This is a genomic window from Bradyrhizobium sp. DOA1 (assembly GCF_001593325.1).
Taxonomy (GTDB): domain Bacteria; phylum Pseudomonadota; class Alphaproteobacteria; order Rhizobiales; family Xanthobacteraceae; genus Bradyrhizobium.
Window position 1 is genome coordinate 5,643,675 of the sequence record NZ_JXJM01000001.1, and the last position, 57,671, is coordinate 5,701,345.

The window sequence follows — 57,671 nt, forward strand, 5'->3', positions numbered from 1 at the left end:
TTGGTTCAGGCAAGGGCGGATGTGATGCCGAGCTTGGTCAGCAACCTTGCGTCGCGATCGGCTGTCGGATTCTTAGTCGTCAACAGCACGTCCCCGATAAAAATTGAATTTGCACCTGCCAAAAAGCACAGTGCGTGCAATTCGTCGCTGATGGAGCGCCGCCCGGCGGACAACCGGATTACACTCTTCGGCATCATGATCCGGGCGGTTGCGACCAGACGCACCAGCGAAATCGGATCGGGAGCCTCCGCGGCGTCAACGACAGGAACCCCCTTGACCTCGTTCCAAAGATTGATCGGCACGCTTTCCGGAGGTGTTCGGAGGTTGGCGAGCAGGACGAGCATGTCGAGGCGGTCCTCAACACGTTCGCCCATACCGATAATACCGCCGCAGCAGATCTTGATGCCCGCCTCGCGCACGTGCTCAAGCGTGTCAATACGGTCCTGCAGCGTGCGGGTGGTGATGATCCTGCCGTAAAAATCAGGCGAGGTGTCCACGTTGTGATTATAGAAGTCGAGCCCCGCCTCGGAAAGCAGCGTCGCCTGTTTCGGCGTCAGCATGCCGAGCGTGACGCAGGTTTCCAGGCCAAGCTCTTTGACGGCGCTAACCATCTCGCAGACCCGATCGAGATCACGGTCCTTCGGACTTCGCCAGGCCGCAGCCATGCAGAACCGGGTCGCGCCTGCCTCCTTAGCGCGCTGCGCTTTCGCGACCACATCGCTGCAATCCATCAGGCGGGTCGCGTTCACCCCCGTCTCGTAGTGCGCGCTCTGCGAGCAGTAGCCGCAGTCTTCTGGGCAGCCACCCGTCTTGACGCTGAGAAGGCTAGCTGTTTCGACGTGGTTCGGATCGAAGTTGTTGCGATGAACGCTTTGCGCTCGAAACATCAGCTCAGCGAAAGGCTGACCATAGAGCGCCTCGGCCTCGACACGTTGCCATTTCCCGCCGACCTGCGCGAGCTCGCAGCTTTCCTTCTGGTCAACTTCCGCACAAACGTCCATAAGCACCGAGCCCGTAATCATAGATAATCGCGCAAATTATCCATCGTCAGCGACATTGGATCGATGCTAATCGATGTGTTATCGGGGCGCACGCATTTTTCCAGTAGATAATCTATGATGGGCGAGAATAGAACGACTTCAGGACGCATCGCCGAGTCGATTGGTGAGCGCATTATCAACGGCGCGCTGCAGCCAGACTCTCCACTTCGGCAGGATCATGTCGCACGGGAATTCAACTCGAGCCACGTCCCGGTGCGCGAGGCTTTCCGACAATTGGAGGCTCAACATCTTGTTGTGAGTGCGCCTCGCCGCGGCGTGCGGGTTGCTCCGCTCGATACGAATTCGGTCAAGGAGATCGCGGAGATGCGTGCTGCGCTGGAGGTGGTCGCGCTACGCAATGCAGCTCCAAAGCTCTCATCGGTCCACCTGGCACGCATTGAACTCGCCCTCCTTGAAGGAGACAACGCCAAAACCATTGAGGATTTTGAGATGGCCAACCGGGCCTTTCATTATGCTCTGGTTGCACCCTGTGCGGTGCCGCGACTGCTCGCCAGCCTTGATGAACTACAACTTGCGAACTCTAGGCTAGTGTTCGCGATGGCGCGGACGGCCGGCTGGCGCCCACGGTCCAACCAAGATCACCGCCTCATCTTGCAGGCCTTGCGAGGGCGCAACCTTGATCAAGCCTGTAACCTGCTCGCGCGTCACATTCAAACCATTGAGCGCTTGGCCCTTCCTCTTGATCAAGAAACACCCATGCCAAGGTAAGTTGCGGAGTGCAACAGCGCACAATTTATCATCAAGCAACGATGCGGCAGAGTTGCATTGCGCGGCGCACGATCCCAAGCTAGTTATGCGCCCCATCTCAAATAGCACTCCCAGAGCCAACCATGATCCGTCACATCGTTCTGTTCACCGCCAAGGATGAGGCGCACATTGACAGGATCATCGAAGGATTATCGGTTCTCAAAAATATCCCGCATGCAAGCCGGCTGGAGGTTGCTCGTAACCGCAAGAGCGACCAGCTCGGCAACGAGATTGACGTCATCGTTTATGGTGAGTTCGAGAGCGAGGCGGAACTCGCAGCCTACAAGGCGCATGATCTTTACCAGGAATCGATCAGGCGAGTACGGCCGCTGCGCGAACTGCGGTTCGCGGTAGACTACTGTGTATCGACCGATGTCCGGCTCCTCACTCGGCGCGCGGTCTCTGCTGGCTGAGGCTAAGCTGACCGCCGGTCTCACGAGCTTGTCTCCGATCGACCCTCGCTCTCGCCTGTCGGGCCACAATCGGAAGCGCGCGAATACCACTCGCTGGTGACTGATAGCTAATGCATGTCCAGGAACTGCAATGGATTGCCCCTGTCACGGCCATGCGGCGCCTCGCCCGCCGCCTCCATCTTACATTTCTTGACAGCGCAGCAAGCCACGGGATCCTAGGGCGTTACTCTTATCTGACCTGCGATCCGTTCGGCACCTATATGGTTGCGGACGGACGGGCAAGTTGGAACGGAGAGGGTGTTGAGCGTGATCCATGGGACGTCCTTCGCACCCTACTTGCTAACTATCCGCAAGAGCGTCGCCCTGATCTGCCGCCATTTCAAGGCGGGGCGGCCGGATACTTTAGCTACGACCTGAACAGGACGTTGGAGCGATTGCCAGTTCCGGCAGCGTCCGAACACCGCTCGTTTCAATCCATTCTGCATTTTTATGACGTGGTCATCAGCTACGATCACCACGAGAACAGATGCTGGATCTTCTCTACGGGGTGGCCGGAGCAGGATCCCGCGCGCCGAGCCGCCCGTGCACGCCATCGAGCCAATGAGTTCGCAGCTCTTCTTGCCACCTCAGATCCGGCGCGGAATGACACCTATGGCGCGGTCGGACCATGGCACTCGAACTTTAGCCGCGAAGGCTACATTGCGGCGGTACAACGCGTGATCGACCTGATTCAGGCCGGAGACGTTTTTCAAGTCAACGTTGCGCAGCGCTTTAGCGCGCGCCTACCGACCTCATTTGATCCTGTTGCCTTCTACTGCCAATTGCGGTCATTGAACCCGGCACCGTTTGCAGCGCTCTTGCGCTACGGCACTCTCGCCATTGCATCAAGCTCGCCGGAGCGTTTCCTGAAGCTCGACGGACGAGGGGTCGAAACGCGCCCCATCAAAGGCACGTGCGCGCGCTCTACTGATCCCAAGGAAGATAAGCGTCGGGCTCAACTCCTGGTCGCTTCAGACAAAGATCGTGCCGAGAACATCATGATCGTCGATCTTCTGCGGAGTGATCTGTCACGTGTATGCACTTCGCATTCGGTTGACGTTACGGCGCTGTGCACTCTCGAATCCTTCGCCTCGGTGCACCACCTCGTGTCGGTCGTTACGGGTGAACTGAAAGAAAGCCAAGATGCAGTTGCCCTCCTTCGCGCTTGCTTTCCGGGCGGCTCCATTACTGGAGCACCGAAGGTGAGATCGATGGAAATTATTACTGGAATCGAGCGGGTGGCACGTAAGGTCTATTGCGGGGCGATCGGCTTCATCGCATTCAACGGCTACATGGATAGCAATCCGCACTGTCACGATCGATGGCGGCTTGGCTGTGTTTCACGCAGGCGGCGGGGTCACGGCGATGTCGGATCCAGCGGCCGAATACGAGGAGACAATCGTAAAGGCACAGCGCATGTTTGACGCATTTGCGACAAATTATTCGGGTGTTTCTTGATCGTCATCATCGACAACTACGATTCCTTCGTCTTCAACATTGCGCGCTACTTCCGCAGGCTCCGTGAAGCAACGGAAGTGGTTCGCAATGACGTGGTCGGCGTCGATGATGTTGCTCGTCTCAAGCCGCGCGCCGTGGTCATATCCCCCGGCCCCTGCTCCCCATCAGAGGCGGGAATATCTACCTCGATCGTTCGCGAACTTTCAGGCCGTGTCCCGATTTTCGGCATTTGCCTTGGGCACCAGTGCATCGGAAGTGTGTTCGGCGCACAGGTGGCACGCGCACGTCGCCCCATGCACGGCCGCTCCTCATATGTCACGCATGGCGGCGCAGGACTATTCGAAGGACTGCCTTCTCCTCTCTGCGTGGGGCGCTACCATTCCCTAATTATTGAGATCGATCAGTCACACACCTCACACCTCATGGTAACGGCACGCTCGGACGAGGGCGAGATCATGGCCATTGCGCATCGCGATCAACCGACCTTTGGCGTCCAGTTTCATCCCGAATCGATCCTGACCCCACAAGGGGATGCTCTGCTGAAGAACTTTTTGCGACTAGCAAAGAGCTTTCGAGCCTGACGGTAGGCTTTTCTATCGCACGCCTCGCCTCACTCAGATGGCGGCAGCCGCAACACCTCAAGTCGTACCGCATTCTCAGCAAGCTGTGTCCGCGAGCCACCCATAGATAACGCTTTCAGCAGATGCGACAGTCGTTTACATCGCTTGCGCGCGGCTGGTGACTATACATGTCCTGGCATGGCTTTATGCCGATCTATGTCTTTTCGCCGTCGATCAGATTCGTCCGTGTGTGAGACGCAGTCGGCGAGGAGAGGCGGCACCTAACTCAAAACATTCGATACGGAGGACGACAAAACATCTTGCATCTCACGCAGCGTCAGATTGTAGGCTTTCATACGCTGCAACTGACAATCTTCCTCAAGCGGGACCTTACAAAAGCGTGAGAGAGAACTTCGTGGATACGTTGGATGTCATCGGCGTCGGAATCGGTCCGTTCAATCTCAGCCTAGCAGCGCTGATTGAACCGACACCTCTACGCGCACTATTCCTGGAGAAACGCGAAGCATTCTGCTGGCATCCGGGGATGGCGCTTCCAAACAGCCGCCTACAAGTATCGCCGTTCAAGGATTGCGTGACCTTGGTAAGCCCTACCAGTCCCTATTCTTTCCTCAATTACCTCGCACACCACGGGCGGCTCTACAGTTTCATCAACAAACGCAACGGCTCGACTTCTCGGCGGGAGTTCACTGACTATTATCGGTGGGTCGCACGTCAACTCGGCACGGTCCGCTTCAACGAAGAAGTCTTAGACGTTGCCCCCTTCGGGGACGCCTATCACGTCAGTACGAGCACAACTTCACACCTGGCACGCGCCGTGGTGGTAGCAATTGGCATCGAGCCAAAGATCCCCCCGTGCGCTAAAGCCTACGTTGGCGACAGCGTTTACCATGCGGCCGACTATCTTGGCTGTGGCTCACCTCGACCGGACGAGCATGTGCTCATTGTGGGAGGTGGTCAGAGCGGCGCGGAGATTGCCGAGCACATGCTCAATCGCGCCGATTCTCCTCGGATAACCTGGGTCACCTCGCGCTCAAACCTGTTTGCGATGGACGATACCAGTTTCGTCAACGAGGCCTATATGCCCCGTTACAGCCGGCGCTTTCACGCCCTGCCGCTTCAGCACCGCCGTGCCATCATCGACAATGAAAAGCTGACAAGCGATGGCATTTCAGCCGAATTGTGCAATCGGCTCTATGACGTTCTGTATGAACGCGCGGTGGAAGGTGCATTGTCTGAGAGTTTCCATTTACTCCCCAGTGTCGCCGTCAAGCACATCACGCCGCTCAACAAGCGCTGGCAAGTAGATCTGACCGGTCTCACGAAGCAGCAGCATGACAGGATCGTCGTTGATCGCATAGTCCTCGCTACGGGCTTTCAGCCGCGCACTCCCCTCTTTTTGCGGTCGCTCCTCAGCAACGCGCTCATGGAGGACAACCTGCCCGTGCTCGGCCCTGACTACTCCGTCAGCTTCACGCAGAACATGCCAGGACCGGTCTATTTGCAGAATCAAAGCCGTCTCCAGCACGGATTACAGAGCGCAAACCTGTCGCTGGTGGCTTACCGCAATAGCCTCATTATCAACAGCCTCCTCGGACAGCCATTCTATGTCGATCAATCGGGGCAACTCCTCGGCGGCTACGAGAGTCCGGCCGAGCAGAACGCCGTGTTCGATGCAATGACAATGGCAGAAAAGATGGGCGTGATCACATGAACACGGCACGGTCCTCTATCTTGCGTATCGCCCCCCCTGCAGCTGCAGACCGCCTCGCTTGCAGACTACCTTACCGCGCTTCCGGACCATTTCTGCTCGCATCGAGCGTCATTGCTGCAGCCTATGGCACGAGCTTCATATTGCCGGAGTATATGGAAATTCTCGGCATGGAGCATGACGTCGCGGGCTCCATAATTTCAAGTGGCATGGTTACAACACTCGTGTGTTGCTGCCTGGCAGGTCGCCTGGCTCAGCGTGTTGGAATTATGCCGACGATAGCTGCCGCCTCGATCGTGATGGCGCTGGCCATGGCAGCCTTTGCCGCTGCAGTCGTCGACAAACGAATCGCCTATGCCGGCGGCATGCTCGTTGGCGTGGGGTGGTCCGTATTGTTCATCCTATCGCCGCTGCAGATCATCCGCCATCTACACCCGACGGCGCGTATCCAACATCTGACGATCTTGTCTGGCGCGCAGATGGCCGGCCTTGGCCTAGCAACTCCGCTCGGCTACCTTTTGGCAGCATATACAGGCTCAATGGCGATCATGTACGTACTGTTCGCGATCGCCTGCGTCATCGCAGCCATCTGCCTAGGCGTGGCGCGACGTGCCATGTTGAGCATGCCCTCAGTATCTATGCCGCACATCGAGGTCACCTTGGCCACGACTGTCGCTCTGCTTCGACACGCGACGGCCGCACCGATTGTCATGATCGTGGTCGCGGCCTGTATCTTCTCGGGGCTGTCAACCTATCAGAGCGCCTATGCGGCATCACGTCAGCTCAATCCCGACCTCTTCTTCCTGGTATTCACCCTTACCAGCGTGGCGCTCCGGTTTTCTGTCGCCCATCTGCTGGACCGAGTGCCTGTACACAGGCTTGCGCTCACGCTCTTTATCGCAACCGGCGCCTCTTTGGCGTTGTTAATTGTCAATACTGAGGACAGTTTGATCTACATCCTGGCCGCCACAATCTTCGCCACAGGCTACGGGCTCAGCTATTCCACCCTTAACGGAATGGCCGTCAATCTCGCTGGCGAGCGTGGGCTCTCCGTACCAGTTACCTCACAGATCTTCACCTTAGCCTATTTTCTCGGGTTGTTTGGCTTTCCGTTCCTTGGAGGGCAGTTGATCCGCGAATTTGGCCCCGATGCGATGTTGCTCACGCTATTGGGTGGGACTGCCTTCAACGGAGTGCTGGCGACCACACTCCGCCCAAAGGCAAGAATTGGCTCTCTGTAGCCTTAAAAAAGGAGCTCGCAAAATGCTGACCGACGCACAAAAGGCGAAATGGCATCAGGATGGATATCTTCGGCTTGAAAGCTTTTTCGATCCACCTACGCGCGACAGGATTTCTGATTTCGTAGACGACGTCTCGCGCTGGGACGTAAGCGTCGACAAATGGATGATGTGGTTCGAGAAGACCGGTGATGATCGCAAGATCATCTCAAAGGTCGAAAATTTCTTGGAATACCATGACGCTCTACGCCAGACGCTCCTTGCCGACGGTCGCATCGTCAGCGCGATCGAGAAGTTACTCGATGAAGACACGCGGATGCTCAAAGAGCTGCTGATCTTTAAGTATCCTGATAGCGGCGGGTACCGCCCACATCAGGACATATATCATATCCCCCACAAGCTCCCGGAGCGAATGGTGCATGCCATAGCAGCCATCGCTATCGATGATTCGGATTCCGACAATGGAGGTCTGTTCTTCACTCCGGGGCGTCATAAAGAGGGTGTTTTTCCCATGGATGCGGGCGGCGTCATCAACCCGGAAGTGGCCGAGAGCTTTGAATGGGAACCGGTACCGTGGAAGGCCGGCGACGTGTTTATTTTCGACGACTACGCGCCGCACTACTCACTACCGAACAAGAGCGATCGCTCTCGTCGCACGCTCTATTTGGTGTTCCAGCGCGCATCCACGGGGGGGCCTGATCGTGCCGAATACAACCGTATGAAGCGTGCCTATAACCCACCTGAGGGCAAGGTATCTGAGCTTGAAGATCTGAAAGCGCCTAACGGCATATTCTATCGCGAGTGATCGCAACTCATAAGGAAAGACCACGTGTATACGAAGCAGATCGATCGCTCCCTGATGCGAACCGAATATGGCGTGCTGGTTTGTCGCTTGCTGGAGCATTTGCCGGATGATCTCAGCCCCGAATTTGGTACCTCGGTTGTTGAGGTCGTCCCCGGTGGCGCGGTCGATCTGCACGCGCACCATGAGCACGAATTGTGGGTGCTGATCTCAGGTGAGGGAGAATTCGAAGCTGGCGGTCAGACTCGCTCGGTGAAGGACATGACTTTATTCTACATGCCACCACATCAGACGCACGCTATCCGCAATCTCAGCCAGGAGAACACCCTGAAATTCCTGGCTATCTGGTGGGATTGACATGCGCACCTATTTCGTGTGTCCAGCTCCCCCCTGCCCTAACGGCAAATTGCATCTCGGTCACATCGGCGGCGTGTACTTGCTCGCCGACATCTTCGTGCGCTTTCAACGGATGGCCGGCCATCGCGCGCATTACATCACGGGCGCCGATGAGCACGGCACGTATACGCTCGTAAAGGCGCGAAAGCTCGGGCAACCCGTTAGCGAGGTCGCGCAAGAGCACATTGATGAGATCCTACAGTGCCTGCGTGCGGTGCACATCACACCTGATGTGTTCGTTCGCACGTCCAGCGAGATCCACAAGGACAATGCTCTGGCGATTTTCCGCGCGCTACAGGAGGCCGGTTACGTCCAAATCCGCGAGGGTGTCCAACTCTATTGCGAGCACTGCGACGAATTTGTCGCGGACTCGCTGGCAGCCGGGAATTGTCCGGCATGCAATTCGGCCACCGACAGTAATCTGTGTGAGAACTGTGGCCTGGCAATTCGGCACGACACGTTATGCAAGGCCCGGCATACGACGTGCGGCCACAATCTTGTACTAAGGCGCATCGAGCAGGCTGTGTTCGATACGCCCCGCCTTGCCCGGGCGCTCGACACAGCCATCGGACAAAGCGCCTGGCCCGAGCCCATACGAGATAAAGCGCAAGCTTGGCTCGCCAGCGATGCGCAAGGTTTACCGATGTCCCGCCACTTCAGTCATGGTGTCGAGCTACTGCACCCTGAGGATTTGTTCGGCCAAACCCTGCTCACATGGTTTGAAGGCTTGTGGTGCTTCGAGACCGGGATCCGCGAGCAATGTGCCAATGACTTTCTGAGCGCAGAATCAACCATGCACGCCCCTAGCACCCGGCTTGTGTTTTTCATGGGCCAGGACAACCGCTTTTACTACACGGTCGGTGTGTCCGGCGCCCTGCTCGCGCGTGGCTATCCCATTCCCACAACCCCCCGATCCAGGACTTCTACAAGATCGAAGGCGAGAAGTTTTCGACCAGTCGCGACCATGCACTTTGGGCCGACGAGGTAGCGCGCGAAGTGGACCCCAATGTACTTCGTTACGCGCTCGCTCGAATTGCGCGGCCATTCGGCCGAGACGAAAACGAGTTCGATGTCGACGGATTGGTCACGGCGGCATCACGCCTTCGGGTTTGGGAAGATGCATTGCGCCAATGTGCCAACAACGCCCGCACATTGGACAGCAGACGCCTTAGATCTCGTTTACGCATTCTCACACAGCGCTACGCGGATGCAATCGAGGAACTCCGATTTTGGGATGCGCTTGATATCGTCGATAGGTACTTCGAGGTCGCCGATTTTGCGCGTGACGACAGCGGCCTGTGGAACGCCATGGAGATTTCGTTGTTCCTGAGCCTACTGTATCCTGTGGTACCCGAGCTTTCGATCCGATATGGCCGGCATTTCTTCGGTGCAGCATGGCCGCCGTCTTTCGACAAACTGGCAGCAAAAGCTGGCCTGCCACCAAAGATAGACTTTCCATGCCTCAGCGCCGCGGTGCCCACGCATTTTATCGCAACGTACAATGAGCGTTTTCGTAAGCACCAAGCCAAGCAAAATCAATGAACGAGAAAGCCATGAACCTGCCTGTCTCGACGCGCGGCTCCCTCGCTCAGGGCTTCGCACCGTTCAACTACTCAGGTGCGAAGCACGTCATCAATTTTGGATATGGGCTTCCCGACCCGGTGATGTTCTCGGAGCTGGCCTGGCCGGACGCATTAAGCCAAAATTTCGGTGTCGAGACTGCCGATCTGCTTCAGTACACGGACGCGGTCGGTTTGCCCAAGCTCCGGAGCGGGCTCGCACAGCGGTATAATGTGCAGCATGAGGAGGTTATCCTTACCGGCGGTGCTTCACAGGCTTTGCAGTTGCTTGGCGATGCCTGGCTTGACCCGGGCGATGTTGTCCTGACCGAGGACCCCTCCTACCTGGGTGCACTGCGCATCTTTTCGATTGCGGGGGCAACTATCGTCCAGCTCGGGATAAGCGCTGACGGGGTCGATCTAAACGAGCTTGAATCGACCTTGCGCCGCTATGCGCGCGTGAAAATATTCTACACGACACCAGCATTTCATAATCCTACTGGGCGCCAGATATCGCGCGCCCATATGGCCCGGGTTGCAGCGATGCTAGCCCAGCATGGGGCGGCGTTGGTACAGGACCTCGTCTATTCGGAGTTGCCGTATAACGGCGTAGCTGATTGGCTTCCATCGGGCGGCAACGTCATCAATGTCCACAGCATCTCCAAGGTCGCCGGACCGGGATTGCGGCTGGGCTGGGTGCTTGCAGATTCGGATATCATCAACAGATTGGCGCGCCTCAAATGCGACGGCGGCGTCAGCCCTATCGTCAGTAATATCGTCTTAGCATTGTTGCAGACGGGCGAACTCGGTGCCCACATTGCGCGACTACGCCAGCATTATCGTGCCAGGCGGGACAGCATGCACACGCTTCTGCAGGGTAGCCGCTTTTGCGAACCAGAATATTTCCTTCCAAGCGGTGGTTTCTCGTTTTGGGTACGCCTCGCCCCTAGAATTCAGGCTGAGACTTTCATCGAGGCTGCGCGCTGCGAGCACGACGTGCACCTGGTGCCCGGCGGTCATTATGGCCCACGGAGTGGCCACCATGTACGCCTGTGCTTTAGCTATCATCCGATGAATCTAATTGAGGAGGGACTAAGGAGATTGGATAAGCTGCATGCGAAGCTGTACGGGAGATCGGTACGAACGCTCGCTGAAAACGGCCGACTCGAACTGTGACATGCTCCACTTTTCTGCCTAGCACTGACGCGCCGGTTCAATACCTATGCAAGTTAGACGACTTGCACCTATCGGTATGCGTTGCAAGAAGCCCCTAAAATTGTCTCCCGAACGGTAGGGATGACGTCCGACGTCTGGCAACGATTGTCTTCCGTGATGAGCGCGGTTGCGGCGGCGACCAGCCGAGCAAAGCGTTAAGGACTGGACGGCAGGAGCAACTCCAGCTCGGCGAAGACTAGACCAGGATTTTGGATGACCGCTGAGTGCATAGGCCGAACCAGAAGGCGCTGAGCGTCTTCCTGCCGATGCGCTCGATCTCGAGGGCTTCCGCGCGGTGCATTTACCCACACGGCGCGCTGACTAGCGGCGGTGTCCGAGCGGGATTCCTAACTTTAGTGCCTTCTGCCGCAGCGATCCCACCGTTCGCTTTGTAAGTTTTGCGATCTTCGTAACGGGTGTCTTCGCCCTAGAGTGTGCGCGCAGTTCCTTTACATCCGTCTTCGTGTATTCGCGACGTACAATCTTCTTGTTCAGCGTCTTGGGCATAACAACTCCGTTGGCATTCTGTGCACACATCTAGCAGGGATGAAGTGGAGCTGCCAAGCATGCCAGGGTTGCATGCGCGAAACCTCCTGAACCCATCGGATGCCCTCACTCGAAGCTTAGGGGGCGGTACACACTGATAGTGCACGAACGCACCGCCCAACAAGCGTTCCCAAAGTACTGAACTCGAGACGCCTGCGCTCACTTCGGACCCAGCGCTGGTCTGCGTCGCCTAAAAATCCGGCCAGCAATTTCGGGCTCGTGTTTGCAAGATCGTAGGGGCGACGCTCACTTACGCCTTCCCGTCCAGCCAGCCAATCTTGCTTTTCAGGAACTGGAAGCCCAGCACCTGAAAGCCGGCATGATCCTTATTGTCCCTGCCATAGCCGTGACCGCCCGCGGCCGGCTCGTAGAGATAAGCCTCATAGCCCATCCCCTGAAGCTTGGCGACCATCTTGCGGGCGTGTCCGGGATGGACCCGATCGTCCCGCCGCGTCGTGGCGATCAGGATCGGCGGGTAGTCTTGCCCGGGCTTGGCAATATGGTAGGCAGAATAGGTCTTGAGCCATTCCCATTCTTCGGGCTTATCAGGGTCGCCAAATTCCGCGATCCAACTCGCGCCCGCAAGCAGTTTCGTATAGCGGCGCATGTCAATCAGCGGGATGGTACAGAACAGAGCGCCGAAATGCTCAGGATAGCGCGTCAGCATATTGCTGATGAGAATGCCGCCGTTCGATCCGCCCTCGGCCGCGATCCGCTTTGCCTGTGTGACGCCGCGGCGGACAAGGTCGGCGGCAACGCTTGCGAAGTCATCATGGGAGAGCCGCTTGCCGGCGAGCCGTCCAGCATCGTGCCATCGTGTGCCGAACTCACCGCCGCCGCGCAGATGTGCCTGCACCGTTGTGCCACCACGCTCGAGCCACAGCTTGCCGAGCGCCGAATTGTAGGACGGCTTGACTGAAATGCCGAACCCGCCATAACCGCTCATATGGACGGGCGCCTCGCCAGTCTCCTGTTTCGGTCCTGTCTGGACGTAGGGAATGCGCTCGCCGTCGACCGAGATCGCCTCATGCTGGGTGACCACCAGACCATCAGCGACAAAGGTCTTGGGCGCCTCCTTCAGCACGGCTGGACTTGCGACGCCTTGCTCCAGGAGCATCAGTAACGGGGGCGTGAGGGGATCCTCGATCTTTGCGAGCAGGTCACCATTACTCTCGGATGGATCGCGATCAAGCGGCCAGGCATTGACGAGGCCCATAGCGGGAAGCATGCTCAGCTGCTCGCGGCCCCAAGTCGTAGGGAAAGGCGTGCAGATCTCGAACACCGGCCGCAGCCCGTCGAGGAGGGAGAGGACAAGCTTACCATCGACCCAGAAAAATCCCTGCAGTGCTCGCCGCGGCGAGTTTGCCAGAAATAGGACCGAGAAGTTGCGCTTTCCAGCGAGAAAGGCGGTCAGCGATGTGCCGAGCAGGGTATCTGTCGGGTAGATTACTCCCTCGATTGTCGCGGCCGAGCGGAGCTTCACTGCAAGCCAATCCTGATGCGCCTCCAGCCGGATATCGGTAGGAAGGTCGAGCTTGATGTGCGCCCCTTGTTCGGTTCCAAGCCATGTGTGGGAATTGAAGAAATTCAGCTGTTTGGTGAACCAGACCCGCTTCTCTCGGCCGGTACGATCGATTCTGCAGCTGACGCCGATGTGATCGGCGATCGTCTCAAACACCACGCTCGCTCGTTCGATGGGGTCACCGCGGCGCCACAATCGGACGGTCCGCGCATAGCCCGACAATGTCGCCATGCCCTCGCCATAGGCGCTGGACAATAGCAGCGCATCCTGATCGACCCAAGCGGCACTACCCTTCGCTTCGTCGAGCATAAAACCATCAGGCACAAAACTCTTCCTAGTCAGTTCGAACTCCCGCAGTGTCACAGCATCGCTACCGCCCAGTGACAGAGCGAGTATCACCCGCGAGCTACCAGGCAGCATGGCGGTCCAGCTTACAAGCCAGTCCTTCCGTTCAATGGCCGCGAGCCGATCCACATCAAGTAAAACATCCCATGACGGCTTCGACTTTCGAAACTCGGCTAAAGTCGTCCGCCGCCAGAGGCCCCGCGGATTGTCTGCATCTTTCCAAAGGTTGTAGAGATGGTCGCCGTGCCGGCTGACATAGGGTATATTGTCCGCCCGGTCGTAGATCGAAGCCAGTTCGTCGCGATCCTGCATGAATGTGGCTCCGCCAAAGACCTCCAGAGTTTTGCCATTTTGCTGCTCGACAAATTCGAGCGCCTGCGCCCCCTCAATCTCTTCCAGCCAGAGATACGGATCATCGTCGGGAACGGATACCGTGGGCTTTCCATGACTTATCTGCTCTAGAGGCGAGTTCGCTTCAGACACAATTCACTCCTACCTCAACCGCGTTTCGATACGTCGCCAATGCATGCTTCGTTTGCCTTCAGGCTACAACCTGACGCGCCAGTCACGTCAAGCTCATTCCTTAACTGATAGCAGTAGAACGTCCGCGTCTCAGGCTTTGCCGTTCTGAGGAGCAGGATCTGTCTGCGCATCAGAAGAAGATTCTCGCTCTCATCGTTATTCCGATCGCCGTTTTATGTGAACGGATCGCTGACGGGCAGGTTCGGGATCCGCGGCGTGCTTCGCAGCCGCTGCTCTCGCACATGGCGAACAGTCTTTTTGTCTCCAGTGGCCACTAAACACGGAACTGCCGCGACCGGAGCGCCCAAGACGCTGCTCGAGGAGTGTCTCGCCGCCATGAGCGTGTGCGATCACCGTAAAGGGCCGGCGGACCTCTTCTCAAGTCGATCGAGCGACTGCCGCGCCTCCTCCGTCACGGCGAGACCTCAAAGGATAATGACAGAGCCTCAAAGCGACGTCTTCTCGCATCACCGGGATTTCGTCGTGAAAACGGAATGCCGCAGCCGCTGACCCTCGATCCGCTCCCAATGCTCAGTAGGGCTCGGCCGCACCGCCATACCGCCGGCGTCATCAACCGTGATGAGCGTTTCGAAAAGCTGGCGGAACTACCGAGCGGCTGGCGGTATCAATCGCGATGACCAGGCGAGGCGTTGGAAGTCCGGACATGCCTACTCGAGCCACCGTCGCGTTGTATTCTGAAGCGTGTCCGAAGTATTACGGCACCGACTCGCGCTCTCGAGCGCATTAGTCTCAAGACTCAAACAAGCGCGGCGCGAGGAGTAGCTGGCGTCACATAGTTGCCCATCTTGCCAACACTGCACGGTGACTACGGTGGTGTCAGAACTCCCACAAGCTTCAGTATTTCCACTTTCGAGCCGCTGATGGCACGCCCGTTCTCGCGTTAGGCAAGAGGCGCGCCCTCCTCCGCGATCGGCATGCCATTTGCTCGGCCGATGACGAACGCCCTGAAGCTGATGTTTCTCGCAGCGAACTGCAAAAGGAGCAAAGGAGTTCACGATGAAAGCTGCGCATCACCATACCGGTCTGAGGCTAGTCAGACATGGCTTTGCCCTGCCCCGCATTGCCCAGCGGTCCGGTACATTCAGTGCCTCGCTGCTGGTGATGAAGATCATCGAACATTCGCTCAGCGCCGCATATCGGCGGCATCTCCAACGGATGTGGAGGACCCCGCGGCTTTGATCAGATGATTTTTCGTGGTTCATCAGTGCGGCACGGCCTTGAGCGAGCCGTTTCCTAAAACGGGAGCCGATCAATGCCCAAGATAAACTCTAAGAGACGAGCAGGTTACCAAATACGATCGGCTCGATTTATCCCTTTCCTCTACGGTTTGATGGCTTACGCGATGTTCCTTTTCACGATTGTCTACGCGGTCGGCTTCGTAAGTGGCAGAGGTGTGCCGAAGACGATTGATAGCGGGCGCAGCGCGCCGGTCATCCATTCGCTTTCCATAAATCTCTTATTGATGGCTCTATTCGCTACGCAACACACCGGCATGGCCCGCAAGTGGTTCAAGAATTGGTGGACGCGATATGTTCCGAACAGCATTGAACGAAGTTCTTACGTGCTCATAGCGAGCCTATGCCTCATGTTGTTATTCTGGCAGTGGAGACCGCTTCCGGCGGTTGTTTGGCAGGTCGAGAACCCCGACATATCCATAATGATTGCGATGTTATCATTCATTGGCTGGGCGCTCGTGTTTACCAGCACGTTTCTTATCGATCATTTCGAATTGTTCGGACTGCGTCAGGTCTACGCCAAGTTCAGGGGTCGCGGCATACCGGCACCTCAGTTCCGGACGCCGCTATACTACAGATACGTGCGACATCCCCTTTATCTCGGCTTTATCATCGCCTTCTGGGCCGCTCCGGTCATGACAATCGGGCATTTACTGTTTGCGGTCGTAACCACCACCTACATCTTTGTCGGGATTTTCTTCGAAGAGCGAGATCTTCTCAAACTGTACGGAGAGCAGTACCACCAGTACAAGCGACAAGCCTGTATGCTCATCCCGTGGCGCAAAGCACGCTCATAGGGATCAGATAGATGATAGGTACCCGACCGAAATGGCGCATCGCCAGACAACAGTCGCCCTAGAAAGCACGCGAGCGGCCCAGCTCCGTCTCAGCCACCAGGATGTCCGAAGCAACCAAAGACACACCGTTTCTTAAGCACTCTGACGTTCGCTGCTGCGCATACAGAAGCGCATCACATGAGTCCGGCTCGGTACAGCAAATTGTTTCACCGCGCGGCCGCCTCGGTACCTTAAAGTCATGATGATACAGCGCGCAGCTCTCCATGGACCGATTTGCAATACTGCGCGGCCGCTGCCCCGGCCTTTTCTCTCGCAGATGAATGCGACAGCATCGAGGAAAGCACATTTCTTGTCGTTGCCGGTCCAAATGCACTCGTGCCGCACTCTATTCTTTGTTCATAAGCGACGGCACGGGGGGCGGCCGGCGTTCATCAACGAGCTTCGACACACAGCCACCTACTCCATTGTCGGAAATAGCGCGCGCGTCTGGTACAGATCGATGCGTTCATTGCTCTTCGACAATCGAGCGTACAACCTCACGCAGCGTCAGGATCAAGTCGTTTCTTTGAGAGCGAATGTTGCGCCGCAGTTACAGCAATTCGCGTTGGCGCTGCTAACACGCGCGAGGCTGGGGGCCACTAAAGGAAATGAAGCTCGAAATGAAGAACTTGTTGCTTATGACTGCGAGCATCGTCGCAATCACCGCTGCGGCACCTGCAATCGCTGCGGATCTCGCTCCACAGCCCGTTTACACCAAGGCGCCAGCCCCACCGGTCGCGTTCGCACTCTACGACTGGAGCGGCTTCTATGCTGGTGTCAACGGCGGCTGGGGTTCGAGCCATAACTCGTGGGATTTCGCAGGCACGACCCCTGAGGGCTCCCACGACGCAAGCGGCGGCACGGTGGGTGGGCAGATCGGCTATCGCTGGCAGATCGGCCAGACAGTGCTTGGCGTCGAAGGCCAGGGCAACTGGCCCGATTTCAACGGCTCCAATGTCGGCACTGCTTTTCCAAGCAATAGGAACCAGACAAAGGTCGATGCGTTCGGCCTGATCACTGGCCAGATCGGATATGCCGTCAGCAACGTTCTGCTGTATGCGAAAGGGGGCACCGCGATCGTTGGCAGCAGCTATCAGGTTAACTCCGTTGCTTCAGGCACGCAGCTTGGGAGCGCGGACACCACACGTTGGGGCGGCGTCGTTGGCGCCGGATTCGAGGTCAACTTGACGCCCAACTGGACAGCTGGACTCGAGTACGACCATGTGTTCATGCCGACTAGCGACGTGAACTTCACCGCCGCCGGTGGCGGCTCGTTTGGGAACGATCGCATCCGCCAGGATTTCGATGTCGTGACCGCGCGAGTCAATTACAAATTTCTCTGGCCCGTAGCTCTCAAGTAACGATCTCCCTACCTCCAAACAGCGATCCAGAGCCCCGGCCCTATGGTCGGGGCTCCTTCTTGATTTAATTCAAGAGCGCAAGGTCACTAAGGTCACTTAGGTGCCTCTATTTCTTAGTGCCAGCTCTAGCGCATTTCATGTCCGTTCAGGTCGTCTCGGCTTTTGTGCTGAGCTACACCGAGCGCGAGGCGCCGCAGTGTGACCGGTCCACAACTACGTTCGAGGTGTCACTGCGATCTGCGCAAAAGCTTCGGCTTCGTTGATCCGGCGCCATAAAAAGGTCAAACGCCGCGACGTTGCGGGCTTTTGCTAGCTTGATCGCATTTAATCCCCGATGGCCTGGGGTTCGGTGATCACAGCAGAGGACTTTCCATTATGCCTGCGAGGCACGATCCAAGGCGATCTGCAAGGTTGGATGATGTGTGACGCCGCGCCCGATTTACTGTAAAAACGCACGGTAGCGATCCTAGTTGCCGCGAAAATCGCGTGGAGCTCGCGGCCGTCACTTCGCCAGCGCGCGGCTCGCTTCTTCCGAAGATCAGCTTACGACGTTCGTGAGGCGCCGTCCTGCGAGCGGAGACGACCCCAGTTAGGCCACTATCGGCGTTGCCAACGCAGGCTCGGCAAATTCAATGAGCCCAAGACGAATCGCCTTTACAAGACCATGAGTCCGGTTCGCCGTGCCGAGCCTGCGTATTGCGTTCTTCATATGAAAATTGACCGTATTCTCGCTCACGTTCAGTATCTTCCCGATTTCCCGGGACGATTTGCCCTCCGCCACCCATCGTAGGCAATCCTTCTCGCGCTCGGATAGGCTCACTCTGTTCGAACCGCTGTCCGAGGGCCTTGCGATCTCCGCAAATGCAGTATGGAATTGCCAGGCCAGCGCGTTGAGATGCTTCACATTCCTCTGAGGATCGGCATCATCAAAGCGGGATGCGAATGACATCACAGATATTCGCCCTGATAGCCCAAACAATGGCACGCTGACACCATTCTTCAGGCCTGCCTCTCTCGCCTCCCGTAGTACACGCTGTTCACATGCCTGCAGACGATGTTCTTTGGCGAGCTCGTCCCATAGAAACGGACCCGCAAACATCGGCGTCCGCCGGACCATCGGATCGAGAGTGTAGTACTTGCGTTCCAGATAGCGCTGGCACCACTCAGGCGGAACCTTCATAGCGACCAGAGGCGGTGGACACCCCGGTAGACGAAGCGGCTCCGAGAAGGTGATTGCTCCGTAAGCGACCTCAGTAAACCCCTCTTCGCTCGTACAGCTCACAAGCAGATCAAACAGCGCTTTGAGAGATTGCGTTCGCTCAGCGCATTCGACGAAGCTAAAGAGATTCATATGGCGCCTCACGCGATCGGGCCGAAAGGCAATTGTGCGCCGTTCGATTTGGTCTGTTTCAGACGAGGTTCGTTGCGGTTCTGACATGCTCCAGATCGCAACGCAGTCGCACGAATGCGGCGATAGCTAGGGTTTGAAAGGGCCGTCGGCGCAGGTAGACATGCACGCGTTGCCGATATCGGAAAAATCGGAGCGACGGCGTATTCCGGCCGGTTTGCCTTACAGTGTCCAGATTGCTTCCGTCGGCGATCAAGTGGTGGCGGATCGCGCGGGAAATGCCTTCGCCATTATTTCGTCGCAGGTCGATTGGCCTTGTTGGCCCTCCCGGTACGCCCAGCAAGCACCAGCCACTTGTTCGATCGCGCGTTAGGCCAGATCGAGACTTCAAGGCCAGGCAGGCGCGTGAGCCGCGTACGCAGATTTTCTTGAAACCCGGCTCCAGCTGCTTGTTCCCACCATCAATGACCCGGTTGCGAGCGAAGATGAGTTAGTCCTCACTCTATCGCCAATTAATTCTTGCGTATCACGAACAGCGGCGCATAGCTGCTCGGCAGCGAGCCGGGGACGGCGCCGACGCGATCTTTGAAGCCTACGGCGGCCCCGGATCCAAAGGACCCGGGTTTGGGTAAGGAATGCGCCACGTTTGCTGCCCATATTGTGAGAACGCTGATGTTGCCGTCGAACTATTCCCTTAAGTCCAGCGCTCCTCTTAGCACGAACCGATCGAAGCCGTTCATGCTGGTCACCGCCGTGCTGCTCGCTGAGATTGGCGAGATGTTGCGCTTCGGTACGGGCAAGCCCCGGAGCCCGATTGATGTAGAAGATGCTGAGCATCCGCTTCTCCGAGAACTTTGCAAGGGACGAAATGAGCACAGCAAGTGTCGTACCAGTCGCGCCCTCGGGAAACTAAGTCATCAAGACAAGCACTACGAAGAGATTGACGAGTCTTAACCGAATTGAAGCACTGCGACATAGTCGGATTCGCGACAGAACTGCTTGTACTAGCCACGACGCCCCTCGACGTAGATCAGGGCTCTCGTGATTATGGAAAGGCAATAGGATTACGTGCTCGTACCAAACAGTGAACGCGCAAACACGGCTACATGCACGCTAGCGGCCGAATATTTTACCGATTTGCGCCGGCCGATGATGCATTTCCGGCCCAGTCATAGGATCTCGCAATACGATTCGCACGAAGCCTAAAATTCTATGCCCCGGGTTTGCCTACATCCGCAGTTTTGCGTGCCACTCAACTACTAACGTTTGCAATTAATCGAGCCGACAGAGACGTGCCAATCAGTGCTTGATCAAGGCACACAGCTCGCGCCTCAGGAAATTCGGCATGCAACAGAGATCTGTTCGCGAAAACGGGCCCGATCTAGACCCCATTTTTGCTATCTGAGGTGACGGGCGGCCCGCCCCGCGGCAGGCTCCTATCGAGGCTTGCGCCGGATGGTGCGGCACCGAGCCTCAAGCATGGGGAGCGGGCCTGATGAACGATAGCATTTGCGTGTGGCTGGATGTGCACAAGGCGGCGATTTCGGTTGCAGTAGCCGAAGCGATGCGCGGCAGGGAAGTTCGTGACTTGGGATCATTCCTAATCGCGCCGATTAAATCGCCAAGCTGGCGAAGTAGCTGGGAGGCAAGTTTTTGTTACGAAGCCGGACCCTGCGGATGTGGCCTGCATCGAAAACTGACGGGACTTGGGCAAAACTGCATTGTGGTGGCCCCCTCGCTGATCCCGATGAAGGCCGGGGATCGGGTAAAAACTGATCGGCGCGATGCAGCGATGCTGGCCAAACCGCACCGGAGCGACGAGCCGACAGCCGTGTGGGTTCCGGATGCGGCGCATGAGGCCATGCGCGACTTGGTGAGAGCCCGCGCCACGGCGATGCGTGTGCTCGGCAAGGCGCGGCAACATCTCCAAGGCTTCCTGCTGCGACATGGCCGCATCTATGCCGGGAAGATGGGGTGAGCTCTGGCTTATCGTCGCTGGCTCCCTGCGCCTCGATCACCCGGCGAGCCAGATCGTCCTGCAGCACTACATTCATGCCGTGACCGACGCTGAGGCCCGTCTGGACTGCTTGACCAAGCGGATCGAGGAGTTGGCGCCACAATGGTCGATGACGCTATTCGTAGAGGCCATGCAGGCCATGCGCGGCGTCGCCTTCATCGTTGCCGCGACGGTGGTGGCCGAAGTCGGCGACTTCGCTCGCTTCGACAATTCCCGCCAGTTGATGGCCTTTCTCGGCCTTGTGCCATCGGAGTATTCGAGCGGCTCGCTACAACGCCGTCGCGATAACGAGTGGATAGCAACCAACAAGCCGAGCACGGCCGGAACCCGCCGCCCGTGAAGAATTCCTAAGACGTTGATTGGGAATTCCGAAAGCGGGGGTTTGCCGCAACTGGATTTACCAAGCGACCTTGGCGGTCGTCAGGCATGATTGCTCGCCTCGGCTGCGTTGGCGAGAAGCGAGGGCTCGAATGGTGCGACATAGGAGACTAGGACGTTTCCCGCCAGGCTCTGATTACCGGCATGAAGCACGCGGAAGCACAGCGGGCTGAGACAGCGGATGTGGCCTCATGTAGGCGCGTCGATAGCGCCGCGCCGGCCGAGATCAGCCCGTAAACCTCCTCGAAAGCGGCGGCTTTGGATTTGATCTGAGTGACTTTGCCCGGGCAACATCGCCGATCATGATGGGCCCGGCTTTCTTCTACACATAGAGTTGCGCTGAAGGTCAATCACGAGAAAAACCGAACTCAATTGGCAGCGTTCTCGTGCGTCTGCACGTTCCAGCCCCCGCAAGGTTGGTCAAGCCGCCGGGACAGTTGCGTTAGGATAATCGTAGGCGCGAACGGCGAGACCGGAGAGGCAATTGGCCGCGTGGCTTTTTGCAGCCCAGCGGAAGCCCGTCAGCTTCTCGCAAGCTCTCCCGCATGGCGGTATCTTCATTGATTAACGGAGGATAAGCGGCGTGGAACAATCCTCTCCATTTAGGAGACGGCTTTGATGAAGTCCAACCCTAACCGGGACGATCGTGAGGCCGGCAAAGGACGCGCAAGAGCGCTTGCTCAGCAATTGGCGAATGTTCCGAAACCGTCGGGAGTAGCCCGTGCCTCAAGCGGCGCTTGCCAAGCGATAATGCGCGGAGCACGTTCAGCAGGCTCTCGATCTAGCTAAAGAGAACGCACTGAGCCAGAGCACCGATCGGTGCTATGCTGATGCATTCTTCTAAGTCAGATCTCGTTTCGGCGGGAACGCTGCACTTGGCCATAATTGTCTACCGGCGCGCGCTGAGAGCTTTTCGGGCGAAAAGCTCAGCACTACCGCGTTAGCAACGCTTCACCGTCTCGCAATCGCATCTGGGTGGCGTAGGCCGCCTCTATGTTGTTCCGCGAGTGGTCACGTCAATAAGGCCTAACCACTACCTCACAACTATGCTCAGTCCAAGACAGGCTGTGCACTCGTCGACACCTCAAACAATCGCTCGGATCAGCCTACTCTTAGATCCTCAGCTGAAACCTTGCCCGAGCGCCCCCCTTTGAGCTCATAACTAACCCGAGCTCCCTCTTCCAGAGTGGTGTAACCGGCCTTTTCCACAGCACTCAGGTGCACGAAGACATCGATGCTACCATCCTCGGGCCTAATGAATCCATAACCCTTGGTCGAGTTGAACCACTTCACAATACCTTTTGCCACGTCGGCACCTCCATAGTGAGCTGTTGTGATCTAGCGAAGAGCCTTTTGCTCATCAAGAGCGACTGCAAAAATGATGCGGCGTCGCTCCTGACACTTTCTATCCGATCTCCCCAGCTGCAAAACATTCCGCTGGCGCGAACAACTTTCGCGTCCTGCCGTGATAATCTGGATGACGCCTTTGCCTTTGCTTCAGCCGTCGCAGCTAGTTCACGGGACGGCTGAATGCGCGGCACACGTCGCCCCAATTGTCCCAAACGCGTAGCACCGCATGGGGGGCTACGAAGAGTGCTCGCTAGGCTGAGAACGGTTCGTGAGAGTCATCTGAACTTGGTTAAAAGTGCAAGCCCTGGCATTCCGGCAACACTTACCGGCAGCGCGCTTGAGAATGGGAGTGCCGACTTCATTGCCGCCCACGCCGTCCAAGCCGCTCTTGGCTGGCCATGACTTCGGGACGTCAGCCGCTTCGACCACCGAACTTCAGCCGGTGCACCATGCACGACCAGTAAGCTCGCAACAGGGAACACACATCGAGGCCAGGCTCACCATCCAGCTCTTTGGAGAGCATGTTACGCCGGCGGCGCCACGCGGGCTCGCTCTTCAGCTTTGGACCTCACCATTGCGATGGGCGACGACCTGGAAGCACGCGACGTCTCTCGTACCAGCGCCCTTTTTCATCGAGTTACAGCTGCTAGCGCGGAATGCTTGGCATTTTCGCCACAGCAATCCATGGTCTTATTAGCCCATCGCGAGCCGCGGCTAAATAAGGTCCAGTCGCCGCGCTTTGACGACGGCCTGGGTCCGGGTGCTTGCATCGAGCTTTCGCATCGCATTCTTGATATGAAAGTTGACGGTGTTATAGCTGACGTTCAGGATGACCCCGATCGCCCAAGATGATTTCCCGTTCTCGACCCATCGCAAACACTCTACTTCCCGCTCCGATAGCACAAGCACTCTCTCATCGACATCCGACATGACCTTCTCCTGGGCTTGAGAGAACAGGAACGGCATCAGCAAATGCCATACCATTCACTCGCCCCAGGCAAGCTCTCGCCGAATCAGAGCAAGTTCATCGGAACTGGCGGCTCTACGCTCGCGAGACTGTCATCTCAAGCGGGCCATCTGGAGGAGCTATCGCCATCTGTCGTAAACTCAACAACAGCATTACGACAATCGTAGGCTCGATGTGTGCGTCAAATTCTGTGTGTAGCGGATATCACCCCTTCACTGCTTTCCGTCGCGCCAAAGGGCGATCAACGCTCATGACCTAGGACGATCCCATTTCACGTCAATACGTGGCAATTATGCAAGCCCTTTACGTCGAGATAAACTACCAAAGCTGGTCATTGAGCGCTGTCAACACACAAGGATATGAACAGCGGCTTTGCATCAATCGAAGCTCGGCTTTTCAGGATTTGTACATGCCGTATCAGCCAAAAGCCCATCGGCTCGCCGCAAGCCATCAAGCCCCGCGGCGGTCGCCGGTCGAAGAGCTTCGCGCCGAGATCTGCTCGAACGGTGGGCTCTCGTTTCTGATGGAGGCGCATGATGGCCTTTCGGCTCGAATCGCCGAGCGATCTGGCTTCAAGGGGCTCTGGGCGTCCGGTTTGTCGATTGCCAGCTCGCTCGGCTTTCGCGATGCCAACGAAGCGTCATGGAGCCAGCTCGTCGGGAGCGTCGAACGCATTGTTGACTCTACTGAGCTGCCAGTGCTCGTTGACGGCGATAGCGGCTTCGGCAATTTCAACAATGCGCGCCTTCTCGCTCGCAAGCTTCGTCAGGCTGGAGCGGCGGGCGTCTGCCTCGAGGACAGCTGCTTTCCGAAGCTGAACTCGCTCATCGGAGAGCGGCATCCGCTCGCCGATATCGATGAGTTCTCCGGCCGTCTGCGGGCTGTGAAGGATGTCGTCGGCGAAACTATTATTCTCGTCGCCAGGATCGAAGCGCTGATCGCCGGTCACGGCCTGAACGAAGCTATCGTTCGTGCCCACGCTTATGCCGACGCGGGGGCGGATGCTGTCCTGATTCACTCACGAAAGAGTAGCGCGGACGAGGTACTTTCGTTCGCCACCGCGTGGGAGAACAGGCTTCCTGTTGTAATCGTTCCGACGGCATACTACCGGACGCCAGTCTCCGCCTATCGACATGCGCACATCTCCACGGTCGTTTGGGCCAATCACTCCATGCGAGCTGCAGCAGCTGCAATGCGCCGTGTCTGCGATGCCATCGTAGCCCAAGAGAGCGTTGCGAGCATTGAATCCCATATCGCACCGCTTACTGAGATATTCGAACTATTGAGATATGATGAACTGGCCACGTCGGAGAAGCGATATCTGCAGCCTCGATAGGGCGGGACAGTAGTGCGGACACTTGAAGTCTGCTTTCCTCAAGACCTGCACAATGCGCTCCTCACCTCTCAATAGGTCCGCTGCGGTGTCACTCAACGGGCTGCGACGTGAACTCCTGCTAGACGTCCTAGACATGGCAGAACATCCGTTCATACGGCTAAAGGAAGGTACGCCTACGAGGAAGGCCGCCAGATTGACGCGGGCGCGCGGGGGCGGTGAGCTATATGATTGGCGTTGGGTGAAGATCAGGCGGCTTGCTGATCGCCGGAGTTGCCGGGTTGTCGCAGAAGCTTCCATTCCCAGGGCAGCAGTTCGTGCAGCCGTGATGTAGGAAGATCGGCGATACGCAGAGGACATCGGCTAGCCAGGCCTTTGGATCGACGTCATTGAGACGACACGTCGTGATCGTGGTCAGCATGATGGCGGCACGGTCGGCCCCACGCTGACTGCCGGCGAAGGTCCAATTGCGCCGTCCCAAGGCGATGCCTCTCAATGCGCGTTCAGCACAATTGTTGGTCAAGCAGATCCTGCCGTCGTCGAGGAAGCGAGCGAAGCCTTCCCAGCGCCTGATCATGTAGTTAATCGGTTCAGGACCTCGGACGAGCGCGAGAGGGTTTCGCGCTCGCGCAGCAGCCAGGCGTGCATATCGTCGAGAAGCGGCTTGCTGTTTTCCTGGCGCAGGGCACGCCGCTCGTCGGCGGCGCGGCCGTTGATGGTGCGCTCGATCTCGAACAACGCATCGAGGCGTCTGACCGCCTCCAGCGCGATCGGGGAGACCGGCTTGCCCTTCTTACCTCCCCGAGCGTTCTTCTCGATGTCAGCACGCTCGAAGAAGCCTCGCCGGGCATGGGCAAAGCAATACGCCGGCGTAATCGGCAGCACCTTCTTCTGCGGATCGAACAGCGGCTCGAAGCCGTTGTAGCAATCGCTTGCAGGATACCGGCGAAGGCGGCCAGATGCTTCTGGGGATGCTCGCCTCGTCGGTCGCTCGAGGCGTAATAGACCACCGCCGGCGGCGCGGGCCCGGCGAACGGCCGGTCATCCCGCACATAATGAGATGGACGGTCCCCGCCCTGATAAGCTGCAAAGGGCACCCCAAGGAGGACAAGCTATGGCTATGATGACAATCGGGCTTGATATCTCGAAGAGCTGGTTTCAAATTCACTGTATTACGGCGGATGGAGAAATTATCCGCAAGAAGCTCGCCCGCGGGAAGGTCCTGGAGTTCTTTTCACGGCTTCCAAGTTGTCTCGTCGGTCTTGAGGCCTGCGGCAGCGCTCATCATTGGGCTCGCGAACTTATAAACCTCGGGCACAAAGCACGTCTCATGCCGGCTCGCTACGTTCGAGCCTACGTCAAGACGAACAAACATGACGCTGCTGATGCGGAGGCGTGCTGGGAAGCCGTCCAACGGCCTGGCATGCGCTTTGTGCCCGTAAAAAGCACCGAACAGCAGGGACTTTTAATGCTGCATCGGACGCGAGACTTGCTTGTTCGCCAGCGCACCGGCGCGATAAACGCCCTGCGTGGTCATTTAGGCGAGTTGGGGATCGTGACCGGGAAGGGTAAAGCAAACGCCAGAGAGCTTATGGGAATCGTGGATGTTGACGAGCGCATCCCACAGAGCGCGCGCAGCGCCCTTTCAATCCTCGTAGATCAGATCGAAGATCTTGAGCTGCACATTGAAAGCCAGGAGAAGATGATCCTTGCAACTGCCAAAGACAATGAAGTTTGTCGGCGTCTCATGAAGGTGGCGGGCATCGGCCCATTTGCCGCTACCGCGCTGGCTGCGTCTGTCGATCACCCACAACAGTTCGCTTCCGCGAGGCATTTCGCTGCCTGGCTTGGATTAGTACCGAAGCAGCATTCGACTGGGGGGAAGGAACGTTTAGGCGGCATCAGCAAACGTGGCGACGGCTACATTCGCAAATTGTTGATACATGGCGCCCGAGCAGCTGTTCATCGCGTCCGTATCCATCAGGTAGCCAATACCTGGATAACAGCGATGCTCGGCCGACGTCCCTTCAACGTCGTGACGGTTGCGCTCGCTCACAAAACTGCACGGATCGCTTGGGCGATCATGGTCAATGGTGAAGAGTACCGCGCGCAAGTATAAAACGAGCGTGGTTCCCGTTTGCGAGGGCAAATAGCAGAGTGATGGCAACCGGTCGGACCGGGGTCGGCTAAGCCCGTTGGAGCTATCGAGCACCTTCAGACAAAGCGCCCGATCACCTCGTCACCTACATCCGAACAGCTGAGCTTATTTGGCCGTTATCTAACGGAGATTTACTCACGACTAAGGATAACGCGAGGTGGAAGCTGAGACATCGTGTCATCGCGTAGCCCCGGAGGTGAGCAAAAGCCGTTGTAAATAGGCGCCGAGGGCATATTTCCCAGGCGGCACAAGGTTGAACGTCTTGGCGTCTGCACGGACGAATGGCTCACCGAGACTCCGATCGGCAGTGACGCAGCCTGCGCGGGACCTCTGCGAGAGGATTAATCTCTCCAATGCGCTCGCCATGCTTGCTTGATGATTTACTCGACCACTTCACACGGACCTTTGCGGTCTCGGGCGCGGCATATTCCTTTCCGCTTAATATCATCTAGTGGAATGCGAGCGTCGCGTCCTTGCTCCGGAAAAATTTCCGAATCAAGCGATCGGATTTTGGCGCTATCCGCTCAGCTATTCTGGCCTGTCAATTCAGCGATGCTGGACTGCACGAGCAGCATCATCGATAGTACAGACCTCAGCCTGCCGATGCTGCAAAAGGCGAGCAACTAGTTCGGATTTGGCGCTAGGCCGAGATTTTTCTGTCCGCCAGCCAACGCACAATCTGGTGGCAGTCTTGTGCGGCAGTGCCAGCGCTCCCATGAAAGGTGACCGATGTCGCGACGCCTAAATGCCGCAGCGGGATCTCTCCTAGGCGATCGTGACCGCGGCAAGGGCCAATATCACGTCGCGGTCGATGCCGAAATGGAGCCGATAGAGCCACCAGATTGCGCAGCACCGGTCGAAATCGGAGAGTGCCCGAGCGCGCTTTAATGCTGCGACCCGCGCTATTGGCTTCATGACACGTCTCATCTGGGAACCTGAACGTCTCCGGACCAGTGCTCTAAATTTCGTGAGTTCTTGGTCGGTGACGGTCGGCTGTCGCGCGCATGCGCCTGCTAAGGATTCGGAGCTGAGATTCATGTTTGCCAAGCCATGTGCCTCTCGAAGCTTTATGGGAACACCCATATGTGCATTCGACCTGTCCGTAACCTTACGATGCAAGTACTGCTTCCCCCAACACCCAGATCTAGTAGCGACAATTGACAGCACTCTTATGCGACGGCGCGTTAGTTCGCAGCCCCGATGACGGCGCATAGAAGCGATAGCGTCGGCTACACCTCGGGAAACGGCGCAGGCTCTGGCGGCACGAGCTAGGCGCCATGTGCAATCGCCTCAACTCATCGATGGCCGTTGATCCTGAGCTTGATTCGCGCCTGATGAACCCGCCCCCTGCGACGGGCCGTTATTTGGAGGCAGTGATCCACCGCGACTTCCTGCCGCTGTGGGGATGCGGTCAACTCATTTGATCAACTCGCCGGCCGACCACCTAACTGATCGGACACACGATATAGCCAGGGTATACGGTAAGGCTACCCGCCGACAACACTGATCCGGCTACGGTCGACAGCACGTTGCGCAGTCCTGATGCGGCCTTCACGAATATTGAGACCAAGCGGATACGAATTTGGCGCGCACCACCCGCTCTCTGACGACGCCCCTTCAATGAGCATAATCTGCAATCGGCCACAACAGCTGCTGTTCGTTTGCGAACTGCCGCGCAGGTTTCGTCAGCTTTTGGAAAGCTAGCGTGAGTACAGAGCCGCTAGGGTTAGCGAGGCGTGGTAGGGACAGCGCCACTACCAGAATGGGACAGCGCCGAGTCACGTTTCTGCTAACCTCAATCTGCAGCTCGGGCGCGGCAGGGACAGCGCCGATCCAGTGCCAAACCGACTGGCGCCGAGTCGCGCCCGCGCTGCTCCCGGTGTTGGAGAAGCGTCTCCTGGTAGCCGCGCTGTCATGCTTTTTCAGGCACGGCCACCCGACCCGATTGTGCCGGGGTAGACTAGCAACGTAACATTTTGCGGCGCGTGTGGTCTTTCAAGCGACGATTCCTTGCCTTCCGTTTTACACCGCCAACATTCTTGCGGCAGCGTGGAAGCCTTTTTCATGCAGCGGAGCGACAAACCACTATAAAGATGGCTGAACGGCTATCGCTGCGATCGCGATAGTTAGCGCCGGCTCATTTCATCGGAGTTGCAGCTCCATTTCGACGAATGGAGGAGCATCGCCTCGCTTAGTTAGATTTTTGCTCGCCTCGATGCCGTTCGTGCGAATTGGGCAGCGGAATCGAAGCGCTGCTGAGGCAGCAGTTCGGGTGGGCTTCGGCCAGCCCCAGAAAACCGACGCCGCCGCGAATTGAAAGATGGTCGACATACCGGCGCATGTGCGGGCCGCTTCCGTAGCGTCCGGGAAAGGCGATACGGTGGCTCGCATACCTTCCAATCCGCTGATTTTTTTAAGTAGGTTATAGACAGTGGTTTGATGACCGTCGAAATGGCTGCTATCGCACATGAGAGCTCGTGCGCTTGTGGCTTATAATGTGCGCCGGATCCGCGTCCAGCGCGGTATTCCGCAGGAGCAATTGGCTTACGATGCGGGAGTTGACCGCTCCTACATGAGCGGACTCGAGCGCCAACAAGCGAACCCGACGGTCGATCTTCTTGATCGCCTTGCCGAGACGCTTGGCGTAGCTGTCTCCGAACTGTTTGTTCGGCCATCCAAGGGTGCCCCGCCACCCGCAACCTTACCTAAAGGCCGAAAGCCGAAGCCCGCACGCGGCAAAAGGACTTAGCCTCTGGCAAACAGCAGCTGAGACACTGATGTCGTGCGCTCTCCGCGCAGGCATCGCGCTCGCACGAGGATTTTATGCGTGGCCGACGCGGATACGCAGCGATCCGGCCATGGACATCGAATGTTGTGATGGACGTACCAGCTGAAAAATCTACCGAGATCAGAGCAACGATAACTAATTCCTGGTCGCTTTGGCACCTACCTAATGGTCGCACGCCAATCTCCTTTCGCGCCAAGACGGCAACCGCATATCGGCTCACATTGGTCTGTTGGCTCCATGCTGCGCTTTCTCTTTTTCATCGCAGTCCATACTGGAGGCGATTGCACATGCAATTCGCAATTAGGTTGTCCTTGCCGTTCCTCGCGGAGGGCATGGTGGTTCGTGGTGACCGCCCCGATCGCACTCCTTATCTGCTGTTAGTCGCAAGCTATCGCCCTGCCAGAATCGCTTGCGATCGCCAACGACAAGACGGCGCGCGTTACTGGCGTCGGCATCTCACCATTGCCTGATACTTCGAAGCAATTGGGGAGGACAGCCATCGCTGGGTACATGCATATTATAATAGTCTGGCTATAACCAGTGGTTTCATTATCATCGGAATGGCTGCCTCTGCGCATGAACGCTCGTGCGCTAGTTGCTTGGAATGTGCGCCGGACCCGCGTAGAGCGCGGCATTCCGCAAGACCAAGTGGGCCTATGATGCCGGGATCGACCGCTCATATACGGGCGCATTGAGCAGAAGCGAGAGAACCCGACTATTGATCTATTGGAACGCATCGTCGCGACTTTGGGTATTCACTTGTCCGAATTATTCACACAGCCGGCTAGAGCCGCAATGCCTCCCAAGCCGATGTCCAGAGGGCGCAAGCCGGCACGGCTTTGGCCGAGACAAGACGCTATTATTGAGCGAGCCGGATTTCGGCTAACGGGCGGAATCGAGCCAGAGCGGCCCACGTGCTTCATCGATCTACAGCCGACGCTTCCGACCTCCTGCTCCGGCCGATGTACTAGCAGCAGGATTCCGCTTAGCGCTCCCTCGGATTTATAAGGCCGAGCATCTTGAAAATGAAAACTTGCGCCGCTCGCGTGATCCTACCGACGGTCGCTTGAAACCGTAGTTCTCGAGGAGTCCGTTTAGAGCTTTGGCGGGTTTGTCGGCTAGGGTTCGGATGATCGCAATGGCCCAACTGACAGACTTCCGCTTGGAAGCCCGGCAGGTGGCAGCTGCGCCCATTAGCCGGTCCTCGCGCATAAGACGGGCGGCTCCGCGACATTGCAGGGCCGCAACTTGACCCTGCTCTCCATGCGTCTTACGTGATCCGGCAGATATGGACAATGTCAGGCAGCCTTTGCTGCCCTTGATTTCGACCTTTTCACATGAGGTACCCGGGCGCCAATCGCAAACTGGTCCATCATCCAGTCGGGACTGCTGGATTTGCTAACGGGGTACGGTTCAGTCGCGCGATTGTCCCAGATTACGACATCGCCTGATTTCCAGCTCCAGCACAGGGTATTCCGGGGCGCGATGAGATAGGATTGCAGCCGTTCAAACAGTCTTTGGCTGGGATAGCGCTGCAGGCCGATGAAGTTCTTTACGGAACGACCGAGCGAGAGCATACGATCGCCGGTCTCGGGATGAATACGCACAATCGGATGTGCCGTTTCGTATATCGTTCCGGTGGATACGCCGCACCAAGGCCCCTTGTTGAGTCCGACGGTCTTCTCTGTCGCAGTGAGATCAGATACGCCGAAGCTCACAGCCCAGAGATTATCTGCGAGCATCCGCAGGGGATCGGGAAGATCAAGGTAAGCGGCTGCCCCACTTGACCAAGCAATGTCGCCGCCAAAAGGCGAGGCCGCTGCGAGCCGCAGCACGGAGATGGCTGTGCGGACGCGCTCATCGTTCATCTGATTTAGATGACTCCAGGCGCGATCAGGCAGCTCCTGCCGGATCGCTAAACCGCCCATTGTGTCCGCCATTTTTAAATTCGGTGTCATCGAGCCGAGCCGAAGCACGAAACGCTGTTGTTGCGCGTCGTCGAGATGTCCCTGATCACGGAAGAAAATGACCTTATGCTCTAGCACCAGCTGACGGAACGCTACGATAACATCGTCAGGCAAATCGTCCGACAGCGTGATGTTCTTGATTTCGGCACCAAGCCGGTCCGCGTGTTTGACGATGTTTGCTTGCAGAATGATGTTATCAGCAGCCATAGTTCTAGTCATCACGGCGCCTCTCTCTGGATGTCTAAACACGCTCCGTGGAGCGTCGTGCCTGGCGACATACCGGCAAAGACAATCTTGACGATACGCATCCGAATACGCCCGATTTGCTCACTCCTGCTCAATCAAGCGTCCGATTTGTGATACACACCACCATTACTATAGAATCTAACTCCCTCTGCGGGTCGACACAGCTAGTGCTTCTCAAAGAACACTCGCACATGAGGCCACCACATCGATTTGCAGCCTGATCAAACAGTGCAGATCATAGACGCAATCCATGTCCAGTCCATGAAACGAAATCAGCTTTCTTTTCGAGCTCGCGTAAGGTTCACCTCGTCTCAGAACTGATGCTTGGAAAATCCTCGAACAACGACTGCGTCGTCCTCATTCAGCCCGCACGACCTCATGCGCAGAAGAAGATTGGAACTGTTTCGCGGCATGCGCTCGCCAAGCGGATATGACCCACCACCTCGAGAGCGCAATCTACCTTTAGGTGTATCAAAATCGCGCGACTACTTCAACGGGTTGTCGATCATCTTTTTGCGATTTGGAGTTGTTCAATTCGCGACATGTTCATCAGCTGATCACTTGACCGCTATTGCCTTTGGACTAGCGGAGGAAGCGCAAAACGAGGAGGATGCAACTTATGAGGCCGCTTAAACAACGGACTTAATCCCTCAATTTTCAAAACCTTGCACTCGGCACCAATTCAGGCTGTTGCGGTGATGACCTGCGTTTAGTCTGCCTGGAGACGTAAATGCTCCTTATGGACTGCATGCTGTTTGGATTCGTGGCAGTTGAGCACACACAACAGAAACAGAGCGCCGACGAGATAGTCATGCGTCTACGCGCTTTCAAACTGCAAGCGGCAAAATCCGGGTGGCCATTTTTGCCTCGCCATGAGCGCACGACACTGCATGCCACGTCGCACTACGGAGTATAAGCCGGGATCCATTTCCTTATAGGTCTGGCTGTCGCAACGGTAGAGCCAAGGATGGACGCGGTAGCGGGACCTTTTGGCCATCACCCGTTTCCCATCCCATCAGGTCGCCGGAGGCAATTGCCCGCCTCCATCTCCAACAGCACGTAGCGTGCGGATTTGCCGCACTACGCTCGTCGACAGTTGATTCACAGCACTGCAAGAGCCTGCACTCCCTATATGGGAGGCGCAGCTTTGGTTTCAGTAACGGCGTCCATTCGTGATCTGATTGATTATGCTCCAGTTGAGCGCTCGTCCGCCAGCTGCGGCTGCGCAACACCCGATGCAACTAACGCTCCACGGCGCGGTACACCTTCACGAGATACCGAAGGTTCCCGGCGACAAATCGGTGTAGTGGCCGCGCAGGAAGGCGTTGTTTCCCCGACCTGGTCACTGATCGTGTGATGTCGTATTTGCCGCATAAGCTCCTGCAGCGACAAAAGGCCGCGCCGCAAGCGAGATTTCTCGGTGCGCATCCCAACCTTGAAGTTACCCGACTGGTTTCCGCGTGCAATACAGCGTCAGAAGTAGAAGGTCTCCGGGCCTTTTCTGCCACGTTTGCCTGCGTGTCGCTGCGCGAACCGACCAAACTCAAACAATTTGGTCTTGGTCGGCTCAATAGTGAGGTCGAACTTTCCCAACCGAAGGCGTAAGGCGTCCTGAATACGGATGGCGTCCGATCGATATTAAAAGCAGATCACAAAGTCATCTCGATATTAGCGCACCAGCCGGGCCTCGCCCCGCGACCGGCTCTTCACTTCGCGTTCGAACTAGAGGTCGAGCACATAATGCAGTTGAAGGTTGCTCAAAAGTGCGCTGAGCGATCGGCCTTGCGGTGTTCCTTCCTCGTTCGGATGGACCCTTCCATCTTCCAAGACATCCGCTTTCAGCCAGCGCCGGATCAAACTGATCAGGTGTGGATCACCGACGCGATGCGCAGCAAATCGGAGACCCCAATCATGATTGAGACTCCCGATGTCGCTCTTCGGATCCGCCTCCAGCTTCCAACTTATCTCGCCGCCGGCGATAGCCTCATTGCGGGTCGTCAAGGCATGATGCGCGCTGAGCTTTGGCCGGCCGCCGAATAAGCAGGGCAGAAAGTCCCGCTCATAAATGGCAGACAATACTCCGGCCGTTCTGCGCTGGAGCGCCCAGTCGGCGACAGTTGCCACGCCAAGTGGCCGCTTTACCGTTTTGCCGGGCTTGGGGACATAGACCCGCCGGATATCCGACGCTCTATTCTTGCGGTGAATGGACTGGAGCATCGGCCCATCTATTATCGAAGCTCTTCTTCGGCCTCCACCGTCTGACCATCCACCTCTGCGGCCGACGACTTCGGAATCTGTGACAGACTCCTCCAGACCCGGCCGCGCGAGATGTGATGTGCTAGCGACTTGGACCGGAGTTTTGGTTCTCGTCGAGCTTTCACTGCTTTTTGTTCAAGTTTCTTTTCATGGTCAGCTGATCTTCTCACTGTGTAGAAGGCCGTGACTCCCGTTGAATGGAGCCCATGTCGCCCAAGAACAATTCAACTACCGCTGACCGCGCCCTCATGTGGCCGATCTTCCCGTCCTCGGAGTGTTGGGTCGGGCGCGGCGCCCATTGAAGGGCTCGCCTTCGTCCGCCACTCAAACGGAATGCGCAGTTTTCCCGCATTCCGCTTTCATGAATGGCGTCGCTAGGTCCGGAGAGAAGGGATCAGTGAGACACGGTTACCTTGTCCACCAGAGAGTAGACCTTCTGCTCCTGACCTTCGAACGTCAAATGATCGGATAGTCTCCTCGGAAGCGTGACGTTCGGGTTTTTCACAAAGGGAACTTCCATCTTCACGCTCCTTTCTCATCTACCTCGATCGCTCAAAGCTCGATCCATTCACGAGCGTCCTTCCCCGGACTACTCTCGATCCGCCGTCGCCGATCACGCCAGTTATGCGTCTCGCGTTCAGGTACTGTTACGTTCTCCGACTCCTGGCGGTGCTTCGCTTCCCATTTCGCTTTCGCTTATAGGGGCGCTTACCTGGTTTAAATAGAACCAGGGCGCAGGCAGGTCTCCTGGGGTCACGCATGAATCTTCCGTATCGTGCCGCCCGCAAAACAGCTTGGTGCGATGGGTGAATGAGTAGCGCCTTCGTCCCCATCGTGCGGACTCGGCCTTTCCCCATCTTTGGCCGACCTGTTCATCGTCGGGATGGCGTCCGCTGACTTCTCCGTCGCGATCACGAACCTTGCGGCCCGCTCAGTCCGGTCGCGCGGACACGCTGGAGATCTCCCGAGGTAAGTTCGACCGCTTTCCCTGCACGCCACCACCCCAACGCTCGATGACTGTGGACTTTGCGACATTGGCTCGCTCGTCCGGCTGGGTAGGCCGCGTTATCCGGCTTTTGTCCATTGGGCCGTAGGTTTGCTCCACACTTCCTTCAGACCCCACCTCGCGATGACGCCCTTGCGCTTCGCTGACCTTTGCCGCGCTCACGGCGCTCCGCGCCATGCCTGGCGCACCCAAGAAAAAGGGCCACTCCGAAGGAGTGGCCCTTCAAGTCAGGGAGGAAACGTCCCCTGGAGGACACCTCTGGGATCAGTCCGCGGCCTGTTCGATTGGTGAGAATGGAAGACCGAGACTCTCGGCCACAGCCTTATAGGTGAGCCGTCCCTGATAGACATTGAGACCTGCGCGCAGATGCGGATTTTCAAGCACCGCCGCAAACCCCTTGTTGGCCAGAGCCCAACCGAAGGGCAGCGTTGCGTTATTGAGCGCATGGCTTGAAGTCAGCGGGACAGCGCCCGGCATGTTGGCCACACAGTAATGGATGACACCGTCGACCTCGTAGGTTGGATCGGCGTGCGTCGTCGGATGCGATGTTTCAAAGCAGCCACCTTGATCAATGGCGACGTCGACGATCACTGAGCCCTTGCGCATCGAGCTCAACATTTTGCGGCTGACCAGCTTCGGCGCGCTCGCACCGGGCACAAGCACCGCGCCAATGACGACATCTGCCGCAAACACCTCTTCTTCGACGCTGTCGATGGTGGAGAACCTGGTACGAACGCGCCCTTCAAACAATTCGTCCAGCTCACGGAGCCGGGGTATCGAGCGATCAATGATGGTGACCTCGGCCCCGAGCCCAACGGCCATGCGTGCCGCATGCACACCGACAACGCCCCCTCCGATCACCACAATGCGGGCAGGTTGAACACCAGGAACGCCGCCGATCACAGTCCGCGTCCGCCTGTATATCGCTTCAGGGCCGTGCCGGCCGCCTCGATTGCAAGCCTGCCTGCGACTTCGCTCATCGGGGCTAGCAGCGGCAGGGCCCCGCGCGCGTCAGTCACGGTTTCATAGGCAATTGCAGTGCAACCAGACTTGATGAGCCCTTTAGCCTGCTCCGGATCCGGAGCCAGATGCAGATAAGTGAATAGGATCTGGTTTTCTCTCAGCTGTGTCCATTCGGAGGGCTGTGGCTCCTTGACCTTGACGATCATTTCACCTGACGCAAACACCTCGCGAGCCGATGCAGCAATCGTCGCGCCAGCTTTGCGACAATTGTCATCTGTCGCGCCAATGCCTGCACCAGCGTTGGTCTCGACCAATACACTGTGGCCGGCCGCAACGTATTCGCGGACGGCCCCAGGGGTCAGGCCCACGCGGTATTCGTGCGTCTTGATTTCCTTGGGAACACCGACCCTCATTGCAATCTCCTTGGGTAATACGCTCTTTGTAATCGGAAGGGCCGTACAGACCTGCAACGCGAAAAGCCAAACAGCGCAGTAATCCAGCGATCTTCAGCGCCCGATTGCAGGATTTCAGCAGGCGACCGCACATCGCCGAGTTCACGACGATCATAGCTTGACTGCGACAAAGGCGGTGGCGCCGGGACGGCCCCAAGGCCAGCCGTCAAACCGATCTTCGCCGGAATCGATCGACTTCTTTGTTGTTTTACCTCAGTCGCAGCGATGTTCGATCCGATAATGCGAGTAGCCCTTGAGGGAGGCTCGCGGGTCATCGACGATGGATCGGGCTTTTCAAACATTTGCTCAGCGATCGACCGAAAGCACACCCCGAGATGCAGCTCAGCAGAGCATTGCCGATGTCACCGCTGCGCTGAAATTCTCTTGGTTCGGATATCTTGCACGTCGCCGCACAGCGGCGCTGCCCGCAACCTGTCTGGACATATCCATCCTCGTGGACCGCCCTTTATTTGCAGCGCGGGTGCGAATCCGTTGATCCGGCGGCACGTCGGGCGATCCACCAGCCTACGCCGTTCCAACGGGGTCGAACCGGGAAATCAGCCGGCGTCAGAACGCGCATTATCGAAGATGCAGCCAAATTTGGGATTTCGCCGCGGATTTACATTCCAAACTCACGATAAATGGGCGCCGACGAGCGTCGAGCTGGTTTTGAGCGCTCGTGCCCGGAGCTCATTCGAATTGACAAACGCTTCATCTAACGAAATTGTCAGTTGACAGGAAGGAGCCCAGCGATTGCGAGTTGGTCGAAATCCGGTCTCGCCTTCTGCGCCAAATCGATCTCTCGTGAGCGATCGCACGATGAAGGCTGAGATGGAAATGCGGCGATACCCGACGAGCTTGTCTCTTTGGGTTAGCACCCATGTCTCGATGTAGCACGCAGATCCGTGAAACCATGGTTGCGCGCTTTTTAGCAAACCTCGCACCAACCTTTCAGCTGTTCGACCGGAGATCACACCGACAGATCTTGAGGAATACACTCCATTAATCGTTAGCGGGCGCGGTCGGGCTGTCGGCATCACCACAACCGTCTGGAGCGTGCCTCGTGGTATGAGAAGCGGCAAAGCTGAGACATCCATAATTGCTGTTGCTGCCGAATGGCGCAGTACCAGGGTCTCATTCCGGCCTTCCGTAACGTTGTATTCTTGGCAAGCGAATCCCGTGTCGTAGTTGCGATGCATTCGAGTTGTAGGTCAGCAATTCGCGAAACTCCGAACAATCTTTCTTTCTGTTCAGACGCTTGCGCAGTTGACGCGGCCTATCGATCTTTTGAGAAGAGTATTGTCGGCCAAAACTCCGCGTCGGCCAAACATCTACCGCGGGGTCAATAAGCGCGACATTTTCGTCAAATCCTTGGACAGTGTGATCACCTATGAACAGCGCCCCGAGCTCATGATGATAGCCGGCCACAGTGCAGATGTTCAAAGCGTCATCCTGATACTGGGCGCTCGCTGTTACCCCTCCGCCACTAGCAAGAAAGAGGCGTTGGCAGCCGATCCCACACTTACGGCGTTTTCGTCCACAGCGTGCCGTCGCACCACACCTGCTCAACGCGGTCCCAGTGGCAGGCGGCTGCCACATTCGGGAAGAACCCGCGTCCATTGTGATTGGCACTCGTGTTGCAAAGCAGCGGAATACCCGTCAGGCTTTCGTATTCGACGAGAAGCTCGGCGACTTTGTGCTGAGAGCCCCTGCAAATGGTTTGCAGTCGCGCAGATCCGTCCAGATGTACAACAGCGGGGATCTTGTCCCGCCATTCTGCCCGGGTCTGGTGGTCGAAGAGCATGTAAGGATCTGGCGTTCCAGGACTGAAAATATCCGGCGCACGATCCTCCAGGCATATCGGCGCCACAGGCCGGAAGTGCTCGCGAAGTTTGATGTCGTTGAGATGGTCCTTCATTCGCGCCGATGTCGCGGCTGCGAGAATGCTTCTGCTACCTAGCGCCCGAGGTCCGAGCTCCGCGCGGCCGGCAAGAAAAATCACTGGCTTATTGCTGGCGAGAATGGTCGCAAGTTTACGCATGCTACATGGCGAGGCCCCCCATCCCGGCGGCACGTCGCTTGGTTGCACAGCTGGACCACTATAGACGGACCATTCCAACGGTACAAAGCCTTCGTCCGCCGCCAATGCGGAGCAGGCGGCACCTATTGCCGAGCCACTGTCATTCGGAAAGGGTGGCACCCAAACATCATCGAACAGGCCGGCAGCACGTAGCGCACTATTCCATTTGATGTTGAGACCGCAGCCACCGGTGATACACAAATTGCGCACCGGCAAATGCGAATGCCTCTGTAAAGCACTCGCGATGCTGCCTACGAGCTGACTCTCTTGGAAACAATGAAAGGATGCAAGGACATCTTCGGGGGCTCTGGTCTTCAACCGGAGCGCGCCGGCATCGAAGAACTCATGGACAGGCTCAAGTGCGGAGTCCTCGCTGCAACGACCGACAGGCTCCATGAAAGTGGCGGAGCGCTCCTCGTAGAGCTCCTGGAACACCTTGATGATGTTTTCATCAATTGACCCGAGCGCGATGTAGGCCATCAACTTGCCGGCAACACCGAGGTCCCAGTTGATCCGGTTCGCCTGCTTATAAGGTCCGAAGTGATAGCCAGCGGCAGCATAAGCATGCCCGATCATCGGGAAGAGGCATTCGAGGAACATCGCTGCGCGACGTTCCACATAGTATAGACGGGGAAACGAGGCACCATCCCACACCAGGCAGAACGCCGGTTCTCCCGCCTTGGCGAAAGGGCTAGTACAGTATGCGGCGGCCAGATGGCCTGTGACATGCGGATAGCTACTATAACGGAAGTCCGTGTCGTTGAGCATCAGCCCAAAGCCGTCTCGCGCCGTGAGGAGGCCTTCAGGATGGCCCTCAACATACGGGGCCCCTTTTAGGGTGATCGGTGCAGCCCCGCTGAGAACTTGGAACTGCGACTCAACCTCGCCCCACCAGCCGTCGATGACGAACCGATCAACGTCCCGCGCATCCAGACCGTGCTCCGCCAAGGCGACAACAACTGCATCGAGATTGTCAATTTTTTGATATCGCGAATTATTGGCCCGCTTCTCTTGCTCGACACAAAAGACAAGTCGTCCGTCTTCTATAAGAGCGACTGCTCCGTCGTGGGTCAGTTTGATACCGCAGATGCGCATCCAGCCTCCGAGCCTAGTGTCGGCAATTCAATTAATTGAAGCCGCCGCAAGTGTCACTTGTCTCAGACTTCCCATACTGTCAGCGTGCATGATTTGGGCCAATGCCAACCAGAGGAATTGCTCGAAAATTTCTGGCCAAAGTCAGGGGTGGAAGCAGCTTGTTGGGTTCGTGACCCCGGCGTGTTCGGTTTCGGACCCACGACTTGCCGCCGACCCAGCGGCGTCAATTTGCGAGTTTCGGAAAACTGCCCGGACCTGCGCCCTGCGCATTCAGAATGTCCTATTGTCGGACGTCGCGCGAACCATTGCAGCCGGAGAGGCTGGCATCGCACGAAGCGATGCAGAGCCACGCGTTTCCATGCAGGCGGCGAAATCGGCGTAGTTCACGCAATTGAATCGTTCTGCGCCTCCAAAGGAATCCCTCATGGCCCAGATGACCATAGACCAGCTCTACCGCAGAATACGTCTCCGATTTTTCGAGCCGATCACCAGGATCTGATGCTGTTGCTCGAGCGAACAGTTCGCTGTCCGCCTCGCTAAATCGAAAGTGCTTTCCTCACCTCCGGGCCGATCCCTGTAGGATGGGTTCGCCGGGGTCGCGCGAGCTGCCCGAGCTTGAGCAGTGCAGAGCACGCGATTGCGGTCGCCGCGGTGTCCGTCTCTGACTTTGGGATGGCGGGATCATCGAAGTCCCAGAATGCAACCATGCTGGCTGGCACGTGCGCAAGCCACCAGTCCGCTCCCGCAATCAACTGCTCGATCCAACGTTTCTCATGGGGTGATGCGCAAGTGCGATCGCCGTATATACGAGAGCCCACGCCTGCGCTCTGCCCCATACGCTACTGTCGCTAAACCCTTTAATGCGTGAAATGGCGGACCTTGCCGGTCGCCAGACTGAGTTCACTTGACTGAACGATGGAACCATCGGGGCGCATATGGATGCCGAGCACGCGCGTGGTATGATGTGCGGCTATACCAGCGTATGAGGAATCGCCTGTCTTCGCCGCGGCCCAATAGAGAAGCGGCACAGCCTGCAATGAATCGATGCTGCTAAATGAATTGCCGATTCCTCGGCATCGCAGCGTGTCCATGTCGCTACGTCACATCCCGCGGACGTGCGAGCGCTTGGTCCGGGTCGCCGAACTGCTCGAGGGCGTGAGCTGTGATGGGCATGCGAAGGCTTCCTGACACAAGGGCGCTCCTGAAGTTTTCATCCCGGCACTTGGCGTTGCGGCCGATGGTGCGCTTCTTGGATGGCCCGCCTATCGACGCTTTATTCACGATACGCGGCGCTGGTTGGCCTAGGAGGCACGTAGGGCCTTCTAGGTAATGTTGGGTAATAAGCCCCTGTGAAGGAATTGGGCCTGGCCGGAGTTCTCGGCCAGCCGGCAATGGCCCCTTTCGCTTGCAATGTCCGCGCGGCGAGACTGACCAGCCGTTCAAGCGCTTCAACGAAACTGCAGGGGTCGCGGAGATGCTATCGCGCTCAACCCGGCTCGTCAGGGCGGCCATTCTCGCCAGCCCACTCGTCGCGTCGCGCTCCCGTTCATGGAGGAGATATACTCTCGGACAGCTCTTCCATCAGATCACCACGCCCCCGCCAAAGGGGAGATAAGGAGAGAAAACTCAATGCGGCAACGGAATGGACAGACCAAACACGATCTGAACGATTTCGGGTGAAAGCCGACCGAGGTGTCGCCGAGCGCGACCGAGAGCCCGGTCACCACGATTATGTTCACCGCGATCATCTTGGCGAGGCGCTTTCGACGAATTGCAGAAGCCGGTCGAGCGGGTGCTCCCATGGCGTGTTCGTGCCCGCGGCAAAAGCCGCGACACTGCTGCCAAGATCGCAATTGCCGGGTAGAAATGATAGCCGTGGCCGAAAGATGAATGCGCGTGCTCACGACTGATCTCCAAACTCAGATACGCTGCGCGCCTTATGACCCAGATCCGGTGACGCAGCTATTCCAGCTAAGCGGCTTCGGCGCCGCGCCCGCTAAGCACAGCAATCATGTCGCTGGTTTCGGCGATCAGTGTGCGGGCGACAGTGACGACAGCCTCCTGGCGAGCTGATCGAGCCGGCGCACGAGGCCAAGCACCGTACCGGCATGCATCGTGCCGATACCACCGGGATGTCCGGGGCCACAGGCTTTGATCACATCGGGTGCCTCGGCTCCGCGAACCTCGCGAGTTGGAATTCGATCCGGGTGCGGACGAAGCAACGAGCGGACTAAATCGGAGAGCGAGACCACACGATCCTTCGTCCGCAGCGCGACGATGTTCCGCGCCATGCCCTGAAGCTCGCGCGCACCTTCGATGAGGCGGCGCCATCGGCGGTCTTGACGACCTCTGCGAGAAGGGTGTTGCTCGCGCTGTAGGGTCTCCGGCTTGAGGCGGAGGGCGATGTGATCATGGTGACCAGCGAAGCCTCCGAAAGAATGAGCCCAGGCTGTCCCGGAGTATCGCACAACCAAAAACGGACGACATTGTTTGCCCAACCGATCGGTATGACCTTTTCTGATCTCGACGGGGCAGCTATGGTGCAATACACGAGCTCTACGCATTTGACGGCAGGAGCCCGACGCCTAAATTTCGATAGTTGCCCTAGCCTATCGACCTTCGCACGAACGAGCTCTCGCTCGGCGGGTGAAACCGCTCAACCACCCATCTGGTTAGGAACGTTCCGATCCCCCTTTTGGTCCCGCAAAGCCCTTGTCGCCCATTACCATGCATCGCATAAATCAAAGATACATTGATCTTCTTTTCAGCGCCGAACACGCGGATGCCTTCGCAGAGGCGATGGCGGTCACCGCGAGCGAGCTTGACCTGTCTTGTTTTGCATATCTTGCAGTACCGCGACGGGCCGGCAAAAAGGCCTTGGTCATATCGACGTATCCGAACAACTGGGTCGCACATTATGTGCGCAGTCACTACGAACGCCTGGATCCGATTATCAACCGTTCGTTAGAGAGCACTGACCCATTTCAATGGGGTTTAGACGTACCTTCGAGACCAATCTCCCCGGCGCAAAGAAAATTTTTCGATGAAGCCAGCGAATTCGGAATTCGGCTAGGTTTCACAGTCCCAATTCACGATGAAGACGGGGCGGTTGCCGCCCTGACCTTTGCCGCCGACCAGCGGCGTCCACAATTCGAAAAGTGCATCGATCAGAATGCCCTTGTCCTTCAACTGATGGCGAGATGCTTCCATTGGCATGTGCGCCGCAAGCTCTTGCATGAACTGACGATCGACGGAATCCGGCTATCTCCCCGAGAAGTCGAATGTCTGGATTGGGCGGCAAAGGGTAAAAGCGTTTGGGAAACTGGGCGGATCCTCGGCATATCCCACAATACCGTGGCCTACTACTTAAGGAGCGCAAGGGACAAGCTCGGAGTTCCTAAAGTCGTTCAGGCCGTCATGCGAGTGGCCGCTGCCAAACGAGAGGGGCAAGATTAAGACGCCGATCCCGCATAGTTATGGGGGATGATGTTGACGCGCAGCTCTTCCAGAATCTCGTCTCCTTGGGAGGGGACCATGATCCAGCTTATTACGGAGTCATCTTACAGCGCGTTTTCCTGCACCCTAGCATCCATGTATAAGTTGCGCTATCGCGTTTTTAAGCAACGGTTGGAATGGAGCGTTCAGACCAGCGGCGACATGGAAATGGATGATTTCGATGCGCTGCATCCGGCCTACTTGGTCCATACGTCGCTTGAAGGCCATGTGGAAGGTTCGGTTCGCCTTTTGCCGACCATGGGGCCGACGATGGTGCGCGATACGTTTCCGATGGTACTTGGGGGGCTTCCTGCTCCGGCAGACCCGTTGGTGTGGGAGAGCAGTCGGTTCGCAGTGGATGCCTCTTCCCATGCTCCGAAGGGCGAACATGGGCTCGCCAAGTCGACCTACGAGCTTTTCGCAGGGATGATCGAATTCGGGCTGTCGAGACGACTTAACAACATCATCACGGTTACCGACGTCCGGATGGAGAGAATCCTGAAACGCGCAGGCTGGCCGCTCTGCCGTATCGCCGCACCCTGCAACATCGGAAACACTCTCGCGGTGGCAGGACATCTGGAAATCTCGGCGGGAGCTCTTCAGAGGGTACGTGCTGCGGGCGGTCTGGATGGGCTGGTTCTCTGGACACCAGTCTTGTTGGACGCAGCCTAATTACCCCACCTCCCGGCGCGGTTGAACGCGCCGAGTCGGCGCATCTCCCACTTCCCGGCTTCATCGAGAGCGGATCCATCGCTCCCGCGCGCGTCAGATGTGCGTTCCCAGACATCGTGACCACGCATGGGCATGCCGGGATGGGGGAGAAGTACAAGTCTACATGATCGGTAGCCAGCCAAGCAGAGACACGATGATCTTCATCCAGCCTCCCGCCCACCCGCTCCCCCAAACAAAAAAAGAACGGAAAGCCATTCGTCCTTGCCACGGCTAACCGGCCGGTGACGGCTTTATCCCTGAGCAACTTATTTGTTCGATTTCTGATTTCTGGGGCTGCAATGGTGCGACACAAGAGCTTCGTCGATCTGAGAGCTGGAATTCGGCGGCTTAAGTTAGACCTCGGTCAACTTCAGCTAGCAATTGCTGCGGCGGAATTTGGAAGCTTTCGCCGAGCTGCCGATGCTCTTACCATCACACAATCGACGCTCAGTCGCTCTATTCAGCTACTGGAACATTCAATCGGAATAATCATCTTCGAGCGATCGCGTGCCGGCGTCACAGCCACGCCAGCTGGACTTGATTTCCTTCGAACGGCGCGCTCAATTCTTGAACAGATGGACAGGCTCGTCGCGAGGGTGAAGCTTGCCGACAGAGACGAATGCGGGCGCTTAGCTATCGGATTCTCCACCTCACTTACCGCCGGTCATCTACGTGCGACACTGCTCGAATACAGTGCGCGATTTCCGCTGGTGAAGCTTGAAATCGTCGAACGATCGAGAAGCCAATTAGCAATCGCGCTCCGCAACGGCATGGTTGACCTCTATGTTGCAGCAGGAGACTCATTCCATATCAACAGCGCAATCAGTCGTCTCTGGAGCGAGCGGGTCTTTGTTGCTCTTCCTCACGATCATCCCCTGGCTCTGCAGGATGGCGTCTTATGGACCGATCTGAGCAGCCAAGTCGTTTTGATCAGCCAATATGATTCGAGGCGCGAGCTCCAAGCGTTCCTGTATACAGGTCTCATCACCTCGACGGCGGGCCCGCGGATCGAGCATCGCGATGTCAGCCGCGCAGAAATGCGGAATCTCGTTAGCATGGGGCTAGGCATCACCCTCGTGCTGGAATCCGACGTGGGCTCCAATTCTTCTGGCTTGGTCTACCGGGAATTGCGCGACAGCAAGGGACCAAGCCGCGTCGGCTTTTTCGCGGTCTGGCGCCATGACAACGAAAGTCCAGCTCTGGCCAATTTCCTCAAGTTGCTGACAGAACGCTACCCTTCGTCATCTCTGGCGTGAAGCCGCTTTCGAGCCTTCGCAAACGCCCGGTCCGTTGCCATAAAGCGTGCCACCATCGACGCGATCAGTTTGTTCGGATCGCTGATCTTCTGGCCGGTTTCACGGGAGAGAATTTCCGCGTAGGACATCAGATCGCGATGCACGGCGGCCGGCAAGTCGATGGCGATGCGGACGGGCTTGTCATCTGCAATCGCTCCAATCTTCAGTTTGGTCATTTCATCCTCTGTATGGCTCGAGCACGAGATCGCGGTTGACAATGACCCTCACCGGGAATCCCGGCCGAATGGTCAAGGTCGGCTGAATGTTGAGGTTGCGCCGAACAATCTGTTGTCCGGCCTGATTGACGGAGTCCCCTGCTCCACGGCGCAGCGCCGCAATGATGTCACTGTTGGAGCTATTGGCGTCTGCCCCGGAGTTGACCTCGGTCCCGACCGCGAGCAACGTCGATAATGCCGCGGCCCCCAAGAGTTCCTTCCAATGATTGTCCACCTCGTCCTCGAGGCCGGCGTAGCCAGCTGCATCCGCGCCTGGCTGGCGTTCGAGCACGATGGAACGTCCATTGGGCATGATCAGACGCGTCCAGACGAGCAGCACGCGCGACTGCCCGAACGCGACCTGGCTATCGTAGATCCCGATCAGTCGCGCGCCTTGGGGGATCAGCCGAGCCCTGCCGGTCGGAGTATCAAAGACGCTTTCGGTCACTTGCGCTGTGATCTGGCCGGGTAGATCAGACCGGATACCGGTGATGAGAGCAGCCGGAATGACCGTTCCTGCTTGGACCACGAAGGGCGATGCTGGCTTGACCAGGCGATCGGGGCTTGTGGTACGCCGATCTATGGCCGCATTGACGAAGGCAAGCTTGCGATCCTGCCCATTCTGCGCAAATGGTTCATCGGAAGACGCCGTCGGGCTCGCAGGCGTCTCGCTAAATGGTGTTGTAGCCGCCAATGCGCGCGCGTTAGTCGTGGCAAACACCTTGCTGGTGCGCGCCGCCTCCGTTTCCTGATTGACGCGCTGCTGTTCAGCGTCGACTGCGAGCGAGCCGGATTGCGTTTGGGCTTGGGCTGCGAGGATCGGTCGCCCCAAATCGCCGGGCAAGGGCGGTCCGAGCTTTGGCACATCGTGAGGTATTCCGGCATAGTCCTTGGGCAAGGTCGAAAGTTGATCCGCAATTGTGTGGTGGTCCGTCGAATAGAGCTCCTCAGGCGTGGGCTTAAGCTTTTCAGGTCTCTGCAGCGCCCATAGGGTCGCAACGGAGACCACGGCCAGAGCTAGACCAGTGCCAGCAAATAGCGCCTTTCGGGAGAGGCGCAACACGCGCGGCGGTTCGGGTCGCAGCCGCAGGGACCCGGCAATGTCCGCGGGTGCATCTGCGCGTGCCGCCTCGTGCCCCCCGGCATCTCCGCTTGTGTTGCTCACATCGACCTCCCATCGCTTCTTGCGATACGCACTTTCTGCTGGCCTTCGCCGCCGAGCCGCAATTCGGCGGCCGCAAACAGCCGATCGACGATGAGGATATTGCCGTAGACGCGGTAATTGACGATCTCGGTCTTGCCGTCCGGTCCAATGACAAACAACGGCGGCATCTCGCCCTGAGTAATGCCTGCCGAGAATTCGACGTAGACCTTGCGTCCGTCGTCATACGCATTGACCGGCCGCCACGGCGGGCTGTCTCCTGAAATCGTATAACGATGGCGGCGCTCGGCCGGATCCGGAATGTACGGCGTCGCAGCCATCGCTTGACCCGGAGCGGTTCGGGCTTTCGGATAGAACCAGGCAACCGAGGGCATGTAGGGCTTTTCTCGGGAGCGAAGCTCAATCAGATAGGTCCTGCGGTCGGTGTTGACGACGAGATTGGTCGCAATCGCAGGGCGCGTTGGCTTGACCATGATGTGAACGCGACGCTCATCACTGCTGCCGCTCTCGGTATCGCCCACCACCCAGCGCACGGTGTCGCCGGCAGCGACAGGACCTGAGCCGATCAGCTGCTCCCCCGGCTCAAGAGCGATATCAGTGATCTGTCCCGGCGCTGCGTAGATCTGGTAAAGCGCCCCGGGGCTATAGGAAAACACCTGCACCGCGTTGAAATACCCGTCCTTACGAGGTTCGACGCGCGCAGCGTCATTTGCGCTCTCAATCCGCTCGATCGGCTCCTTTGCCTCAAGCTTCTTGCCGCCGCGTCCCGGCGTCCAGACGGGTGGAACGTGGAGCGGTTTTGGACGGTCATCGGCCAATGCCGGCAGATCGGGAGGGGGCGCGATGTCGTCATCATAGCTGATCTTAGGCGGCTTTAAGATGGTGCAGCCACCAAGCATACATAGGCTCATCAGGAGTGCGGACACGGCGCTTTGTCGGAGTTTCCGGGAGCTCGGCGCGAGTATCTGAGGCATCACGATCCGAACTCCTTCGACCAGTTGATCGCGTTGACATAAATGCCGAGCGGGTTCTTGCGCAGCCGCTCGATATCGCGGGGCGGTTCAACGACGATCGAGAGGATCGCACTCCACCGCTCGGTCGCCGCTAACTGTCCGTTCTCGTAATGCCGCTCGATCCAGGTTAAGCGGAAGCTGTCCATCGAGGCTCGTATAACGCTCGAGACCTCGACGGCAACTTGGGTTTTCCCGACCTTGGCGAAGGGATCGTTGTTGCGGGCGTAGTCATTCAGCGCGCCGGCGCCACGGTCGGTCGTGAAGTCGTATGCACGCAGCCAATCCTGGCGCAGCACGATGGCGTCCAACGGAAGCCCGCGCACATGCTCGACAAAACGCGCAAGATGGAAGGCAATCTGCGGATCGCTCGCCTCGTAGGCAGCATTTGCGGGAGCTATGGTTCTTGCCTCGCCCAGATGATCAACTTCGACGATCCAGGGCGTAACCGTTCCTTGCGCCGACTGCCAAATGAGGGCACCCGCAAATCCCGCGCTCAAGAACAGACAGCCAAACGCCATTAAGCGCCAATTCTTGGCCTGCAGGCGTGCCGAGCCAATGCGATTGTCCCAGACCTGGGCTGCCCTCTGATAGGGAGTGATCGGCTCGGGCGTGCGGCCATAGTGGACAGACGATCGTTTGAACATGCGGGTAATCTCCTAAAAACTAACCTGCCGCCTTGAGTGCCGCCGGCCCGGAGGGAATGAAAGACGCCTCCAGTGGCACCGTTATTCTTGCTCCTTGAGATCGACCGATGCGCCACCACTTGCGTGATCGCCGGTACGAACCGCATTTGTTGCGGCTGTCGCGCCCTGGTGGATCGCTTGTGCGCGCTTTGCGCGGCGCGCCCAGGCAGGCACCTCCTGAGATGCCGCACCTGATGCATCTGACGTACTCACATCACGAGCCGCTGCGCCCCCGCCAAAACGAGCCGCAAGGATGCGCAAAGGACTTGCCGCGGCAGAGGCGCCCGCATCGGTGACACCGGAGAGGCCACCCGCCCGGAAAGCGCTAGAGGTTCCGCTCGCGATTGCCGAGGTGGCCCGTGCGCCAGTGCCGATTGCGCCGCTGGCCAGTCCAATTCCACCTGCAGCAAGACCGGCTCCAGCTGCAAGCAATCCTCCTGCCGCAAGACCCGTGCCTACTGCTGCTCCAGCACCAAGCTGCGGTCCGCCGGAAACGATGCCGTTGGCGATACCGGGTCCGAAGATTCCGAGCCCCAGCAGCGACAATGCGGCAAGAACCAGAGCCATCGCGTCCTCCACCGTTGGCTGGTTGCCTCCGAAGCCGGCCGTGAACTGTGCAAATAGGGTCGATCCGATGCCGACGATGACCGCGAGCACCAGGACTTTAACCCCGGAGGAGATGACATTGCCGAGCACCCGCTCAGCGGCAAACGCGGTTTTTCCAAACAACCCAAATGGGATCAGCACAAAGCCAGCGAGCGTTGTCAGCTTGAACTCGATCAGGGTGACGAACAGCTGGATTGCCAGGATGAAGAAGGCGAGCAGCACCACGATCCAGGCGAACAGCAGGACCGTGATCTGAACGAAGTTTTCGAAGAAACTGACATAGCCCATGAGGCCCGAGATCGATTCAAGGATCGGTCGACCGGCATCCAGACCGACCTGAGCGATCTTTCCTGGCCTGAAAAAGTCCACTGAGGAAAGGCCGGTTCCGGACGCTTTCAATCCAAGTCCGGCGAAGCTCTCGAATACGATCCGTGCCAGGCTATTCCAGTTGCCGATGAGGTATGCGAACACACCGACGAACATGGTTTTTTTGACAAGTCGGGCGATGATCTCTTCACCCGCGCCCCATGACCAGAACAGGCCGGCGAGCGCGATGTCGATCGCAGCTAACGTGGTCGCGAGGTATCCGACTTCGCCTCCGATCAGCCCGAAGCCGGAGTCGATATATCGGGTAAAGGTCTCCAGGAATTGGTCGATGACGCCAGTACCGCTCATCGTTCACTCGTCATTTTCGGGAATGGAGGGATAGGGGGACGGCAGACGGCTCTCATCTTTGCCGCGCAAAGGCGAAGATGCGTCGGGATTAGTTTCGCTAATACCAGCCCCTGGGGATCCGCGGCGAGAGCCCAAGAAGTCTCGGCGCTTCTCGTCCCAGAGCTTCCGGCACGCGACCAGAGCATCTTTCTGCTCGTATTGGACGGACCGACATTGCTCAAGCTTTGCGGCAGTCGGGTCAGCCGACCCTTGCGCGATAGACGCTTCGGACAAAGCATCATCTTGGTCGCCGCGCAGCCTGATCGCGCAAGCCACAACAACCAGGACAGCAAGCGTCACCGCCAATATCATCGGAATTCGGTCGAGTGTGTTCTTCGACATCAGTGAAACATCTGCACAGTTGTGGACTGGTAGCCTTGTCCCTGCGTCAGGAACCGCCTGAGCTGCTCTCTGCCCTGATCCTGGGCAGCCGCTCGTTGTGCCTGCTCCAAGGTCTGAGCACGCCCTTGCGCGGCGATTGCCGCGGTGAGATCCGCGAGCTGCTGGTTTTGAAGCGCAAGCAACTGATTGCCAGCTTGGCTTGCCTGCAGCGCACCGCTGGCGCCCTGGCTCGCACTTACGAGGGCCGACATCTGGGCACGGTTGGCGTCGAGATTGCCGACCACGGTCGCCTGCACGCGCATGGCGTCCTGTAGGCCGGCCACAGCGTTCTGCCAGCGTGTTTGCGCATTTGCGATCAGCGCCTGGGCTGGCTGGCTCGAAGAAGCCGGTGCGTAGGTGGATGAGAACGCGTGGTCAATCTGCTGCACATCATAGGCGATGCGTTGCGCTTGGCTGAGCAACTGCTGGGTACGCTGGATCGACTGCTCTAGCTGTTGCAACGAAGAATATGGCAGACTTGCCAGATTTTTGGCCTGGTTGATCAACATCAGCGCCTGGTTTTGCAGCGATGTGATCTGGTTGTTGATCTGTTGCAATTCGCGGGCTGCCGTCAGCACATTTTGCGCGTAGTTGTTCGGATCGAATACGATCCACTGTGCCCTGGCCTCTCCTGACACTTGGAGAATGGCAGCAGCAAACAAGCCCGCCGTTAAGAGCTGAGTTAGACGTCGCATCAGAGGCTCCCTGCCGTTGCAAGTTGCGGAATAAGGTCGCAGACCCAGGCGAGCTCGCGCGCCTTGAGCCAACCCGTCACGAAATTCTCCCGGCCGTGCTCGGCTAGGACTTGGCCAATCAAGGCTTGATCGGCCTTCGAGGAGCTGGCTGTGAAAGCGAGCGCAACCTCGCCGAGGCCCAGTTCGAACAGGCGATTGCCCCGCCGGGACTGGCAGTAGTAGTCGCGCTTCGGTGTTGCGCGAGCAAGAATCTCGATCTGCCGGTCATTGAGCCCAAAGCGACGATAAATTGCCGTTATCTGCGGCTCGATGGCGCGGTCGTTTGGCAGCAGGATTCGGGTCGGACAGCTTTCGATGATCGCGGGCGCAATGGGTGAGCCGTCAATGTCCGCAAGCGACTGGGTCGCAAAGACAACGGAGGCGTTCTTCTTGCGAAGTGTCTTCAGCCATTCGCGGAGTTGCCCGGCAAAATGGGCGTCATCGAGGGCGAGCCAACCCTCATCAATGATGAGCAGGGTCGGTCGGCCGTCAAAGCGGTCCTCAATGCGATGAAACAGATAGGAAAGGACGGCAGGGGCAGCAGCGGTCCCGATCAGCCCATCGGTCTCAAACACCTGGACGGAGGAGCCGCCGAGGTGTTCGCTTTCAGCATCGAGCAAGCGATCATATGGACCGCCAAGGCAATAGGGCTGTAGCGCCCGCTTCACCATATTGGACTGAACGAGCACCGATAGTCCCGTGAGAGTGCGCTCAGGAGCGGGCGCCGAAGCGAGGGACGTGAGCGCGGACCAAATGTGCTCTCTGACCTCGGGCGTGACCTCGACCCGCTCGCGGGACAGAATCGAGGCAATCCAGTCGGCCGCCCAACCACGTTCGGAGACCTCATGGATTTTGGCGAGCGGTTGCAGCGCAACAGATTCGGACGATTCTCCGGCGACCGCACCGCCAAGATCATGCCAGTCGCCGCCCATTGCGACGGCCGCCGCCCTGATCGAGGCGCCAAAGTCGAAGGCGAAGATCTGTGCCCCAGGATAGCGGCGGAACTGCAAGGCCATCATCGCCAGGAGAACGGACTTACCGGCGCCGGTCGGCCCTATAATAAGAGTGTGCCCGACGTCCCCGACATGCAGCGAAAACCGAAACGGGGTTGATCCCTCAGCCTTCCCAAAGAACAGCGGCGGCGCCTTGAAGTGATGGTCCCTCACCTCCCCAGCCCATACGGCCGATAGCGGGACCATATGAGCCAGATTAAGCGTCGAAATCGGCGGCTGCCGGACATTGGCGTAGACGTGTCCGGGCAGGCTGCCGAGCCAGGCCTCGACCGCATTGACGGTTTCCATCATGCAGGTGAAATCGCGGCCCTGGATTACCTTTTCGACCAGACGCAGCTTTTCGTCGGCGGCGCGCGGATTGATATCCCAGACCGTAACGGTAGCGGTGACAAAGGCTTCTCCGATCTGATCCGAGCCCAATTCCTGAAGGGCCGCATCAGCATCGATCGCCTTATTGTTCGCATCGGTATCAAGAAGAGCCGACGCCTCGTTGGTCATCACCTCTTTCAGGATCGCCGCGATCGACTTGCGCTTGGCAAACCACTGACGCCGGATTTTTGTGAGGAGCCTTGTCGCGTCGGCCTTATCGAGCATGATGGCCCGGGTCGACCAGCGATATGGGAACGTCAAGCGGTTCAGATCGTCAAGAATTCCAGGCGTCGTAGCGCTTGGAAATCCGACCACGGTCAGAACGCGGATGTGGGCTTCGCCCAGCATCGGCCCGAGCCCGCCGGTTAGCGGCTGATCGGCGAGCAAGGCATCGAGATACATGGGAATCTCGGGCACTCGGACCCGGTGCCGTTTAGTCGAGATGGTGGAATGCAGGTAGGTTAGGGTGGCCTCGTCATCGAGCCAGCCGCATTCCGGCATGAACCCTTCCACAAGCTTGAGAACGCGATCGGTGCGATCGAGAAATCCACTCAGCGTCTCCCGCGAATCTTCGCCAACCGTCCGCTGGCCGCCCTCATAGAGCAGGCGTTCTGTGGCCGCGGTGCTCTCAGCTGGCGGCAGATAGAGGAAAGTCAGATAGTAGCTCGACTCGTAGTGAGCGCCCTCCTCTTCAAATTGTGCCTTTCGCTCGGCGTCGACCAGAGCGGATGCTACGTCGGGAAAATTGTTCGGGGGGTACGCGCCCGCTGCATGGCGCTGCGCCTCCACAAACACCGCCCAGCCGGATCCGAGACGGCGCAGAGCATTGTTCAACCTGCCGACAACCGCGACGAGTTCGGCCGGCACTGCACTTTCGAGATCTGGTCCCCGGAATCTCGCCGTACGTTGAAACGAGCCATCCTTGTTGAGGACGACCCCCTCATCGACGAGCGCCGCCCAGGGCAGAAAGTCGGCAAGACGGGTGTTTGAGCGCTGGTATTCAGCGAGATTCATCATGGACATTTCACGTGTTGAGGTGACCTGGAATGCGGACGTGTCGGCGCACGACTTCGACGAAATCTGGATCGCGCTTAGCGGCCCAGACGGCCGCAATATGGCCGATGAACCAGATGAGGAGACCTGCGATCCACAACCGCAAGCCCAATCCAAGTGCTGCCGCCAAGGTGCCGTTGAGGATCGCAACTGAACGCGGCGCCCCGCCCATCAGGATCGGTTCCGTCAAGGCGCGATGGACTGGTGCGACAAAACCTGGGACCTCATCCATCAGATCAGTACTCCGCCGCCAAAGGAGAAGAACGAGAGAAAGAAGCTCGAGGCGGCAAAGGCAATCGACAGGCCGAACACGATCTGCACGAGCCGTCGAAATCCGCCCGAGGTATCACCAAATGCCAGCGACAGCCCGGTCACGATGATGATGATGACCGCAACGATCTTGGCGACGGGCCCCTCGACCGATTGCAGGATTTGGTTGAGCGGCTGCTCCCAGGGCATGTTCGAGCCAGCGGCCCAGGCGGGAAGCGCGCTCGACAACGCGAGGGTTAATGCCGCGATGGCGATGAGAGGCTTGTTGCGAGGCGATCTCAGGCTCATGGTTGATCTCCTAATGGTAAAAAGCTGTAGTCGCCGGACGGTCCGAGCCCTGAAACGCGAGCAAGCTCGGCGAGGCGGCGATCGGCTCCGCGGCCAACAAGAACGGCAATCACGTTGATCGTTTCGGCAATAAGCGCCCGCGGGACAGTGACCACTGCTTCCTGGATGAGCTGCTCAAGCCGGCGCAGTGCCCCGAGCGCAGTCCCGGCATGTATGGTTCCGATCCCGCCAGGATGGCCTGTCCCCCAGGCCTTCAGGAGGTCGAGAGCTTCGGCTCCGCGTACCTCCCCGATCGGAATACGATCAGGCCGTAGTCGCAGCGAGGCGCGGACAAGATCTGATAGAGAGACCACGCCGTCCCGGGTGCGCAGCGCAACGAGGTTCGGCGCTTTACATTGAAGCTCTCTGGTATCTTCAATGAGAACCACGCGGTCTGCCGTCTTGGCGACCTCCGCAAGAAGCGCGTTTATCAGGGTGGTTTTCCCGGTGGAGGTCCCGCCCGCGACCAGGATGTTATGGCGAGAGGCGACGGCAGTTCGAAGAGCGCCGGCCTGCTCCATGGTCATGGTCCCGGCGACGACATAGTCCTCGAGAGAGAATACAGCCACGGCCGGCTTGCGGATCGCGAATGCGGGGGCGGCAACGACGGGCGGCAGCAGACCTTCAAATCGCTCCCCGGTCTCCGGTAGCTCGGCCGAGACACGTGGCGCACCCGCATGAACTTCGGCGCCGACGTGGTGAGCGACCAGCCGTATGATCCGTTCTCCATCTGGAGCGGACAGGCTTTTGCCGGTCTCAGTCAGGCCACTCGACAGCCGATCGATCCACAACCGACCGTCTGGGTTGAGCATCACCTCGACAACCGTGGGATCTTCCAGAAAGCACGTAATCGCGGGGCCAAGCGCAGTGCGCAGCATGCGTGCTCCGCGCGAGATCACCTCCGGCTGAAACAATTGGATTGTCATTTATATCCCAAAGAACTGAGGCACCCCAAGCGGCCTCAGATGGGTATGATTAGAAAAGCAGATCCTTCACCAGCTCAACGAGCGGAGCGGAGCGATCGCAGGCTGGCGTAGGAAAAGAAAGATCGAACCAGAAGGCGGTCGCGCGGTGTTGTTGCTCTCAGGACCAGGCGAGCGAGCGGAGCTAGCCACACGGCTCGCATCACCATTCCTCATCGTCCGGCTCGAGTACGCCATCTTCTGCTGACGTCGCCGATCCCTCGACCGGGTATGTCTTTGCTTCGGGATCGCCGAGGAAGAACTTGGCAATCCGTCTGCCCAAAAGACAAACCCATGGGATCATAAACCAGCCTAATGCTAGAACCTGCACCCCAACGGCGCATGCGAACGCAACCTGATAGGCAATGGTCGGGTGGCGGCCATCCTGAACGGCCCAATGGTCAAGGATGAGTCCTGTCCCGTATTGGACGATGAAACGCCAGCCGAAGTGAAGAACGTTTAAGCCTGCATTTGCTCTGCCGGTGAGCTCCCTTGGGAAATATTCCGCTAAGATCGCATAACTGATGACCGTGGCCGCGCCGACAATCGAAATGACGAACCATGGCAGCAGCGATGGCAATGGCAGACGCAGAATCAATGCAAGCTCAGCCCCTACAAACAACGCTGTCACTGTCGCGAACAGAACTTCCGACCCTATCCCACGTCGGCGTAGCCGATCAGCCAACGTCCCAAGTAACATCGCCCCCGCGCTGATTCCGAGTGCCATGATAAAGAGCTGCCTAATCGAGGATTCGCGATTGAGCCCTTCGACGTTCGTCAGCCAAGATGCTGCCCACAAGGCCTGTAATGACCAGGCTGAGCCGATACAGCTTGCCGACAGCGGTGCTATCCGCCAAAAGCGCCGATCTGTGTAGATCGTACGCAGTTTTACGGCAGTCGACTGAGTTACCTGTGGCCGCGCCGCCTCAGGAACCGCCCAAAAAATCAGGAGGGCCGAAGCAAAGGTTGCGAGGGCTAAGAGTCCAAAAAGCCCACGCCACCCCGTACATTCCAACAGCCACTCGGTTGGCGTTGTTGCGGTCACTGCACCTAGTGCACCGAGCATGATCATGTAGCCATTGGCTAGGGCGACGCGTTCCCTTGGAAACCAGGTGACAATGGCCTTCAGCCCGGCCATTGCTGCAGCCGAGACACCGATGCCGATCATCGCACGCGCAACCAGAAGCTCCCTGAAGTCGCTAGCCGCGCCGAATAGAGCCGCTCCACCGCCGGCAACCAGCAGGAGCGCGCTCTGGACCCGACGTGGACCAAAACGATCCAGCAGTGTTCCGATCGGAATCTGGACGCCTGCGAAGACCAGGAAATAGACGGACGTCAGCAGGCCAAGGTTGCCAGCATCGAGGCCCAGATCAGCAGAGAGCTGACCCGAAATCAGCGTATTGATAGTACGGAACAGATAGGAAAGGTAATAGCCGGCGACGAAAGGAAGAAAAACATAGCCGATCAATCGACAAGTCGGAAGTTGGCGCTTAGCGTCGGATTGCGAAGGATTGGATAGACCGTTCGCGGCGTCTTGCGTGCGGATCGCAAGGTCACCCGCTCGTTTAGCAGAACGCGTTTGGCAGATTTTGAAAGTTGCGGTTGCTGCCGCCCTCCTCGGCGGCAGCGCTGACGTTGGCAGTTGCGTCCAGAATAGTGGCGGAAGGGATTTCATGTGCAGAATCTGTAGAACTTAGCGAAACATCGTCGGCCGCATAACTGTAAGAATTCGGGGCATCGATTTGGTCGATCGCCTCACTCAGTAAGGATCGGTTAGAACGGACGCGCCGGTCGACCTGTTCGGCCAGCGCCTTGAATCGCTCATGGCCGCGTTTACAGGCTTCAGGCTGCAGCGATTGCGGCATTGGAGGTGTGACGGTGAGGTGATAACGGGCGTGCAGCGCAACCATCTCAGCCACCATGCGGAAGTCGGTGTACAGACGTTCAAGTTGCCTGCTCATCCGATCGAGCGCCTCATGAATGAGACCTTCGATTGGCGGCGCTCGATCAAGGAACCCTTCAAGAGCAGCCTCCACGACAATGCCGTTGCCGACTCCGGGCCGGCCCGTTGCAACTTCGAGACGGCGAAGAATCTGTTCGGAAAGCTCGACGTTAATTTTTCTCGTTACGGCAAGGCTTTGCTGCGCCGTCCCCTCGGTTGTATCGACTTGCTGTAAATTTGGCTCGTTCGGTTCGTCGAGCGCTGTTTCGAAGCTCATACCGGCTCCTCCCGGATACAGGAAATGTCCAGCGCCCATAGCTGAGCGCGGCGAAATCGGTTCGAAATGGCAGTGATTGCTCCACCGATGATGGACGACACAAAGGGCAGGACGGCTGCTCGTTCAATCGCCGGAACCTCGAAAGCGTAGCCTGGGGTAGCCAAAGAAAGGAACGGCGGCTTCGTCGGGTAGGAGTTGCCCCGGCCTCTTCAGGCTAACGTCCTTCACCAAAGACTGCCGTGCGCGTGACGCCGACCAAAACTTCGATACCAATGCACCGCCACTCGCGCGTGGTTTCGCCTCCGTCGCCCATTGCACCGTGTCCGCCATAGCCCTCGCCATGAGCCAGAACCGGTCAGGAAAAACACCACGCGATCGGAGGTTAGATATGCCGTTCAAGATTTAAGCGACTGGGTCACCCAGTCCATTCGCCGGCCGAG

The 57,671-nt window shown here is 57.9% G+C and carries 44 protein-coding genes and 5 pseudogenes; 23 read left to right on the forward strand and 26 right to left on the reverse strand.

What is annotated here, in order from left to right:
* Window positions 1–5: 5 nt before the first annotated feature.
* The gene (gene bioB, locus SE91_RS26175) at window positions 6–1,001 is read right to left on the reverse strand and encodes a biotin synthase BioB (protein WP_061851325.1); all 996 of its coding nucleotides are present in this window, start codon (window positions 999–1,001) and stop codon (window positions 6–8) included.
* Between the two features lie 114 nt (window positions 1,002–1,115).
* Between bioB and SE91_RS26180 the strand changes: the two genes are divergently transcribed.
* The 11 genes and pseudogenes from SE91_RS26180 to SE91_RS26225 all read left to right on the forward strand — a co-directional run bounded on the left by SE91_RS26180 (window position 1,116) and on the right by SE91_RS26225 (window position 11,178).
* Window positions 1,116–1,769 carry a GntR family transcriptional regulator gene (locus tag SE91_RS26180; RefSeq protein ID WP_061849683.1) on the forward strand — a complete coding sequence of 218 codons (654 nt, stop codon included), beginning with the start codon at window positions 1,116–1,118 and terminating at the stop codon, window positions 1,767–1,769.
* A gap of 122 nt (window positions 1,770–1,891) precedes the next feature.
* Window positions 1,892–2,221: a Dabb family protein gene (locus tag SE91_RS26185; protein ID WP_061849684.1), complete on the forward strand. Its 330-nt coding sequence runs from the start codon at window positions 1,892–1,894 to the stop codon at window positions 2,219–2,221.
* A 110-nt stretch (window positions 2,222–2,331) separates the two neighbouring features.
* A pseudogene (pabB, locus tag SE91_RS26190) lies at window positions 2,332–3,718 on the forward strand (aminodeoxychorismate synthase component I).
* Window positions 3,715–4,299 (forward strand): anthranilate synthase component II, encoded by a 585-nt coding sequence (locus tag SE91_RS26195; RefSeq protein WP_061849685.1) that lies wholly within the window; start codon window positions 3,715–3,717, stop codon window positions 4,297–4,299. The pseudogene pabB and the gene SE91_RS26195 overlap by 4 nt, the downstream one beginning before the upstream one ends.
* Window positions 4,300–4,693: 394 nt before the next feature.
* Window positions 4,694–6,010, forward strand: coding sequence for a lysine N(6)-hydroxylase/L-ornithine N(5)-oxygenase family protein (locus SE91_RS26200; RefSeq protein WP_082813929.1), 1,317 nt, complete (start codon window positions 4,694–4,696; stop codon window positions 6,008–6,010).
* Entirely contained in the window at window positions 6,007–7,248 is a 1,242-nt protein-coding gene (locus SE91_RS26205) for an MFS transporter (RefSeq protein WP_061849686.1), read from the forward strand. The genes SE91_RS26200 and SE91_RS26205 overlap by 4 nt, the downstream gene beginning before the upstream one ends.
* 22 nt (window positions 7,249–7,270) lie before the next feature.
* Window positions 7,271–8,050, forward strand: a complete 780-nt coding sequence (locus SE91_RS26210) for a phytanoyl-CoA dioxygenase family protein (protein ID WP_061849687.1) — start codon at window positions 7,271–7,273, stop codon at window positions 8,048–8,050.
* 24 nt (window positions 8,051–8,074) lie between these two features.
* Window positions 8,075–8,404, forward strand: a complete 330-nt coding sequence (locus SE91_RS26215) for a cupin domain-containing protein (protein WP_061849688.1) — start codon at window positions 8,075–8,077, stop codon at window positions 8,402–8,404.
* Between the two features lies 1 nt (window position 8,405).
* A complete protein-coding gene (locus tag SE91_RS38095) occupies window positions 8,406–9,431 on the forward strand; it encodes a class I tRNA ligase family protein (RefSeq protein WP_283806278.1) in 1,026 nt (341 codons plus the stop codon).
* The gene (locus SE91_RS38100) at window positions 9,374–9,985 is read left to right on the forward strand and encodes a class I tRNA ligase family protein (RefSeq protein ID WP_283806321.1); all 612 of its coding nucleotides are present in this window, start codon (window positions 9,374–9,376) and stop codon (window positions 9,983–9,985) included. The genes SE91_RS38095 and SE91_RS38100 overlap by 58 nt, the downstream gene beginning before the upstream one ends.
* A complete protein-coding gene (locus tag SE91_RS26225; protein WP_245318533.1) occupies window positions 9,982–11,178 on the forward strand; it encodes an aminotransferase-like domain-containing protein in 1,197 nt (398 codons plus the stop codon). The genes SE91_RS38100 and SE91_RS26225 overlap by 4 nt, the downstream gene beginning before the upstream one ends.
* Before the next feature lie 835 nt (window positions 11,179–12,013).
* Here SE91_RS26225 and SE91_RS26230 read toward each other — a convergent pair.
* A complete protein-coding gene (locus SE91_RS26230) occupies window positions 12,014–14,113 on the reverse strand; it encodes a prolyl oligopeptidase family serine peptidase (RefSeq protein ID WP_245318534.1) in 2,100 nt (699 codons plus the stop codon).
* A 1,312-nt stretch (window positions 14,114–15,425) separates the two neighbouring features.
* Here SE91_RS26230 and mddA point away from each other — a divergent pair.
* Entirely contained in the window at window positions 15,426–16,205 is a 780-nt protein-coding gene (mddA, locus tag SE91_RS26235; RefSeq protein WP_061849689.1) for a methanethiol S-methyltransferase, read from the forward strand.
* A 659-nt stretch (window positions 16,206–16,864) separates the two neighbouring features.
* Window positions 16,865–17,605 carry an outer membrane protein gene (locus SE91_RS26240; RefSeq protein ID WP_061851329.1) on the forward strand — a complete coding sequence of 247 codons (741 nt, stop codon included), beginning with the start codon at window positions 16,865–16,867 and terminating at the stop codon, window positions 17,603–17,605.
* Window positions 17,606–18,194: 589 nt separating this feature from the next.
* Here the strand turns inward: SE91_RS26240 and SE91_RS26245 are convergent.
* The gene (locus SE91_RS26245) at window positions 18,195–18,956 is read right to left on the reverse strand and encodes a helix-turn-helix transcriptional regulator (RefSeq protein ID WP_061849690.1); all 762 of its coding nucleotides are present in this window, start codon (window positions 18,954–18,956) and stop codon (window positions 18,195–18,197) included.
* A gap of 735 nt (window positions 18,957–19,691) precedes the next feature.
* Here SE91_RS26245 and SE91_RS26250 point away from each other — a divergent pair.
* From SE91_RS26250 to SE91_RS38305, 3 genes are all read left to right on the forward strand, one after another.
* Window positions 19,692–19,907: a hypothetical protein gene (locus tag SE91_RS26250; RefSeq protein WP_156489794.1), complete on the forward strand. Its 216-nt coding sequence runs from the start codon at window positions 19,692–19,694 to the stop codon at window positions 19,905–19,907.
* Window positions 19,908–20,448: 541 nt separating this feature from the next.
* Window positions 20,449–20,931: a transposase gene (locus SE91_RS37265; protein ID WP_197489516.1), complete on the forward strand. Its 483-nt coding sequence runs from the start codon at window positions 20,449–20,451 to the stop codon at window positions 20,929–20,931.
* Window positions 20,912–21,310, forward strand: coding sequence for an IS110 family transposase (locus SE91_RS38305; protein WP_061849692.1), 399 nt, complete (start codon window positions 20,912–20,914; stop codon window positions 21,308–21,310). Before SE91_RS37265 ends, SE91_RS38305 begins: the two co-directional genes overlap by 20 nt.
* 1,139 nt (window positions 21,311–22,449) lie before the next feature.
* Here SE91_RS38305 and SE91_RS35590 read toward each other — a convergent pair.
* A complete protein-coding gene (locus tag SE91_RS35590; RefSeq protein WP_082813817.1) occupies window positions 22,450–22,656 on the reverse strand; it encodes a cold-shock protein in 207 nt (68 codons plus the stop codon).
* 756 nt (window positions 22,657–23,412) lie between these two features.
* Window positions 23,413–23,664, reverse strand: a complete 252-nt coding sequence (locus SE91_RS26265) for a helix-turn-helix domain-containing protein (RefSeq protein ID WP_245318535.1) — start codon at window positions 23,662–23,664, stop codon at window positions 23,413–23,415.
* 410 nt (window positions 23,665–24,074) lie between these two features.
* Here SE91_RS26265 and aepX point away from each other — a divergent pair, with 410 nt between their 5' ends.
* Window positions 24,075–25,001, forward strand: coding sequence for a phosphoenolpyruvate mutase (gene aepX, locus SE91_RS26270; RefSeq protein ID WP_082813930.1), 927 nt, complete (start codon window positions 24,075–24,077; stop codon window positions 24,999–25,001).
* Window positions 25,002–25,246: 245 nt separating this feature from the next.
* On the opposite strand, the pseudogene tnpC reads toward aepX, so the two are convergent.
* A pseudogene (tnpC, locus tag SE91_RS35595) lies at window positions 25,247–26,053 on the reverse strand (IS66 family transposase); the annotation flags it as partial.
* A 59-nt stretch (window positions 26,054–26,112) separates the two neighbouring features.
* Between tnpC and SE91_RS26285 the strand changes: the two are divergent.
* Window positions 26,113–27,117, forward strand: coding sequence for an IS110 family RNA-guided transposase (locus SE91_RS26285; protein WP_061851332.1), 1,005 nt, complete (start codon window positions 26,113–26,115; stop codon window positions 27,115–27,117).
* A gap of 2,506 nt (window positions 27,118–29,623) precedes the next feature.
* Window positions 29,624–29,905: a helix-turn-helix domain-containing protein gene (locus SE91_RS35600; protein WP_036012081.1), complete on the forward strand. Its 282-nt coding sequence runs from the start codon at window positions 29,624–29,626 to the stop codon at window positions 29,903–29,905.
* Between the two features lie 1,337 nt (window positions 29,906–31,242).
* Here the strand turns inward: SE91_RS35600 and SE91_RS26290 are convergent.
* The 3 genes and pseudogenes from SE91_RS26290 to ald form a co-directional block, all read right to left on the reverse strand.
* The gene (locus tag SE91_RS26290; RefSeq protein ID WP_245318536.1) at window positions 31,243–32,118 is read right to left on the reverse strand and encodes a TauD/TfdA dioxygenase family protein; all 876 of its coding nucleotides are present in this window, start codon (window positions 32,116–32,118) and stop codon (window positions 31,243–31,245) included.
* 1,761 nt (window positions 32,119–33,879) lie between these two features.
* Window positions 33,880–34,374 carry an RNA-dependent RNA polymerase family protein gene (locus SE91_RS37805; RefSeq protein ID WP_245318537.1) on the reverse strand — a complete coding sequence of 165 codons (495 nt, stop codon included), beginning with the start codon at window positions 34,372–34,374 and terminating at the stop codon, window positions 33,880–33,882.
* 1,309 nt (window positions 34,375–35,683) lie between these two features.
* A pseudogene (gene ald, locus SE91_RS26300) lies at window positions 35,684–36,795 on the reverse strand (alanine dehydrogenase).
* A gap of 437 nt (window positions 36,796–37,232) precedes the next feature.
* Between ald and SE91_RS38310 the strand changes: the two are divergent.
* On the forward strand, window positions 37,233–37,475 hold the full coding sequence (locus SE91_RS38310; RefSeq protein WP_197489517.1) for an autoinducer binding domain-containing protein: 243 nt from the start codon (window positions 37,233–37,235) through the stop codon (window positions 37,473–37,475).
* Between the two features lie 881 nt (window positions 37,476–38,356).
* Here SE91_RS38310 and nodU read toward each other — a convergent pair.
* From nodU to SE91_RS35620, 4 genes and pseudogenes are all read right to left on the reverse strand, one after another.
* Window positions 38,357–40,009 carry a nodulation protein NodU gene (gene nodU, locus SE91_RS26305; RefSeq protein ID WP_061849696.1) on the reverse strand — a complete coding sequence of 551 codons (1,653 nt, stop codon included), beginning with the start codon at window positions 40,007–40,009 and terminating at the stop codon, window positions 38,357–38,359.
* An 857-nt stretch (window positions 40,010–40,866) separates the two neighbouring features.
* Window positions 40,867–41,100, reverse strand: coding sequence for a hypothetical protein (locus SE91_RS26315; RefSeq protein WP_156489795.1), 234 nt, complete (start codon window positions 41,098–41,100; stop codon window positions 40,867–40,869).
* 490 nt (window positions 41,101–41,590) lie between these two features.
* Window positions 41,591–41,897: pseudogene (locus tag SE91_RS36540) on the reverse strand (TrbC/VirB2 family type IV secretion system protein).
* Between the two features lie 92 nt (window positions 41,898–41,989).
* Window positions 41,990–42,377 (reverse strand): annotated as a pseudogene (locus SE91_RS35620) (ATPase, T2SS/T4P/T4SS family); the annotation flags it as partial.
* Window positions 42,378–42,721: 344 nt separating this feature from the next.
* Between SE91_RS35620 and SE91_RS35625 the strand changes: the two are divergent.
* The 3 genes from SE91_RS35625 to SE91_RS26330 all read left to right on the forward strand — a co-directional run bounded on the left by SE91_RS35625 (window position 42,722) and on the right by SE91_RS26330 (window position 45,471).
* On the forward strand, window positions 42,722–43,465 hold the full coding sequence (locus tag SE91_RS35625) for a helix-turn-helix transcriptional regulator (protein WP_245318538.1): 744 nt from the start codon (window positions 42,722–42,724) through the stop codon (window positions 43,463–43,465).
* A 78-nt stretch (window positions 43,466–43,543) separates the two neighbouring features.
* On the forward strand, window positions 43,544–44,176 hold the full coding sequence (locus SE91_RS26325; RefSeq protein WP_061851333.1) for an acyl-homoserine-lactone synthase: 633 nt from the start codon (window positions 43,544–43,546) through the stop codon (window positions 44,174–44,176).
* A 338-nt stretch (window positions 44,177–44,514) separates the two neighbouring features.
* A complete protein-coding gene (locus tag SE91_RS26330; protein WP_063921318.1) occupies window positions 44,515–45,471 on the forward strand; it encodes a LysR family transcriptional regulator in 957 nt (318 codons plus the stop codon).
* Here the strand turns inward: SE91_RS26330 and SE91_RS26335 are convergent.
* From SE91_RS26335 to SE91_RS36545, 13 genes are all read right to left on the reverse strand, one after another.
* Window positions 45,447–45,686, reverse strand: coding sequence for a DUF2274 domain-containing protein (locus SE91_RS26335; protein ID WP_061849700.1), 240 nt, complete (start codon window positions 45,684–45,686; stop codon window positions 45,447–45,449). The two genes, SE91_RS26330 and SE91_RS26335, sit on opposite strands and share 25 nt — an antisense overlap.
* 1 nt (window position 45,687) lies before the next feature.
* Window positions 45,688–46,890, reverse strand: coding sequence for a TraB/TrbI/VirB10 family type IV secretion system protein (locus tag SE91_RS26340; RefSeq protein WP_061849701.1), 1,203 nt, complete (start codon window positions 46,888–46,890; stop codon window positions 45,688–45,690).
* On the reverse strand, window positions 46,887–47,861 hold the full coding sequence (gene trbG, locus SE91_RS26345; RefSeq protein WP_061849702.1) for a P-type conjugative transfer protein TrbG: 975 nt from the start codon (window positions 47,859–47,861) through the stop codon (window positions 46,887–46,889). The genes SE91_RS26340 and trbG overlap by 4 nt, the downstream gene beginning before the upstream one ends.
* Window positions 47,861–48,544, reverse strand: a complete 684-nt coding sequence (gene trbF / locus SE91_RS26350; RefSeq protein WP_061849703.1) for a conjugal transfer protein TrbF — start codon at window positions 48,542–48,544, stop codon at window positions 47,861–47,863. The genes trbG and trbF overlap by 1 nt, the downstream gene beginning before the upstream one ends.
* 81 nt (window positions 48,545–48,625) lie before the next feature.
* The gene (gene trbL / locus SE91_RS26355) at window positions 48,626–49,864 is read right to left on the reverse strand and encodes a P-type conjugative transfer protein TrbL (RefSeq protein ID WP_061849704.1); all 1,239 of its coding nucleotides are present in this window, start codon (window positions 49,862–49,864) and stop codon (window positions 48,626–48,628) included.
* A 3-nt stretch (window positions 49,865–49,867) separates the two neighbouring features.
* Window positions 49,868–50,245, reverse strand: a complete 378-nt coding sequence (gene trbK-alt, locus SE91_RS26360; protein ID WP_061849705.1) for a putative entry exclusion protein TrbK-alt — start codon at window positions 50,243–50,245, stop codon at window positions 49,868–49,870.
* Entirely contained in the window at window positions 50,245–50,979 is a 735-nt protein-coding gene (trbJ, locus tag SE91_RS26365) for a P-type conjugative transfer protein TrbJ (RefSeq protein WP_061849706.1), read from the reverse strand. The genes trbK-alt and trbJ overlap by 1 nt, the downstream gene beginning before the upstream one ends.
* A complete protein-coding gene (gene trbE / locus SE91_RS26370) occupies window positions 50,979–53,417 on the reverse strand; it encodes a conjugal transfer protein TrbE (protein ID WP_061851335.1) in 2,439 nt (812 codons plus the stop codon). Before trbE ends, trbJ begins: the two co-directional genes overlap by 1 nt.
* A gap of 7 nt (window positions 53,418–53,424) precedes the next feature.
* Window positions 53,425–53,685, reverse strand: coding sequence for a VirB3 family type IV secretion system protein (locus tag SE91_RS26375; RefSeq protein ID WP_061849707.1), 261 nt, complete (start codon window positions 53,683–53,685; stop codon window positions 53,425–53,427).
* The gene (locus tag SE91_RS26380; protein ID WP_061849708.1) at window positions 53,685–54,011 is read right to left on the reverse strand and encodes a TrbC/VirB2 family type IV secretion system protein; all 327 of its coding nucleotides are present in this window, start codon (window positions 54,009–54,011) and stop codon (window positions 53,685–53,687) included. The genes SE91_RS26375 and SE91_RS26380 overlap by 1 nt, the downstream gene beginning before the upstream one ends.
* Window positions 54,008–54,976: a P-type conjugative transfer ATPase TrbB gene (gene trbB, locus SE91_RS26385; protein WP_061849709.1), complete on the reverse strand. Its 969-nt coding sequence runs from the start codon at window positions 54,974–54,976 to the stop codon at window positions 54,008–54,010. Before trbB ends, SE91_RS26380 begins: the two co-directional genes overlap by 4 nt.
* Before the next feature lie 199 nt (window positions 54,977–55,175).
* Complete coding sequence (locus SE91_RS26390) at window positions 55,176–56,480, reverse strand: MFS transporter (RefSeq protein WP_502687154.1); 1,305 nt, start codon at window positions 56,478–56,480, stop codon at window positions 55,176–55,178.
* Between the two features lie 97 nt (window positions 56,481–56,577).
* The gene (locus SE91_RS36545) at window positions 56,578–57,231 is read right to left on the reverse strand and encodes a hypothetical protein (RefSeq protein ID WP_156489796.1); all 654 of its coding nucleotides are present in this window, start codon (window positions 57,229–57,231) and stop codon (window positions 56,578–56,580) included.
* Between the last annotated feature and the right edge of the window lie 440 nt (window positions 57,232–57,671).

Bases quoted from the DNA above. Each gene is read 5' to 3' on its own strand.
- bioB (WP_061851325.1), bottom strand. From the start codon at position 1,001: ATGGACGTTTGTGCGGAAGTTGACCAGAAGGAAAGCTGCGAGCTCGCG.
- SE91_RS26180 (WP_061849683.1), top strand. From the start codon at position 1,116: ATGATGGGCGAGAATAGAACGACTTCAGGACGCATCGCCGAGTCGATT.
- SE91_RS26185 (WP_061849684.1), top strand. From the start codon at position 1,892: ATGATCCGTCACATCGTTCTGTTCACCGCCAAGGATGAGGCGCACATT.
- SE91_RS26205 (WP_061849686.1), top strand. From the start codon at position 6,007: ATGAACACGGCACGGTCCTCTATCTTGCGTATCGCCCCCCCTGCAGCT.
- SE91_RS26210 (WP_061849687.1), top strand. From the start codon at position 7,271: ATGCTGACCGACGCACAAAAGGCGAAATGGCATCAGGATGGATATCTT.
- SE91_RS38095 (WP_283806278.1), top strand. From the start codon at position 8,406: ATGCGCACCTATTTCGTGTGTCCAGCTCCCCCCTGCCCTAACGGCAAA.
- SE91_RS26225 (WP_245318533.1), top strand. From the start codon at position 9,982: ATGAACGAGAAAGCCATGAACCTGCCTGTCTCGACGCGCGGCTCCCTC.
- mddA (WP_061849689.1), top strand. From the start codon at position 15,426: ATGCCCAAGATAAACTCTAAGAGACGAGCAGGTTACCAAATACGATCG.
- SE91_RS26240 (WP_061851329.1), top strand. From the start codon at position 16,865: ATGAAGAACTTGTTGCTTATGACTGCGAGCATCGTCGCAATCACCGCT.
- SE91_RS26245 (WP_061849690.1), bottom strand. From the start codon at position 18,956: ATGAATCTCTTTAGCTTCGTCGAATGCGCTGAGCGAACGCAATCTCTC.
- SE91_RS26250 (WP_156489794.1), top strand. From the start codon at position 19,692: ATGCTGGTCACCGCCGTGCTGCTCGCTGAGATTGGCGAGATGTTGCGC.
- SE91_RS37265 (WP_197489516.1), top strand. From the start codon at position 20,449: ATGAACGATAGCATTTGCGTGTGGCTGGATGTGCACAAGGCGGCGATT.
- SE91_RS38305 (WP_061849692.1), top strand. From the start codon at position 20,912: ATGCCGGGAAGATGGGGTGAGCTCTGGCTTATCGTCGCTGGCTCCCTG.
- SE91_RS26265 (WP_245318535.1), bottom strand. From the start codon at position 23,664: ATGCCGTTCCTGTTCTCTCAAGCCCAGGAGAAGGTCATGTCGGATGTC.
- aepX (WP_082813930.1), top strand. From the start codon at position 24,075: ATGCCGTATCAGCCAAAAGCCCATCGGCTCGCCGCAAGCCATCAAGCC.
- SE91_RS26285 (WP_061851332.1), top strand. From the start codon at position 26,113: ATGGCTATGATGACAATCGGGCTTGATATCTCGAAGAGCTGGTTTCAA.
- SE91_RS35600 (WP_036012081.1), top strand. From the start codon at position 29,624: ATGAGAGCTCGTGCGCTTGTGGCTTATAATGTGCGCCGGATCCGCGTC.
- SE91_RS26290 (WP_245318536.1), bottom strand. From the start codon at position 32,118: ATGGCTGCTGATAACATCATTCTGCAAGCAAACATCGTCAAACACGCG.
- SE91_RS37805 (WP_245318537.1), bottom strand. From the start codon at position 34,374: ATGCTCCAGTCCATTCACCGCAAGAATAGAGCGTCGGATATCCGGCGG.
- nodU (WP_061849696.1), bottom strand. From the start codon at position 40,009: ATGCGCATCTGCGGTATCAAACTGACCCACGACGGAGCAGTCGCTCTT.
- SE91_RS26315 (WP_156489795.1), bottom strand. From the start codon at position 41,100: ATGGACACGCTGCGATGCCGAGGAATCGGCAATTCATTTAGCAGCATC.
- SE91_RS26325 (WP_061851333.1), top strand. From the start codon at position 43,544: ATGATCCAGCTTATTACGGAGTCATCTTACAGCGCGTTTTCCTGCACC.
- SE91_RS26330 (WP_063921318.1), top strand. From the start codon at position 44,515: ATGGTGCGACACAAGAGCTTCGTCGATCTGAGAGCTGGAATTCGGCGG.
- SE91_RS26335 (WP_061849700.1), bottom strand. From the start codon at position 45,686: ATGACCAAACTGAAGATTGGAGCGATTGCAGATGACAAGCCCGTCCGC.
- trbG (WP_061849702.1), bottom strand. From the start codon at position 47,861: ATGCCTCAGATACTCGCGCCGAGCTCCCGGAAACTCCGACAAAGCGCC.
- trbF (WP_061849703.1), bottom strand. From the start codon at position 48,544: ATGTTCAAACGATCGTCTGTCCACTATGGCCGCACGCCCGAGCCGATC.
- trbL (WP_061849704.1), bottom strand. From the start codon at position 49,864: ATGAGCGGTACTGGCGTCATCGACCAATTCCTGGAGACCTTTACCCGA.
- trbK-alt (WP_061849705.1), bottom strand. From the start codon at position 50,245: ATGTCGAAGAACACACTCGACCGAATTCCGATGATATTGGCGGTGACG.
- trbJ (WP_061849706.1), bottom strand. From the start codon at position 50,979: ATGCGACGTCTAACTCAGCTCTTAACGGCGGGCTTGTTTGCTGCTGCC.
- trbE (WP_061851335.1), bottom strand. From the start codon at position 53,417: ATGATGAATCTCGCTGAATACCAGCGCTCAAACACCCGTCTTGCCGAC.
- SE91_RS26375 (WP_061849707.1), bottom strand. From the start codon at position 53,685: ATGGATGAGGTCCCAGGTTTTGTCGCACCAGTCCATCGCGCCTTGACG.
- SE91_RS26380 (WP_061849708.1), bottom strand. From the start codon at position 54,011: ATGAGCCTGAGATCGCCTCGCAACAAGCCTCTCATCGCCATCGCGGCA.
- trbB (WP_061849709.1), bottom strand. From the start codon at position 54,976: ATGACAATCCAATTGTTTCAGCCGGAGGTGATCTCGCGCGGAGCACGC.
- SE91_RS36545 (WP_156489796.1), bottom strand. From the start codon at position 57,231: ATGAGCTTCGAAACAGCGCTCGACGAACCGAACGAGCCAAATTTACAG.